This window comes from Acetobacterium malicum subsp. dehalogenans DSM 11527 (assembly GCF_000472665.1).
Lineage (GTDB): Bacteria > Bacillota > Clostridia > Eubacteriales > Eubacteriaceae > Acetobacterium > Acetobacterium malicum.
The window spans coordinates 1-57,671 of record NZ_AXAC01000025.1 but is presented as its reverse complement, the minus strand read 5'-3'; the positions used below and the strand labels follow the sequence as shown (position 1 = coordinate 57,671).

General features: G+C 43.4%; 60 protein-coding genes and 3 riboswitches (1 of these 63 running past the window's edge). Of the genes, 39 read left to right on the top strand and 21 right to left on the bottom strand.

The genetic code is table 11. From position 1 onward, the window contains the following. The 20 genes from A3KS_RS0110725 to rpmH form a co-directional block, all read right to left on the bottom strand. Positions 1–1,149 carry the 5' portion of a DHH family phosphoesterase gene (locus tag A3KS_RS0110725; protein ID WP_026394931.1) on the bottom strand. The gene continues 825 nt to the left of window position 1, outside the view, so only the first 1,149 of its 1,974 coding nucleotides appear in the window; the start codon lies at positions 1,147–1,149; its stop codon lies off the left edge, out of view. Further along, positions 1,146–2,099: a YybS family protein gene (locus A3KS_RS0110720; protein WP_026394930.1), complete on the bottom strand. Its 954-nt coding sequence runs from the start codon at positions 2,097–2,099 to the stop codon at positions 1,146–1,148. The genes A3KS_RS0110725 and A3KS_RS0110720 overlap by 4 nt, the downstream gene beginning before the upstream one ends. A gap of 283 nt (positions 2,100–2,382) precedes the next feature. After that, entirely contained in the window at positions 2,383–2,610 is a 228-nt protein-coding gene (rpsR, locus tag A3KS_RS0110715; protein WP_026394929.1) for a 30S ribosomal protein S18, read from the bottom strand. Between the two features lie 17 nt (positions 2,611–2,627). Continuing rightward, a complete protein-coding gene (locus tag A3KS_RS0110710) occupies positions 2,628–3,071 on the bottom strand; it encodes a single-stranded DNA-binding protein (RefSeq protein ID WP_026394928.1) in 444 nt (147 codons plus the stop codon). A gap of 11 nt (positions 3,072–3,082) precedes the next feature. Then, positions 3,083–3,370: a 30S ribosomal protein S6 gene (rpsF, locus tag A3KS_RS0110705; protein ID WP_026394927.1), complete on the bottom strand. Its 288-nt coding sequence runs from the start codon at positions 3,368–3,370 to the stop codon at positions 3,083–3,085. A gap of 112 nt (positions 3,371–3,482) precedes the next feature. Continuing rightward, on the bottom strand, positions 3,483–4,115 hold the full coding sequence (locus tag A3KS_RS0110700) for a stage II sporulation protein M (protein WP_026394926.1): 633 nt from the start codon (positions 4,113–4,115) through the stop codon (positions 3,483–3,485). Continuing rightward, positions 4,112–4,318: a DUF951 domain-containing protein gene (locus A3KS_RS0110695; RefSeq protein WP_026394925.1), complete on the bottom strand. Its 207-nt coding sequence runs from the start codon at positions 4,316–4,318 to the stop codon at positions 4,112–4,114. The genes A3KS_RS0110700 and A3KS_RS0110695 overlap by 4 nt, the downstream gene beginning before the upstream one ends. Next, on the bottom strand, positions 4,308–5,207 hold the full coding sequence (locus A3KS_RS0110690; protein WP_026394924.1) for a mechanosensitive ion channel family protein: 900 nt from the start codon (positions 5,205–5,207) through the stop codon (positions 4,308–4,310). Before A3KS_RS0110690 ends, A3KS_RS0110695 begins: the two co-directional genes overlap by 11 nt. A 9-nt stretch (positions 5,208–5,216) precedes the next feature. After that, positions 5,217–5,870: a CvpA family protein gene (locus A3KS_RS0110685; protein WP_026394923.1), complete on the bottom strand. Its 654-nt coding sequence runs from the start codon at positions 5,868–5,870 to the stop codon at positions 5,217–5,219. After that, on the bottom strand, positions 5,867–6,949 hold the full coding sequence (locus A3KS_RS0110680; protein ID WP_026394922.1) for an MFS transporter: 1,083 nt from the start codon (positions 6,947–6,949) through the stop codon (positions 5,867–5,869). The genes A3KS_RS0110685 and A3KS_RS0110680 overlap by 4 nt, the downstream gene beginning before the upstream one ends. 43 nt (positions 6,950–6,992) lie before the next feature. Beyond that, a complete protein-coding gene (locus A3KS_RS0110675; protein ID WP_026394921.1) occupies positions 6,993–7,889 on the bottom strand; it encodes a ParB/RepB/Spo0J family partition protein in 897 nt (298 codons plus the stop codon). Positions 7,890–7,891: 2 nt separating this feature from the next. Further along, on the bottom strand, positions 7,892–8,656 hold the full coding sequence (locus A3KS_RS0110670; RefSeq protein WP_026394920.1) for a ParA family protein: 765 nt from the start codon (positions 8,654–8,656) through the stop codon (positions 7,892–7,894). Positions 8,657–8,892: 236 nt separating this feature from the next. Then, a complete protein-coding gene (rsmG, locus tag A3KS_RS0110665) occupies positions 8,893–9,615 on the bottom strand; it encodes a 16S rRNA (guanine(527)-N(7))-methyltransferase RsmG (RefSeq protein WP_035355987.1) in 723 nt (240 codons plus the stop codon). Next, the gene (gene mnmG, locus A3KS_RS0110660) at positions 9,608–11,509 is read right to left on the bottom strand and encodes a tRNA uridine-5-carboxymethylaminomethyl(34) synthesis enzyme MnmG (RefSeq protein ID WP_026394918.1); all 1,902 of its coding nucleotides are present in this window, start codon (positions 11,507–11,509) and stop codon (positions 9,608–9,610) included. The genes rsmG and mnmG overlap by 8 nt, the downstream gene beginning before the upstream one ends. Before the next feature lie 10 nt (positions 11,510–11,519). Continuing rightward, entirely contained in the window at positions 11,520–12,899 is a 1,380-nt protein-coding gene (gene mnmE / locus A3KS_RS0110655; protein ID WP_026394917.1) for a tRNA uridine-5-carboxymethylaminomethyl(34) synthesis GTPase MnmE, read from the bottom strand. A 136-nt stretch (positions 12,900–13,035) separates the two neighbouring features. Continuing rightward, complete coding sequence (jag, locus tag A3KS_RS0110650; RefSeq protein ID WP_026394916.1) at positions 13,036–13,665, bottom strand: RNA-binding cell elongation regulator Jag/EloR; 630 nt, start codon at positions 13,663–13,665, stop codon at positions 13,036–13,038. Positions 13,666–13,695: 30 nt separating this feature from the next. Then, positions 13,696–14,658 (bottom strand): YidC/Oxa1 family membrane protein insertase, encoded by a 963-nt coding sequence (locus A3KS_RS0110645; protein ID WP_026394915.1) that lies wholly within the window; start codon positions 14,656–14,658, stop codon positions 13,696–13,698. A 33-nt stretch (positions 14,659–14,691) separates the two neighbouring features. Next, entirely contained in the window at positions 14,692–14,904 is a 213-nt protein-coding gene (gene yidD, locus A3KS_RS0110640; RefSeq protein WP_026394914.1) for a membrane protein insertion efficiency factor YidD, read from the bottom strand. A 1-nt stretch (position 14,905) separates the two neighbouring features. Further along, complete coding sequence (rnpA, locus tag A3KS_RS0110635; protein ID WP_026394913.1) at positions 14,906–15,244, bottom strand: ribonuclease P protein component; 339 nt, start codon at positions 15,242–15,244, stop codon at positions 14,906–14,908. A 64-nt stretch (positions 15,245–15,308) separates the two neighbouring features. Next, positions 15,309–15,443 carry a 50S ribosomal protein L34 gene (rpmH, locus tag A3KS_RS23165; RefSeq protein WP_084504966.1) on the bottom strand — a complete coding sequence of 45 codons (135 nt, stop codon included), beginning with the start codon at positions 15,441–15,443 and terminating at the stop codon, positions 15,309–15,311. A gap of 463 nt (positions 15,444–15,906) precedes the next feature. Here rpmH and dnaA point away from each other — a divergent pair, with 463 nt between their 5' ends. The 34 genes from dnaA to A3KS_RS0110455 all read left to right on the top strand — a co-directional run bounded on the left by dnaA (position 15,907) and on the right by A3KS_RS0110455 (position 52,825). Continuing rightward, a complete protein-coding gene (gene dnaA / locus A3KS_RS0110630) occupies positions 15,907–17,262 on the top strand; it encodes a chromosomal replication initiator protein DnaA (RefSeq protein WP_026394912.1) in 1,356 nt (451 codons plus the stop codon). A 196-nt stretch (positions 17,263–17,458) separates the two neighbouring features. Beyond that, complete coding sequence (gene dnaN / locus A3KS_RS0110625; RefSeq protein ID WP_026394911.1) at positions 17,459–18,571, top strand: DNA polymerase III subunit beta; 1,113 nt, start codon at positions 17,459–17,461, stop codon at positions 18,569–18,571. A 249-nt stretch (positions 18,572–18,820) separates the two neighbouring features. Beyond that, positions 18,821–19,060, top strand: coding sequence for an RNA-binding S4 domain-containing protein (locus A3KS_RS0110620; RefSeq protein ID WP_026394910.1), 240 nt, complete (start codon positions 18,821–18,823; stop codon positions 19,058–19,060). Continuing rightward, on the top strand, positions 19,042–20,157 hold the full coding sequence (gene recF / locus A3KS_RS0110615) for a DNA replication/repair protein RecF (RefSeq protein ID WP_026394909.1): 1,116 nt from the start codon (positions 19,042–19,044) through the stop codon (positions 20,155–20,157). The genes A3KS_RS0110620 and recF overlap by 19 nt, the downstream gene beginning before the upstream one ends. Positions 20,158–20,190: 33 nt before the next feature. Continuing rightward, positions 20,191–22,107 (top strand): DNA topoisomerase (ATP-hydrolyzing) subunit B, encoded by a 1,917-nt coding sequence (gene gyrB, locus A3KS_RS0110610; protein ID WP_026394908.1) that lies wholly within the window; start codon positions 20,191–20,193, stop codon positions 22,105–22,107. A 20-nt stretch (positions 22,108–22,127) separates the two neighbouring features. Beyond that, positions 22,128–24,632 (top strand): DNA gyrase subunit A, encoded by a 2,505-nt coding sequence (gyrA, locus tag A3KS_RS0110605; RefSeq protein WP_026394907.1) that lies wholly within the window; start codon positions 22,128–22,130, stop codon positions 24,630–24,632. Then, the gene (locus A3KS_RS0110600) at positions 24,632–25,084 is read left to right on the top strand and encodes a PTS sugar transporter subunit IIA (RefSeq protein WP_026394906.1); all 453 of its coding nucleotides are present in this window, start codon (positions 24,632–24,634) and stop codon (positions 25,082–25,084) included. Before gyrA ends, A3KS_RS0110600 begins: the two co-directional genes overlap by 1 nt. A 34-nt stretch (positions 25,085–25,118) precedes the next feature. Then, a complete protein-coding gene (gene rpe / locus A3KS_RS0110595; RefSeq protein WP_026394905.1) occupies positions 25,119–25,769 on the top strand; it encodes a ribulose-phosphate 3-epimerase in 651 nt (216 codons plus the stop codon). A 27-nt stretch (positions 25,770–25,796) separates the two neighbouring features. Then, on the top strand, positions 25,797–26,081 hold the full coding sequence (locus tag A3KS_RS0110590; protein ID WP_026394904.1) for a PTS sugar transporter subunit IIB: 285 nt from the start codon (positions 25,797–25,799) through the stop codon (positions 26,079–26,081). Between the two features lie 204 nt (positions 26,082–26,285). Beyond that, positions 26,286–26,461, top strand: a riboswitch (cobalamin riboswitch). A 117-nt stretch (positions 26,462–26,578) separates the two neighbouring features. After that, a complete protein-coding gene (locus A3KS_RS20875; protein WP_035356000.1) occupies positions 26,579–27,325 on the top strand; it encodes a class I SAM-dependent methyltransferase in 747 nt (248 codons plus the stop codon). Positions 27,326–27,342: 17 nt separating this feature from the next. Next, positions 27,343–28,281: a nickel ABC transporter permease gene (nikB, locus tag A3KS_RS0110580; RefSeq protein WP_035355983.1), complete on the top strand. Its 939-nt coding sequence runs from the start codon at positions 27,343–27,345 to the stop codon at positions 28,279–28,281. After that, a complete protein-coding gene (gene nikC / locus A3KS_RS0110575; protein WP_051355809.1) occupies positions 28,281–29,168 on the top strand; it encodes a nickel transporter permease in 888 nt (295 codons plus the stop codon). Before nikB (A3KS_RS0110580) ends, nikC (A3KS_RS0110575) begins: the two co-directional genes overlap by 1 nt. A 12-nt stretch (positions 29,169–29,180) precedes the next feature. Next, a complete protein-coding gene (locus tag A3KS_RS0110570; protein WP_026394901.1) occupies positions 29,181–30,713 on the top strand; it encodes an ABC transporter substrate-binding protein in 1,533 nt (510 codons plus the stop codon). Continuing rightward, positions 30,706–31,503 (top strand): ABC transporter ATP-binding protein, encoded by a 798-nt coding sequence (locus A3KS_RS0110565; protein WP_035355980.1) that lies wholly within the window; start codon positions 30,706–30,708, stop codon positions 31,501–31,503. The genes A3KS_RS0110570 and A3KS_RS0110565 overlap by 8 nt, the downstream gene beginning before the upstream one ends. Beyond that, a complete protein-coding gene (locus tag A3KS_RS0110560; protein WP_026394899.1) occupies positions 31,496–32,470 on the top strand; it encodes an ABC transporter ATP-binding protein in 975 nt (324 codons plus the stop codon). Before A3KS_RS0110565 ends, A3KS_RS0110560 begins: the two co-directional genes overlap by 8 nt. A gap of 52 nt (positions 32,471–32,522) precedes the next feature. Beyond that, the gene (locus A3KS_RS20870; protein ID WP_242834759.1) at positions 32,523–33,431 is read left to right on the top strand and encodes a DMT family transporter; all 909 of its coding nucleotides are present in this window, start codon (positions 32,523–32,525) and stop codon (positions 33,429–33,431) included. Positions 33,432–33,583: 152 nt separating this feature from the next. Further along, on the top strand, positions 33,584–34,945 hold the full coding sequence (locus A3KS_RS0110550) for an MATE family efflux transporter (RefSeq protein ID WP_026394898.1): 1,362 nt from the start codon (positions 33,584–33,586) through the stop codon (positions 34,943–34,945). Positions 34,946–35,141: 196 nt separating this feature from the next. Then, positions 35,142–35,888 (top strand): class I SAM-dependent methyltransferase, encoded by a 747-nt coding sequence (locus tag A3KS_RS0110545; RefSeq protein ID WP_026394897.1) that lies wholly within the window; start codon positions 35,142–35,144, stop codon positions 35,886–35,888. Between the two features lie 207 nt (positions 35,889–36,095). Continuing rightward, positions 36,096–36,857 (top strand): class I SAM-dependent methyltransferase, encoded by a 762-nt coding sequence (locus A3KS_RS0110540; RefSeq protein ID WP_341349843.1) that lies wholly within the window; start codon positions 36,096–36,098, stop codon positions 36,855–36,857. Between the two features lie 113 nt (positions 36,858–36,970). Further along, a complete protein-coding gene (locus A3KS_RS0110535; protein WP_026394895.1) occupies positions 36,971–38,338 on the top strand; it encodes an nSTAND3 domain-containing NTPase in 1,368 nt (455 codons plus the stop codon). Continuing rightward, positions 38,334–38,528: riboswitch (cobalamin riboswitch) on the top strand. Its footprint overlaps the gene before it by 5 nt. Positions 38,529–38,649: 121 nt before the next feature. Continuing rightward, on the top strand, positions 38,650–39,630 hold the full coding sequence (locus tag A3KS_RS0110525) for a M14 family metallopeptidase (protein ID WP_026394894.1): 981 nt from the start codon (positions 38,650–38,652) through the stop codon (positions 39,628–39,630). Positions 39,631–39,679: 49 nt separating this feature from the next. Further along, positions 39,680–40,645 carry a LysR family transcriptional regulator gene (locus tag A3KS_RS20865; RefSeq protein ID WP_051355807.1) on the top strand — a complete coding sequence of 322 codons (966 nt, stop codon included), beginning with the start codon at positions 39,680–39,682 and terminating at the stop codon, positions 40,643–40,645. 122 nt (positions 40,646–40,767) lie between these two features. Beyond that, on the top strand, positions 40,768–41,706 hold the full coding sequence (gene nikB / locus A3KS_RS0110515; protein WP_026394893.1) for a nickel ABC transporter permease: 939 nt from the start codon (positions 40,768–40,770) through the stop codon (positions 41,704–41,706). Next, complete coding sequence (gene nikC / locus A3KS_RS0110510) at positions 41,706–42,599, top strand: nickel transporter permease (protein WP_035355978.1); 894 nt, start codon at positions 41,706–41,708, stop codon at positions 42,597–42,599. The genes nikB (A3KS_RS0110515) and nikC (A3KS_RS0110510) overlap by 1 nt, the downstream gene beginning before the upstream one ends. After that, positions 42,583–44,142, top strand: coding sequence for an ABC transporter substrate-binding protein (locus A3KS_RS0110505; protein ID WP_026394891.1), 1,560 nt, complete (start codon positions 42,583–42,585; stop codon positions 44,140–44,142). The genes nikC (A3KS_RS0110510) and A3KS_RS0110505 overlap by 17 nt, the downstream gene beginning before the upstream one ends. 26 nt (positions 44,143–44,168) lie before the next feature. Then, the gene (locus A3KS_RS0110500; protein WP_026394890.1) at positions 44,169–44,951 is read left to right on the top strand and encodes an ABC transporter ATP-binding protein; all 783 of its coding nucleotides are present in this window, start codon (positions 44,169–44,171) and stop codon (positions 44,949–44,951) included. Positions 44,952–44,954: 3 nt separating this feature from the next. After that, positions 44,955–45,710, top strand: a complete 756-nt coding sequence (locus tag A3KS_RS0110495) for an ABC transporter ATP-binding protein (RefSeq protein WP_026394889.1) — start codon at positions 44,955–44,957, stop codon at positions 45,708–45,710. 90 nt (positions 45,711–45,800) lie between these two features. Next, positions 45,801–46,139: a metal-sensing transcriptional repressor gene (locus A3KS_RS0110490; RefSeq protein WP_026394888.1), complete on the top strand. Its 339-nt coding sequence runs from the start codon at positions 45,801–45,803 to the stop codon at positions 46,137–46,139. Between the two features lie 207 nt (positions 46,140–46,346). Beyond that, a riboswitch (cobalamin riboswitch) is annotated at positions 46,347–46,541 on the top strand. A gap of 218 nt (positions 46,542–46,759) precedes the next feature. After that, positions 46,760–48,355: a nickel ABC transporter substrate-binding protein gene (nikA, locus tag A3KS_RS0110480; RefSeq protein WP_026394887.1), complete on the top strand. Its 1,596-nt coding sequence runs from the start codon at positions 46,760–46,762 to the stop codon at positions 48,353–48,355. Between the two features lie 40 nt (positions 48,356–48,395). Beyond that, positions 48,396–49,325, top strand: coding sequence for a nickel/cobalt ABC transporter permease (opp1B, locus tag A3KS_RS0110475; protein ID WP_026394886.1), 930 nt, complete (start codon positions 48,396–48,398; stop codon positions 49,323–49,325). A gap of 1 nt (position 49,326) precedes the next feature. Continuing rightward, entirely contained in the window at positions 49,327–50,223 is an 897-nt protein-coding gene (gene opp1C, locus A3KS_RS0110470; protein ID WP_026394885.1) for a nickel/cobalt ABC transporter permease, read from the top strand. After that, a complete protein-coding gene (locus tag A3KS_RS0110465) occupies positions 50,220–51,062 on the top strand; it encodes an ABC transporter ATP-binding protein (RefSeq protein WP_026394884.1) in 843 nt (280 codons plus the stop codon). The genes opp1C and A3KS_RS0110465 overlap by 4 nt, the downstream gene beginning before the upstream one ends. Continuing rightward, positions 51,046–51,810 (top strand): ABC transporter ATP-binding protein, encoded by a 765-nt coding sequence (locus A3KS_RS0110460; protein ID WP_026394883.1) that lies wholly within the window; start codon positions 51,046–51,048, stop codon positions 51,808–51,810. Before A3KS_RS0110465 ends, A3KS_RS0110460 begins: the two co-directional genes overlap by 17 nt. A gap of 259 nt (positions 51,811–52,069) precedes the next feature. Continuing rightward, positions 52,070–52,825 (top strand): TMEM165/GDT1 family protein, encoded by a 756-nt coding sequence (locus A3KS_RS0110455; RefSeq protein ID WP_026394882.1) that lies wholly within the window; start codon positions 52,070–52,072, stop codon positions 52,823–52,825. 100 nt (positions 52,826–52,925) lie between these two features. On the opposite strand, the gene A3KS_RS0110450 is transcribed toward A3KS_RS0110455, so the two are convergent. Next, on the bottom strand, positions 52,926–53,729 hold the full coding sequence (locus A3KS_RS0110450; protein ID WP_026394881.1) for an HAD-IIA family hydrolase: 804 nt from the start codon (positions 53,727–53,729) through the stop codon (positions 52,926–52,928). Positions 53,730–53,950: 221 nt separating this feature from the next. On the opposite strand from A3KS_RS0110450, the gene A3KS_RS0110445 reads away from it, so the two are divergent. The 5 genes from A3KS_RS0110445 to A3KS_RS20860 all read left to right on the top strand — a co-directional run bounded on the left by A3KS_RS0110445 (position 53,951) and on the right by A3KS_RS20860 (position 57,419). Next, a complete protein-coding gene (locus tag A3KS_RS0110445) occupies positions 53,951–54,241 on the top strand; it encodes a hypothetical protein (protein WP_026394880.1) in 291 nt (96 codons plus the stop codon). Between the two features lie 318 nt (positions 54,242–54,559). Continuing rightward, positions 54,560–54,754, top strand: a complete 195-nt coding sequence (thiS, locus tag A3KS_RS0110440) for a sulfur carrier protein ThiS (RefSeq protein WP_026394879.1) — start codon at positions 54,560–54,562, stop codon at positions 54,752–54,754. Between the two features lie 86 nt (positions 54,755–54,840). Beyond that, the gene (locus tag A3KS_RS0110435) at positions 54,841–55,605 is read left to right on the top strand and encodes a thiazole synthase (RefSeq protein ID WP_026394878.1); all 765 of its coding nucleotides are present in this window, start codon (positions 54,841–54,843) and stop codon (positions 55,603–55,605) included. Between the two features lies 1 nt (position 55,606). Further along, positions 55,607–56,761: a 2-iminoacetate synthase ThiH gene (thiH, locus tag A3KS_RS0110430; RefSeq protein ID WP_026394877.1), complete on the top strand. Its 1,155-nt coding sequence runs from the start codon at positions 55,607–55,609 to the stop codon at positions 56,759–56,761. Positions 56,762–56,834: 73 nt separating this feature from the next. After that, positions 56,835–57,419, top strand: coding sequence for a thiamine phosphate synthase (locus A3KS_RS20860; RefSeq protein WP_035355975.1), 585 nt, complete (start codon positions 56,835–56,837; stop codon positions 57,417–57,419). The last annotated feature ends 252 nt before the right edge of the window (positions 57,420–57,671 follow it).

Genomic DNA, 57,671 nt, shown 5'->3' with positions numbered 1-57,671 from the left:
CGAATAGTTTATCTCCCGAATCACAATTTTGCCTTCTTTACCCAGTGATTTACAAGCCCCCAGCAGCCCGACTGCCGAGCCCAGACAATCCATATCCGGGTTCTGATGACCCATCAGCAGTACATGATCCGACTCTTTAATCAACTCTTTCAGACCGTAGGCCTTAACCCGGGCCTTAACCTTGGTTCTTTTTTCGGTAGCTTCGGTTTTGCCGCCATAAAAGGACATCTTTTCATCCTGACGGACCACCGCCTGATCGCCTCCCCGGGCCAGGGCGATGTCCAACGCTGAATGGGATAATTCCTGGGATTCGATAATTCCCAGAATATTCTCCGAGATCCCGATGCCAATACTGAGGGTAATGGGAACTTTTTCATCATTTTCAATTTCCCGAATCTCATCCAGTATTTTGAAATTTTCTTTTTGCAGGGCACAGATTTTCCCCCGCTCAAAAATCATCAGATAGCGGTCACTTTCATACTCGATAATGACACTGCCCAGCTGTTTAGCCCATTCGTTGAGCTTCAGATCAACCTTGCCGAGAATCGCCGAGCGCTTATGACTGGGGATCTGCTCGATAATATCATCGTAGTTATCGATGACAATATAGCAAAACAACGGCGAATTCTTCCGGTAAAGCTGACGCTGCTTGCTTTGTTCAGTGATATCAAAAAAATGGAGCAGTTCAAAACTGTGAACCTTGTCTGAGAAGGCGTTGGTAACCACCCCATAATCCCGCTCTTCGTAATGGAAGGTAAATTCATCGGCCTTAACTGCATCACTCAGGTTAAATTCCAACTCTTCAATGATACTCTTTTTGAATAAACCTTCTTTTTCCTTCTTGAAGGCCTTTCCAAAGGCCTGGTTATACCAGTAAATAATCCCTTCATTATCAACAATAGACATGGCGATGGGCATTTCATACATCCGCTCCTGATTGATTTTATCCAGGTCACTGTATATTTCGTCAATGGCTTTATCGATTTTAATCTCGTCAATACTGGTGTTTTTGGTGTAATAAATAATCAGGACCACAAAGATCACAACTCCGGCCACGCCCAGGAAAATATTATAAAAACCAAGCGCAATCGAAACAATCAATTGAGCCGCAATGGCGAACCGGACAACGTCTTTCTTTGATTCTTTCATTTTATCTGGGACTCCCTTCGAAAAATCTGGCGAATTCCGATGTAAGTATCAGCTACCCCGATGATGGTTACGAAGGCACTGAGTAAAAAACCCAGCACGATAACTAATACTTTTAAGCCTTTGTTGGTCAGCTGTTTATATTCCATATAATTAAGCATCAGTGACAGTCCCATGACGAAGAAAATGATGTTAACAAAATTCATCACTGTCACGATGTATATCTGCGGTATGGTCGACACCTGAAACATACTGATCATAAAATCACCGAGTAACAGTACCATTAAAAAATATTTAAGGGTTACCGGCATTACCCATTGACTGAGAGGTTTAAAGGTTTTAACCGGATAGCCGATTCGTTTAAGAATCATGTCTGACACCACAACATTTACCATCCCAAAAACAACGGGCAGCAACAAAAAGGCACTCGGCAGTGCCAGCTTCATCATGTCGATATTTTTTTCCATGGCTGTTTTGGCGATTGCCAGTTGTTCCGCATCCATGAGATTGGCCGTTTCATAAAACGCCATTACCTCACTGGTGCTCTGCTCCAGAGTCTGGAACAGCAGACTGGTAAAACCGACGCCCATCACCAATTCATAGCTGGCCACCACGGCGATCAACAGAATTGAAAAACCAAGAATCCCGATAACGACTTTTTTAAACGACGATAAATCCCGATTATAGGCAAACCCCAGGCTACATCCCACAAAGAGCATCAGCGCCCCAAAAGAAATAGCATTAAGCGGTCCCAGAAACAGACCGATCAGAATCGTGGCGGCAATACTGGAAAGAACACTTACTTTCAGTCCCTGGCGCTTCCCCAGTACAACCATTGGTACCGGTATAAAAAATACCAGCAAGACAAAGAACGGCAGATAATAACTGACTAAAGTAAGAATTACTCCCAGTGCACAAAACATGGCACCTTCTGTTATTCCACGTGTTTTCATTGATCCTCCAAATTGGCAACTTAACTGTTCCCATACGCAGTTTATTTATGCGTAAAAAGTTACTGAACCATTATATCACAATAAAAGAAAATGCCCATTATTTTTGTTTACCTTTATCCTGATTTTCGCCGGAAAAAGCATCTGTTTATTAACCCGCTACAGGCCGCTACCCTGTACAGTTTTGATGAAGGTGCGGGCGACCTGGAGCATTGCTTAATTATATCCTGACATAGAAAAAGCTGCTCACTTCAGGTCCTTCCTGAAACAAACAGCTTTACAATTTTTAGTTATTTGAGCTATATGGTAAAAGAGCAACGTTTCGCGCACGTTTAATCGCTTCAGTTACCTTTCTCTGATGTTTAGCACAGGTGCCAGTGGCTCTTCTTGGTAGAATTTTTCCACGTTCGGAAACGAATTTCTTCAGCGTGATTACATCTTTATAATCAACATTTTCTACTTTTCGTTCGCAGAACTCACAAACTTTTCTTCTCTTTTTAAATGGTTTTGGCATTGTATTTTCCTCCTATCTTAAAAAGGTATGTCGTCATCATCGGCCATCAGATGAAAGTCTTCATCCAGTCCCATTACTGACATATTGTTATTATTATCTACTCGTGGCGCTGAAGCTTGCTGGAATCCGGCGTTGGAATCTTTCCGGCTGGATGACAGAAAATTAATTTCATCGGCAACAACTTCCGTCACATAACGTCGTTGACCATCCTGTGCGTCGTAACTTCTTACTTGTAGTCGTCCTGATACGCCAATTTGGCTACCCTTTGACAAATATTGTCCGGCAAATTCTGCCTGTTTTCCCCACACGACAATTGGCACAAAGTCTGCTTCTTTTTGACCATCTTTGTTTTTAAAACGGCGATCCACCGCTAAGGTAAATGTCGCTACCGCTTTGCCCGTTGTTGTGTTTTTTACCTCAGGATCTCGGGTTAGTCTTCCTACTAGAATTACTTTATTCACAGAACTGCCCCCTATTTCTCTTTTTTAATAACGATGCTTCGAATAAACTGTTCGTTAATTTTGTATAAATGATCTAATGCATCAAGTACTGAGTTCTCAGCTTTGAAGTCTACTAATACGTAGAAACCTTCTTGATACTTTTTATCGATTTCGTAGGCTAATTTTCTTTTGCCCCATTCGTCGACTTTTTCAATTTCTCCAGCTGCTTCAATTACAGCCTTTACTTTGCCTACTAATTCTTCAATCGCTTCTTTTTCAAGATCCGGTTTTAAAACAAATAATGTTTCGTATACTCTCATTCCATTTCACCTCCTCATGGACTATGGCTCACTTTTCCAGCGAGCAAGGATTACAGCTTTTAATTATATCATATCTTACAATTGATGCAAGGATTTTCTTTTATTTTTTATTTTAGACTGGCGCAACTGCATTGAATAGAATCGGCGTCATAAATGTTTCGATAAAAGCAGCTAAGAAGAAGAGCGGAATCAGCCACAATAGATAAATCCGCAAACATCCGATCGCGGCCTGTTTTAATTCGCCTTTAAAACTTCTTCTTAAAATTGTTTTCGATAATTTTAAACAGAGATGCACCCCCAGAGCTACGCCTAAAACCAGGGCCGGAATCTCAATCATACCGTGGGGCAAAACACCAACCAGAAAAGCAAACCAACCGATACCATTGGTTTGATAAACAGCGCCAATCAGGCCGATAATGATGGCATTGGAGGCCAGCGAAAACAGCGGCAAAAACAAGAACGGAATAACACCCAAAAGACTGCTGATTCCACTGGCAATGATATTATTCAAAAAAATGCCAAACCATAGGTCGATGCCGGTGCCATCGAGAAATTCCTTCTGGTTAAACAGCGACTGCAACTCATTAAAATAGCTTTGACTCAAGGTTGGATCACTCAAAAAAAGCAGGGTATTTAAAACAATCATAATCCCAAAAAAAGCCAGGCAAAAATAGAATGTTGGCTTCAGGTTTTTTTCGAAGTAGCTTTCTGCTCCATACCATTGCGTCATAAAAAAAGTTTTCATACTGCTCCCTTGTTATCACTATCCAGAATTTTCTTGATCTGTTTATTGAATTTAGACCGCTGGAGCATGACAATATGGCCACAACCCAGGCATTTTATTTTTATATCTGCCCCAACCCGGATAATTTCCCACTGAAAGCTCCCGCAGGGGTGCTTTTTTTTCATTTCTACCCGATCCCCTAATGCATAAACCTTAGTTTCCATCTTTTACCTCTGCTTCTTTTGCTTTATCCACATTTTTAAGCGGTTCGCGGTTGTAAATAATTGATTTGTTGTATGGCACTTCGATTCCCTGTTCCTGGAATACCTCTTTAATTCGGTGCCGCAGGACATTTTCGGCCATGAATTTAGATCCGGCATCTTCATCGCAACTGATTCGGATATTGACTGCTGATGGATCCAGGCGGGTCACCCCCTGAACCTCCGGACGTATCTTAAATAATTCTTCATGATTTTGATAAAGATCCTCGCAAATTTCTTCCAGTAAATCGAGTACCTTGTTGACATCTTCTTCATAGGCAATGCTTACATCCACCAGGACTTTTATGTGTCCCTTGGAATAGTTGATCAAACGGTCAATTTTTCCATTATGAATAATAAAAAGTCCGCCATTAAATTCCCGGACACTGGTGGTGCGAATGCCAATGGCCTCGACAATTCCATAATGTGTTTCGTCAATAATTACATAATCTCCGACACTGAATTGATTTTCAAAAACGATGACAAAACCACTCATCACGTCTTCGACAATGCCCTGGGCCCCAAAACCAATGGCCAGAGTTCCGACGCCGGCTACCGCCAGCAGTGAACCGACATTGATAAACTGACCCAGAATAATCAGGCCGGCCAGGGTCCAGATGCCTGCTCTGGCGGCCGCTTTAGTGACGTGGTTTAAGGTCGTGATGCGCCGGGCATCTCTGGGTTCAAGACCAACCTTTTCCCCGTCAAAGATCCGGTCGACAACGCTATAAGTAATTTTTAAGCTGATTACAACCACAATCAGGACAATTCCCGAAACCAGACATTTTTGCAAAAGATGCGAAAAATCAATTTGATTTAAATAGGATGTAAAACTTGTTGTTAAATATTCCATTATTGTCTCCTATTGAATTCCCATATAGTTAAGTATCATTGGTATCGCCAGCTGCATCAGGTTACTGTTTTCGGCAGTTGGCAGATTTGACACGCCGCCGGTGGAAAGATTAATAACTGAAAAAATCCACAACATCACAGCGACAATGGCCCCCCCTAAAATCAGACCGATCAACATTCCCGCCAGGTGATTGATTGTTCCGATGACGGGAACTTTAGAAACTCCAAAAAAAATAATCTGCAGGACCCAGCAAAAAACCGAAACTCCCATGACGATGATCCCAAAACTGATACTTTGAGCAATGCCATGCATGATCAACTCAGTGATCATGGTGAGGCTCTGATCGACGATGGCTTGACCGACGCTAATGGCGGCTTCGCCTAAGAGTGAGGTGGTTAAGCCGCTTTGCTGAGTACCCAGATTCATCAGCGACTGGGAAATAGCTTCCACATTGATAGTTTTGAACAAGCCGTTAAGTACGCCCGATTCGATCAACCAGTCAGCCAGCAGCGGCGAAAAAATCCAGGCTATTACAAAAGATGCAATAAATCCCCCGAAACTGATCAGGGTATTTATTGCACCTCGTTTGTATCCTATAATTCCTGAAAGCGAGCAAATCAGGATGCAAATGAAATCCAGTGATGTCAATGCTGAAAAACTCATTTCTTATTCCTGTAATATTCTTCGATGTCTTCTTCGTTGATGATTCGCACGGCACTGGTTTCCATTAAAAAGGATTTATCGTCGGTTTCTTCATGTTGGTTCAGCCCTTTATTTAAGTTTTCCAGATCGATGGGATGAGACCGGTTCCAGTCGCCGACTGTTTCTGACTGGGTCTTACTGTTTACGGTCTCGAAGGTAATTTCCGGCATCGCGGCTGGCTTTATTTCAGACTCATAGGTGGGCTGAACTTTTTCTGAGGAAAATATCTTTTCGTCCACGACCGGATCAATTGTTTCAAAAAGCCCAGTTTCTGATTTGTTTCGGCGGGGTTTTTTATAATTTGTTCGTTCTGTCTCCGCATAGGCATCATCAAGGATGACCTCAGTCATAGTCATGGTTTCCGGTGCCTTCGGGGTGAATCCTTCGTTGATCTGTTCATCGGAAAGACCTTCCAACCCAATACTTTCGCGTTTTGGCATTCGGGATTTTTTTCGGGGTTTTTTCTTCTCTTTCTTGGTTTCCAGATCATACTCCAGATCCCGCTGATCTTCAGCTTTTGTTTCTTCCCAATACTTGCGACCCAGAATTCGCCCTAAAATTATCCCGAACACTTGAAATACAATCGTTAATACTAATCCGATTCCGAATAATATAAAAATTGATGTTTCACCGCCAATTAATTGATAAATTAAGCCATAGGGCAGATACCAGAAAATGGTGGGTGCGGCAATAAAAGCAAATTGATTCCAGATGCTGTTGGTATCCTGACCTGGAAACATTGTCGAAACAACGGTTAATGTCCCGGTTAAAACGATAATCGGAACAAGACTGTAAAGAACATATCTAAACGCCTTCGGCTTTTCATTTCCGCTGATATTCTTAAAACAGATTGCAAATAAGGTGATCCAGAATGCGCCTACGGTCAATAACTGGATGCCATTGAACAGATAGTTGAAATCGCTTGTTCGGATCAGATCAAATACATTTTTAAATATCAGAACAATCACAATATAGAGGATATTACCTAATACTGCGGCTTCCAGCGCTGACAATCGTCTCTTTCTTTTGATTTGATTCATTATTTTCTCCATTTCATAATTGAATTGTCATAATTTGACTGAGCTAGTTTGTTTTTTCATATCCCAATTGTTCGAGCAGACGATCCAATTCTTCCAGTGACGAATAGACAAACTCAATTTTTCCTTTTTTACCACGGCTACTTAAATGCACTTTGGTTTCAAATTTCTTCTCCAGCGCATCCTCAATTTCGATGATATAACCACTGTTGTCTTCTTTTTTCTTTTGCAACGGTTTCGCCAGGCCTTCAGTTTGCATTTTTTTGATGCGATTTTCTGCTTCCCTGACACTCATCCCTTTTTCAATGATCTCATTGGCAAAGGCTTCCATTTTTTCCGGGTCTTCCAGAATCAGAATGGCCCGGGCATGGCCCGAGGTAATCTGTCCCTGTGCCAATTGTTCCTGAATTGTTTTCGGTAATTTCAGCAGCCTGAGCGTATTGGCAATAGCGGTTCGGCTTTTTCCGATTCGAATACCAATTTCGCCTTGAGTGAGGTTGAAATTCTCCATCAAGGCCTCAAAGGCCATCGCTTCTTCAATGCTGTTCAAGTTTTCCCGCTGCACATTTTCAATTATAGCGATCTCCAGAACTTCCTCCGGAGGCAGATCTTTGACAATAACCGGAACCTCTTTGAGGCCGATCATGTTTGCTGCCCGCCAACGCCTTTCGCCGGCAATAATGGTATAACCCTTTGTTTCCGGTTTGACCACCAGTGGCTGAACGATGCCGTGTTCCTTGATCGATGCGCCCAGTTCTTCCAACTTATTCCGGTCAAATGTTTTTCGGGGTTGCTTCGGGTTTGGTCGAACGTTATTTGTTTTTACATAAAAAACAAGTTTTTCAAGGTCAACCTCCAGCACTTCATCTTCTTGTGAGGTAACCACCGCTTCGTCGGGAAATAACGCTCTCAGACCTTTTCCTAAACCTGTGTTTTTTCCCATAACTACTCCTGTCTCTGTATAAACTCTTTGGCCAGTGCCAGATATGCTTTTGATCCTTTTGATGTGTTGGCATATTCAAAAATTGTCTGCCCATAACTGGGTGCTTCAGCCAACCGAACATTTCTGGGAATCATCGTTTCATAAACCTTATCTTTAAAGTAATCGACCACTTCATCGACAACCTGGTTGGATAAGTTGGTCCGGCTATCAAACATGGTCATCAATACGCCCTCTATTTCCAGTTGCGGATTCAACCCCTGTTTGACCAGACTGATCGTATTCATCAGTTGGCTCACCCCCTCCAAGGCATAAAACTCGCATTGGATCGGGATCAACACCGTATTGGTCATGGCCAGGGCATTAATCGTCAATAAACCTAATGATGGCGGGCAGTCAATAAAGATATAGTCATAGAATGGTTTGACATTTTCGATACTGTTTTTAAGGCGCAACTCTCGCTGTGGCATATTTGTCAGTTCAATCTCTGCTCCGGCCAGATCTGGATGGGATGGCAGAATATGAAGATTATCATAGGAAGTCGTCAGAATGATCTCTTTAAGATCATCGCCGTGGATGATCCCATTGTAGACGCTTTTTTCCAGATTATTCTTCTCAATTCCGAATCCACTGCTGGTATTCCCCTGGGGGTCGATGTCAATGACCAGGATCCGGTATCCTTCCAAACTGAGGGCAGTGGTTAAGTTAATATTTGTGGTTGTTTTTCCAACTCCACCTTTTTGATTAAATACTGCCACGATTTTCGCCATATTCTACTCCTTAAATTTAATCACTCTTTTGCTGCTTGGGACGTTACCATAAACAACCAGTCTTTTTAGTTCTGATCGTGTTGATTTTTATCGACGACATGTTTCACGTGAAACATGTCGTATGATTGACTGTCTGCCGATTTTCATTTTTAAGAGATGTTTCACGTGAAACATCTCTTAAAAACCAGGTCAAATAGTATCATAAAACCCTTTATTTCTGCTTGCTATTTTTAGCTCTAAACTGGAAATGCTTCCTTTTTAATCTTGCCGTTGATGCGCGGAAAAAGATCAGGGGTTGGTTTTATTTTTTCCACATTCATTATAACATGAACATAATCACTTTGCAGTAATAAACCCTTTTCGATTTCAACTATTTTCCCACCTAAAACGGCGATCGGTTTTCTAGCTGCTGCCAGCTCGTCCTGATAGTCTCGACCTTTCATCGATAAAAATTGACCGCCAACCTTTGTTAGTGGCAAACAATATTCTGAAAGAAGGGTTAGGTTTGCCACCGCCCGGGACGTGACAACTTCATATTTTTCCCGATAAGCGCTGTTCTGCCCTAATTCTTCGGCTCTGCCATGGAGGATTTGAACGTTGCTAATCCCTAACTCCGCGGCAATGGACTGGACCACATTCAGTTTCTTTTTAGTCGAATCCATCAGGGTAATCTGCGCATCTTCCAGCATGATTGCTAGTGGAATACCCGGAAAACCACCCCCGGTTCCGACATCTAAAATACTTGCCTGAGAATTTTTAATCAGTTTAAGCAGGGTCAGGGAATCCAGTAAATGGAGCTTAATAAACTCATCTTTCTCAGTAATCCGCGTCAGATTGATATACTGGTTTTTTTCCAGCAGCCGGTCCATATAAGCGATCAACTTTTCGGCCTGCTTTTCATTAATAGTTATTTCTACCTGATTACCGAGGTCAATTAACTTTTCGATCCGATTATTCATGATTTGATCCATCCTTATCTGAACTTCTTCTGCGCTGTTCCAGGGCTATTAACAAAACTGAAATATCCGCCGGCGAGACGCCAGAAATTCGCGACGCCTGCCCCATCGATAATGGCTTTATTTCCTGAAGTTTTTCGGCCGCTTCAATCCGTAGCCCGCCGATTTTAGCATAATCAAGTTCCGGGGGGATCAGTTTGTGTTCAAGCTTTTTAAATTGCTCCACCTGTTGCAACTGCTTTTTAATATAGCCTTCATACTTGATCTGAACTTCAACCTGTTCCACCACACTCCAGTGCAGGAGTGGTCGTTCCGGATCGAAGACTTCGGTTTGCTGATATTTAACTTCCGGCCGTCTGATCAGTTCACCAATTGACAATCCATGCTGGATCTCTGAACTGCCCAAAGATTTTAGCACTTCATTATTCTCCGGGTTCGGTTTGACAATGACCTGATTAAGACGAGTAATCTCCTGTTTAATCTGTTCCTTTTTCGCCATGAACTTCTGATAACGGTTCTCGCTGATCAGCCCCACCCGATATCCAATCTCAGTTAGCCGCAAATCGGCGTTGTCCTGTCGCAACAATAAACGATATTCAGCCCGGGAAGTCATCATCCGATATGGTTCGTCGATCCCCTTAGTGATAATATCATCGATAAGTACCCCTATGTAACCTTCTGACCGATCAATAACCACTGGTTGTTCACCCCGTAAATAGAGGGACGCATTGATGCCGGCAATCAGCCCCTGAGCTCCCGCTTCTTCGTAACCGGAAGTACCGTTGATCTGTCCGGCAAAAAATAGACCCGCCACTTCTTTGGATTCCAGAGAGGCTTTTAGTCGGGTGGGATGGATGCAGTCATACTCAATGGCATAGGCCGAACGCATAAACTCCACCTTTTCCATTCCCGGCACCGTTCGGTATAAGGCAATCTGAACATCCTCCGGCAAACAGGAGGACATCCCCTGGACGTAGATTTCATTGGTATTTAATCCTTCCGGTTCCATAAAAATCTGATGTCGGTCCTTATCATGAAAGCGCATCACCTTGGTCTCAATCGAAGGGCAGTAACGGGGGCCGATCCCCACTACTTCTCCGGTGTATAGCGGTGATCGCTCAATGTTGGCATTGATAATATCATGGGTTTCCGGATTGGTATAGGTCAGGTAGCAGGGCACCTGGTCAATATCAATCTGATCGGTTTCAAAGGAAAAGGGCACGATATGTTCGTCACCTTCCTGGATAATCATTTTGGAATAATCCAGGGTTTTGGCATCCACCCGGGCTGGCGTTCCGGTTTTAAAACGCTGTAGCGCAATGCCATTTTTTTCCAGACTGTCGGATAAATACATGGCTGGAAATAAGCCGTTTGGTCCACCATCGTATTGAACATCGCCGATAATAATGCGTCCCTTTAAATAGGTGCCACTGCAAATGATTGCGGCTTGACAGTTATAAACCGCGCCGGTATTAACCATCACACCGGTGATCTTTCCATCTTCGACAATAATTTCGGTAGCTTCCTGTTGTTTTAAGAGAAGGTTCACCTGGTTCTCAATCACTTCTTTCATCCGAAACTGGTAGGCTTTTTTATCAGCTTGGGCTCGCAATGAATGAACCGCCGGACCTTTGGCGGTATTTAACATCTTACATTGAATCATCGTTGCATCTATGTTCTTTCCCATTTCACCGCCAAGAGCATCAATTTCTCTAACCAGATGTCCTTTTCCGGTGCCACCAATCGATGGGTTGCAGGGCATCATCGCCACCGAATCCAGATTGATGGTTAATAACAGGGTTTTTAGTCCAATTCGGGCACTGGCCAATGCCGCTTCGGAACCGGCATGGCCGGCGCCGATGACGATAATGTCGTAGTCTCCTCCTGGGTATGTCATTCGCTTTCCTCTACTTTCCAATGCAAAAATTTTTAAAAATCTGATCAATAATATCCATTCCAACGGCCTTGCCGGTGATCCCCCTTAGCGCTTCCAGGGCTTCCATGACGTCAATGCTGACAAGTTCCAGAGGCATTTGGCTGGCCATGGTGTTAATCGCATTTTTTAGACTGTTTTGGGTTGTTTCCAGTAATTGAATATGCCGGGTATTGGTGATCAGGTAGTCCGCATCCTGATTGACCGTTCCTGCAAAAACCATTTCCAGCATTTTCTGTCGCAACGTTTCGATCCCCTGATCTTCCAGCAGCGACATCGGAATCCAGGGCTCTGGTATCGCAATATCCATGCCACTGATAGCATCGGTCTTATTGGCTATATAAATGGTTTTGCGGTTTTTTAGCAACTCAATCAGTTCCTTTTCCCCGGCGGACATTTCCTTTGAGATATCGCGCATAAAGATGACCAGATTGGTTTGATTTAAAAGAGCCTTTGATTTTTCAACGCCTATTTTTTCGACCAGATTATCGGTTTCTCTAATCCCGGCGGTATCGATAATTTTAAAAGGAATCCCTTCGATATTAAGATACTCTTCGATGGTATCTCGGGTTGTTCCAGGAATATCGGTAACAATCGCTTTGTTTTCCATTAATAAGGTATTTAATAACGATGATTTCCCCACATTCGGCTCACCCAGAATCGCTGTGGTAATACCCTCCCGGTAAATTTTACCGGTTTCTGCCACCACCAGGATTTCTTTGATTCGACTTAATAGTCCCAGGATCTGGCTATTGACAAAATCATAGGAGATTTCTTCAATATCATATTCGGGATAATCAATATTCACTTCCATATGGGACAAAATCCCCACCAGGATCTCATCCAGTTCTTCCAGTTTCTGGGACAGTCGCCCTTCCAGTTGAGCCACCGAATACTCCAGACTCTTTTCGGTTTTGGCATTAATAATATCGATAACGGCTTCGGCCTGAGTCAGATCCATGCGTCCATTTAAAAAAGCCCGTTTGGTAAATTCTCCGGGTTCGGCCAATCGGGCTCCGGATTGAATGACCAGCTTTAATATCTTTCGCATCGGGACAATTCCCCCATGACAGTTAATCTCGACTACATCTTCGGCTGTATAAGAGTGAGGACCCATCATTTTAGAAATGAGGACCTCATCAATATCTTTATTTTCAGTTGGATCAACAATTCTTCCGTAAATCAATTCATGACTTTTGGCCGCGGCCAGGGTTTTTCCCCGGGGATTGACAAACAGTTTATTGCCCAATGCCACAGCCTCGGATCCACTAATTCTGATAATGCCAATTCCGGCACCACCCATCCCGGTGGCCACCGCGGCAATGGTATCTTCGTTTTGTAATAAGACTTCCAATTTTTTCTCCTGTCTCAATAATCGTTTCCTAATCTCTTATAATATATTAAAACCCTGGGGTTGACAAGTATGGTCCAATAAAAAAGCACTTTACAATTAACTCTTAAGCTAACTTGCAAAGTGCTCTGCTTTTTTACTAGTTTTTATCTTTTAATTGGATAACAACCCGGCGATAAGGCTCTTCCCCTTCACTAAAGGTAAAAACCTTGTCGTGATTCTGAAGTTTTGCATGGATGACACGCCGTTCCGAAGGATTCATGGGTTCTAGCAGCATTTTCTTCTGATAATAAACCGCTTTATTGGCCATTTTTTCGCCCAGATCTTCTAACGTCTTTTCCCGCTTAGCCCGGTAGTTTTCGGTGTCCAGAATAACCCGAACGTATTCTTCATGTTGTCGGTTGATAACTAAACTGACTAAATATTGGAGAGAATCAAGGGTTTGACCACGGCGACCAATTAAGACGCCCATATCCTTACCTTCCAGATCAATGAATAATACTTTATCCTCGAGACGGGTATGGATTTTACAGCTGATTTTCATGGCATCGAGGACATCATTTAAAAAATCAAGGGCCCGCTGTTCAGGATTATTTATCAGTGATACCTCAACAATGGCTTCTTTTTTTCCAAAAATCTTCATTAACCCACTGTCCGGTACTTGCAATACGTTTGTTTCAACTTGTTCTTTCGTCACACCAAGCTGTTGCAAACCATGGTTAATAGCATCTTCTACGGTTTTACCAGTACCCGTTACTGTCTTATTCATTTTCCCTCTCCTTAGCTTTCAGTCATCATTTTACTTGTTATCATAACGTTCCTTGGCTTTTTGATAGGCTTCTTCCTGAGCTGCATCGCGCTCGGGAATTTCAACTGATGGTTTTTTTCGCTGTTGCTCCGCTGGCTGATAGGATTTTGAACTTTGTATTTTTTTATTTGAAGCCGGCCGTGTTAATGGCTTTTTCGGCTCATCACTATGATCCTTCTTACTGCCTTTAGGGGCATTGGGATTGGCTGCAGCCCGTTTGGCTGCCAATTCAGCTTTTCGTTCTTCTTCAGCTTCTTGAACCCGACGTTCAGCTTCTTCGATAGAAATATCCGGTTCCGGAATTCGCAACATGATAAATTGCTGCACAAAGGTAAAGATGTTCTGAACGACCCAGTAAAGCGCGACCCCGGCCGGCATCGAAATGGAAATATATCCAATCATAATCGGCATGGCATAAAGCATGATTTTCTGCGTTTTAGCATTGGGATCATCCGGATTGGTAACCGGTTGTGCTGCCATCGTAAATTTTTGTGTGATAAAGGTAAATAGTGCCGCTAAGATCGGTAATACATAAATCGGATCCGGGACACTTAAACTTTCCATCCATAAAAAGGACATGTCAATTCCGCTGATGGTTCCATTGACAAACACCCAGGTTTCTGGATGCAACAAGGTCTGATAGAGACCAATTAAGATTGGAAACTGTAATAATAGCGGTAAACAGCCGCCTGCTGGGTTAACCTTAAAAGTTTTGTAGAGTTTTAAGGTTTCTTCATTTAATTTTTCTTTATTATTCTTGTACTTTTTGTTAAGCTTCTGTAATTCTGGCTGAAGGCGTTGCATATCCTTCATGGATTTGGTTTGTTTAATATTAAGAGGCAGTAATAACACCTTCATAAATATTGTAAAAATGATGATTGATAATCCATAATTATGAACAATTTCATAAATCTGGAATAGCATCCAACCAAAGATCTGGTATAAAAACTCCATTCATTAACTCCTTAAGTTCTTCTCCCTAACGTTCTAAGGAAGGGGATCATATCCCCCGGGATTAAAAGGATGGCATCTAAGAATGCGTTTTCCACCCAAATAGCTTCCCTTTATGACACCGTATTTTTCAACGGCCAAAATAAAATACTCTGAACAAGTGGGACTGAAACGACAATTATTTCCTAACAGAGGCGAAATAAATTTCTGATATCCTCTGACAATTAAAACTAGGAATTTCTTGAACATCCTATGGCCTCATGAGATTCTTCTTATAAAACAAATGTTTTAACGATTTTTCCAAACTACTATATGGCACTTCTTTAATGGATTCCTTAGCAATTAGAATAATATCATAACCGTTTGAAAAAGAATCTTCATTAAGACGATATGCCTCTTTTATTCGTCTTTTTACCTTATTTCTAATAACAGCTTTTTTAGAAACTTTTTTACTGACTATTATTCCCAAACGATTAGTATTCGCTTCGTTCTTAATATAATAGATCACAAAGACTTTGTTTCCGAACACATCCCCAGCTTTAAAAACACGTTTAAATTCATTTTCCTTACTCAGGGACTTTATTTTCACCAAAGGAATTCTCCTTAATTTTTATTAAACAAAAGACCGCTTTTGAAAAACGGTCTACAAAGGATTATGCTGATAATTTTTCTCTTCCTTTTTGTCTTCTCTTCTTCAAAATAAGTCGACCGCTTTTGGTAAACATTCTTTTTCGGAAACCATGTTCTTTTTTACGTTGTCTAACTTTTGGTTGATAAGTTCTTTTCACTTCGACACCCCCTGACTAATACTTTATATTCATTTGTTTATAAGCAAATAAGACTTTTACCCTAGAATTATATAATCTCGCTTATTTTATGTCAAGTCATATTATCAAATCTGGGGCGTTTTCGCAAGCTTTATGTTTATTTTAATTATATTGAATGCCTCCCCACAATTTGTTATACTAGGTTTATCAACCGAAATGTGGATAAGTTCTCTGAAATTGTCCAATTAATCCACAAATTTCGGGATTCTGTGGATTAATTGGGGATAACTTGTCGATATTTTTCAACTTTCCGTTTATTTTCATCTTTTTTTGTTGGTAAAACTTTTTTAAGTTATCAACAATTATTCTTATAATTTGCTTGATTTATTTGGCTATTCACATTAAAATAGATTCTCTGTGCATAAGTTAAAATTTTATCCACAATGACACGACTTAAATTTATTAGAAATTGGAGGTTCATTTAATGGACACTTCCTTTAAAAAAATATGGGATGCCGCACTTGAAATTATCAAACCGGATATTAGTCCAACCAGTTTTAACACCTGGTTCTTAAAAATAAAGCCCATAAACTACGTCAATAACACCTATTATTTCCTATCAGAAAATGAATTCGAAAAAGGCATCCTGGAAAGTCGACATATTCCTTTAATCACCAATGCCCTGGCTGAGGTTACCGGAAAAACCGGCCAGGTGAAAATCGTTTTAAAAGAAGAAGATGCGATGATCCCCCAAAATGACGCTTCACCGCAGATCTCGATCACCAATGTAGAGGATAAAATATCAAATTATCAGAATAACTCGATGAATCCCAAGTATACCTTTGATAGTTTTGTTATCGGCGAAAACAACCGTTTCGCCCATGCTGCCTGTGTAGCCGTTTCCGAAGCACCATCAGAACGTTATAATCCACTCTTTATCTATGGTGGCGTTGGTTTGGGAAAAACCCATCTGATGCAGGCCATCGGTCATTACATTTTATCCTATGCACCCCATAAGAAGGTGGTTTATGTATCCTGTGAAAAGTTTACCAACGACTTTATCGATGCGATTCAGAACAAAACCAACATTTCGTTTCGTAATAAATACCGTAGCGCCGATATCTTGTTAATTGATGATATCCAGTTTTTAGCAAAAAAAGAAGGAACTCAGGAAGAATTTTTCCATACCTTTAATACCCTGCACCAGGAAAATAAACAGATCGTTATCAGTAGTGACCGTCCGCCCAAAGAAATACCAACCCTAGAAGAACGGCTCCGTTCCCGTTTTGAAAGTGGTCTAATTACTGATATTTATGCCCCTAATTTTGAAACCCGGATCGCTATTATCCGAAAAAAAGCCGAATCCTTCAGCGATGAGATCCCCAACGAGGTCCTGAGTTTTATCGCTGACAGTATCCATTCCAATATCCGGGAGCTCGAAGGCGCTTTAACGACCGTCTTTGCTTATTCAAAATTACATAAGGTGCCGATCAATCTGGACTCAGCCAAAAATGCCCTGAAAGATATCTTTAGAAAAAAAGAAGATATTGTCATCACTGGCGAATATATTAAGGAAGTCACCGCCAAATATTTCAATATTACGGTGGAAGATATGAATTCCAAAAAAAGAACCCGTTCCATTTCTCTGCCCCGTCAGGTGGCGATGTATATTACCCGCGAAATTACCGATCTGTCGCTGCCACGGATTGGCGAAGAATTCGGGGGCCGGGATCATTCCACGGTAATCCATGCCTGTCAGAAAATAGCTGAAGAAATGGATACCAATACTGATTTTAAAAACTTAATTCTACGGATTGAACGGGAAATCAACGGTAATTAACAACCCACAATCTCTGTCGGTGCAATGCAGCAGTTATCCACAATTTATCCCCCGGTTTTTTTCCGGTTTTTTTGTACTGTCAACTCATTTGCAGAGTTATTAACAGTATCAACACCCCCTACTACTATTACTATTATTTTAATCTATATATTTATATATAAAAGGGGTTTTCAAATTCAAAAAGGAGCGATTATTTATGAAATTCAATTGTTCAAAAGAAAGTTTAATGGCGGCGTTATCGATTGCTCAAAAAGCAGTTTCATCAAAAACAACTATGAAAATATTGGAAGGTATTCTTTTTAGTGCCTCTGATAATAAATTATTATTAAGAAGTACCGATCTGGAAATCGGCGTGGAAGTTACAATTCCGGCTGAAGTGGAAAGGGTTGGCGAAATTGTTTTAACGGCTTCGATCATTAGTGAATTGATTCGTAAAATGTCCGGTTCTGATATTTTCTTTGAAAGTGATGAGCATCATCAAATAAAAATAGAATGTCTGTTATCTAATTTCACCTTAAAAGGATTATCCGATGAAGAATTCCCGGATTTCCCGGAAGTCATTGACGATCATATTTTTACTATTGATGCTGCTGTTTTGAAAGAACTGATTAAAGGTACCTTGTTTTCAGTGGCCATCAATGAAAATATTCCGGTTTTGACTGGTGTTAAAATAGAGCTTCATGAAGATAACATCAATTTGATTGCCCTTGACGGGTACCGGTTAGCCCTCAGATCCGGAAAAATAAAAAATCCGGTAGCGGAAGACCTCAGTGTTATTATTCCGTCAAAATCCTTATCTGAAATCAATAAGGTACTGGCCAGTTACAGTGGTGATGTGGTGGTTAAATTTTCCAAAAATCAGATCTTTTTTGAAATGGATAATACCCAGTTCACTTCAAGGCTATTGGAAGGGGACTTTATCAATTACAAACAGATCATTCCCGGTGAAAAGGCCACCCAGGTTAAAGTCAACCGCCGGCTGCTGCTGGAAAGCAGCGAACGGGCCGCACTGCTGGCCCGGGAAGGCAAAAATAACCTGATTAAAATGGATTTTAATCAGGATCAGCTGATTTTAACCTCCAATGCCGAAATTGGCGATGTTTTTGAAGTAATTCCGATTGAAAACCGCGGCGAGTCTTTAAAAATAGCCTTCAATTCCAAATTTCTGATTGAAGCTCTGCGGGTGATTGAAGGAGAAGAATTGATGATTGATATGACTACCTCAGTTGGTCCGGGGGTTTTGCTTCCTATCGAAGGTAATGATTTTATCTATTTAATTCTACCGGTTCGGATTGCTGAAGAAAATTAAATACGCAATCTAAAATAATGATTTAAAATAGTAAAGAAAACAGTGATTTTAAAATAGCATTAAAAGTAGTTTAAAAGATCAGAATTATGCAAATGATTCGTTGAAATTTTAGACTATTTTTTATTTTTATGTTATAATAGTTTGATTCGCAGATAAACATATAAAAATTTAATCAATTTTGGCATAAATAAAGGGGATTCGTGTAATGCTCTTTCATTTTTGCCAAAAATATAATGCGTGGGGAAAAATATGCAAATAATTGAAATTAACACAGAGTTCATAAAAATTGATCAGCTGATTAAATATGCCGGTATTGTCGGTAATGGCAGCGATGTCAAATTGATGATTTTAGACGGCCTGATTCGGGTCAACGGGGAGTTGTGTACCCAGCGAAATAAAAAAATAAGAGATGGTGATCTGGTAGAAATTGAAGATTATGATACCCTGCAAGTAAAAGGGATCGGGAAACCATGTTTATCGAAGAATTAAAACTCATTCATTATCGCAATTATGAAAATGAATGCATCACACCTCATAGAGGAATCAATATTATCATGGGCGAAAATGCCCAGGGAAAAACAAATCTTATTGAAGCTATGTTTTTTTTATCCCGAGGTTACAGTCATCGTGCTTCAAATGTGGCAGAACTTGCCCAATGGGATCATGATGATTTTTTTATGAATGCCCGGGTTGTCAGCGAAGGGGTCAAACATACCCTCTCAGCCAAAAGTCATCAGGGAAAACGCCAATTTTTACTGGATGGCAAGGTGAAAAAAAGAGATAAGATCAATGGGATTTTCAATACCATCCTCTTTGAACCGGATGATTTGAAAATTGTCAAAGAAGGGCCTGATAAAAGACGACGGTTTCTTAATCAGGAAATATCCGGCTTCCGTCCAGAGTACCACTATATTCTAAGAGATTATGAAAAAATATTGAATCAGAGAAATTCGCTGTTAAAGAGTATTCATTATGAACCCAGCCTGATCACGACCCTGGATGTTTGGGATGATCAGCTTATTCAAACCGGGGTTCGGTTAATGAATCACCGGATTCGCTATCTCCATCGACTTAACCGGGAAGCAAATAATCTGCATCAAATACTCAGTCTTGGCAAAGAAACTCTTTCATTATCCTATCTGAATAATATTATCGATTCCTTGGAAGAACTGTCAGAAATAAAAAATTTATATAAAAAACGTTTAGAATCCAGCCGGGAGGAAGAAATTTCACGGGGTTCCACGATTTATGGACCCCATGTGGACGACATGATCATTCAAATTAACGGAAAGGATGCCAGGCGCTATGGATCCCAGGGTCAACAGCGTTCTGCCGCCATTTCCCTTAAATTGTCCCAAATAGAGATCTATTATGACAACACTGGAGAATACCCGGTGGTCCTGTTGGACGATATCTTTTCTGAATTGGATGAACATCGCCGCAAGAGCATTCTCTCGCTTTTAAATAAAACCCAGGCATTTATCACCTGTACCGAAGATATCTTAAACGATGGCAAAGGTGAACAAGAAAACCGACACATCATTGAGATTGTTCAGGGTAAGGCCCAGGTAATCATTAATAAATAATAATTAATAAACCATGAAAATCAGGAGGAAAACATGCCAGAAAACAAATCAGATAATTATACAGCTGATCAGATACAGGTCCTCGAAGGATTAGAGGCTGTTCAAAAAAGACCGGGAATGTATATCGGAAACACCGGCTCCCGGGGCTTACATCATTTAGTTTATGAGGTGGTGGATAATAGTATTGACGAAGCCCTGGCCGGCTATTGTAAAAATATCAGTGTCACCATTCATCAGGACGACTCCATTACGGTTGTCGATGATGGTCGGGGAATTCCCACCGGGATGAACCATGCTCAGGGAAAAACCGGGGTTGAACTGGCCTTAACCGTTCTTCATGCCGGCGGTAAATTCGGCGGCGGCGGATATAAGGTATCTGGTGGACTTCACGGAGTTGGGGTATCGGTCGTTAATGCCTTATCGGAAAAACTGACCATTGAAGTCAAGCAAAAAGGCCAGGTCTTTTTTCAATCCTATGAAAAAGGGAAACCAACCTGTGATCTGACCGTGACCGGAACCACTAACCGCACCGGAACCACCGTTTATTTTAAACCGGATAAGGATATTTTTGAGGAAACCGACTATGACTTTGACATCCTGGAACATCGTTTAAGAGAATTGGCTTTCCTGAATAAGGGCGTTTCGATTAATCTGATTAATGAAAAAGAATCACCTAAACGGAAAGAAACCTACTATTATACCGGCGGGATCCATTCCTATGTGGAATACATGAATCGCAATAAAGATCCGCTTTATGATAAGATTACCTATTTTGAAAAAGAACAGGACGATTATGCGTTGGAAATCGCCTTTCAATATACCACTGGTTATTCGGAAAATATTTTTTCCTATGCCAATAATATTAACACCCCCGAAGGGGGAACCCATCTTAATGGGTTTAAGAGCGCGCTGACCCGGACTGTCAATACCTATGCCCGGAAAAATGGCTTTTTAAAGGGAAATGATAAAAATCTCACCGGGGAAGATGCCCGGGAAGGTTTAACCGCGATCGTCAGCATCAAGCTGCTGGATCCGCAGTTTGAAGGTCAGACTAAATCAAAACTGGGAAATACTGAAGTTAAGGGGATTGTTGAAACCATTGTTGGCGATCAGTTGTCAGCCTTGATGGAAGAAAATCCGGGAATTGCCAAAAGTATTATTGAGAAGACCTTATCAGCTGCCCGAGCCCGGGAAGCAGCAAAAAAAGCAAGGGAGTTTACACGTCGAAAAAGTGCCCTAGATTCTACTGCGTTACCGGGTAAACTGGCGGATTGCCGGGAAAAAGATCCGGCTCTTTCAGAAATATATATCGTCGAAGGGGACTCGGCGGGTGGCTCAGCCAAATCCGGTAGAGACTCCAAAACGCAGGCGATCTTACCCCTGCGTGGTAAGATCCTGAATGTTGAAAAAGCCCGATTAGATCGGATTCTCACTACCGATTCCCTAAAATCGATGATTATTGCCTTTGGAACCGGGGTCGGGGATGAATTCAATGTCGAAAAAGCCCGTTATCATAAAATCATTATCATGACCGATGCCGATGTCGATGGAGCCCACATCCGGACTCTGTTATTAACCTTCTTTTACCGCTATATGCCAGGTCTGATCGAAGCTGGATATGTTTATATCGCGCAGCCGCCACTGTATAAAATCACCCGGGGAAAACAGGTTGATTATGCCTATACGGACCGGGATCTGGAAAAGAAGCTGGAAGGCGTGGAAGATCGTTCCCGGATCAGCCTGCAACGATATAAAGGTCTTGGGGAAATGGATGCTCATCAACTCTGGGAAACGACCATGGATCCCAGCGTGCGAACCTTGCTTCAGGTCAATATTGAGGAAGCCTCTTATGCCGATGAAATCTTCACGATTTTGATGGGTGATAAGGTTCAACCCCGTAAAGAGTTTATCGAACGGAATGCTAAAAAAGTTAAGAATTTGGACATCTAGTCAAGAAGGAGTAACGTTAAATGCAAGAAATAATTGAATTTGATCGGATAAAATCGATCAATATTGAAGAAGAAATGAAAACTTCCTATATTGACTACGCTATGAGTGTCATCATAGGTCGGGCCTTACCGGATGTTCGGGATGGCTTAAAACCGGTTCATCGCCGGATCATTTACGCCATGAGCCAACTGGGCTTAACTCCCGATAAAACATTTCGTAAGTCGGCCCGTATTGTCGGGGATGTTCTCGGTAAGTATCACCCTCATGGTGATTCGTCAGTTTACGATGCGATGGTGCGGATGGCCCAGGAGTGGTCGATTCGTTATCTGATTGTTAATGGTCAGGGTAACTTTGGTTCAGTCGATGGTGACAGTGCCGCGGCGATGCGTTATACCGAAGCAAAAATGGGTAAAATAGCCGCCGAACTGCTACGAGATATTAATAAAGAAACCGTCGATTTTATTCCTAACTTTGATGAATCAGAAACCGAACCATCGGTTTTACCATCAAAATATCCCAACCTTTTAGTTAATGGTTCCTCCGGAATTGCGGTTGGGATGGCCACCAATATTCCACCCCACAATCTGGGCGAAATCATCGATGGCACCGTGGCCTTTATTGAAGACCCGGAAATTACCATTGATGATCTGATGAAGCATGTCAAGGGACCAGATTTCCCCACCGCCGGGATTATTCTCGGTAAATCCGGTATTAAAAGTGCTTATCGCACCGGTCGGGGCCGGATTAAGGTTCGCGGTAAGGTTGATATTGTCACAACCAAAAAAGGCAAAAAACAGATTGTTATTACTGAGATCCCCTATATGGTTAATAAATCCAAGCTGGTTGAGAAAATCGCCGAGCTGGTTAAAGAGAAAAAAATCGAAGGAATCTCCGACTTAAGAGATGAATCCGACCTGAAAAAAGGGATGTCAATTATCATTGATTTAAAACGGGATGCTAACGAAACGATTATTTTAAATCAGCTCTATAAGCATACTCAGCTCCAGGAAACCTTTGGGGTGATTATGCTGGCATTGGTCAATAATGAACCGAAAGTGCTTAATTTAAAAGAGATCCTCTTTCACTATATTGAACATCAAAAAGAAATCATCACCAGACGGACTATTTTTGATCTAAAAAAAGCCGAAGCTCGCGCTCATATTCTGGAAGGGTTAAAAATTGCCCTCGATCATATTGATGAGGTGATTAAGTTAATCCGGGCGGCTGCCGATGGCAAAGTAGCCAAGGAGCAATTAATTGAACGCTTCAGCCTTTCCGAAGTCCAGGCCCAGGCGATTCTGGATATGCGTCTCCAGCGTTTAACTGGTCTGGAACGGGAAAAGATCGAAGAAGAATATAAAGAACTGATGCTTACCATTGCTAAACTAAAAGCTATTCTATCGGACGGTCAGCTGGTTCTCAATATTATCAAAGAAGAATTAATTGAGATCAAAGAAAAATATGGTGATAAACGTCGCACCAACTTTGATATCGATGTTGAAGACTTTGAAATTGAAGATCTCATAGAAGAAGAAGAAGTGGTTATTACGATGACCCATATTGGCTATGTCAAGCGGATTACGGCTGATAATTACCGCTCACAAAAACGGGGCGGCAAGGGTATCACGGCCCTCAGTACGAGAGAGAATGACTTTGTCGAACACCTCTTTACGACCACAACCCATCACTATCTGATGTTCTTTACCAATCTTGGTAAGGTCTATCGCTTAAAAGCCTTTGAGATTCCCGAAGGTGGAAGAACGGCCAGAGGAACGGCCATTGTCAACCTCCTGCCATTGGAAGAAGGCGAGCAGATTGCCACCATGATTCCGGTCAAAGAATTCACCGCTGACAAGTATCTGATTATGGCGACCAAGCAGGGGATTATCAAGAAAACCGATTTAACCGAGTATGACACCTCCCGTAAAAATGGTATTATCGCCATTAACTTGCGAGAAGGGGATGAGCTGATCAATGTGCGGTTAGTTGAACAAGATGAAGAAATCGTTATGGGAACCCAGTGCGGTTATGCGATTCGCTTCAATTCAGAAGAAGTAAGACCGATCAGCCGAACATCCATTGGCGTTCGGGGAATTGATCTGCGCGAAGATGACGTGGTCGTCGGGATGGATATTGTCAAAGAAGAGCTGTTTGTCCTTTGTGTCAGTGAAAACGGCTATGGAAAACTCAGTGCATCTGATTTATACCGTCCGCAAAAACGGGGTGGTAAGGGTGTTCAAACCTATAAGGTCACCAAGAAAACCGGTGAACTGGTGGGCTTCTGTGTGATCAGCCGAGATGGCGAAATCATGATGATCAATAATCAGGGGGTTGTGATCAAGCTGGAAGGCAATGACATTACCGCGGTTGGTCGCAATACCCAGGGTGTCCGTCTGATGAAATTAAAACCGGAAGAATCCATTGCCACCATTTCTAAAGTTTATAAGGAGGATCCAGTGGATGATCTCGACGACGATGAAGGCGAAAATCAAATAACACTCGTTGACACCACTGAAAAAGAATAATGGACTCGTTAATCCATATTGATCGCATTCAAGTCAACTGTACGGTCAATGATCAGTTTGATGCCATTGCTTTAGCAGCCAGACCGCTGCTTAAGCAAGGGTGTATCACTGAAGATTTTGTTGAAGCGGCGGTGGAAAGGGAACGAACCTTTCCCACTGGTTTACCCACCAAAATAGGGGTAGCTTTGCCCCATACTGAAGCGAAATATGTATTAAAAGAAAGTATCTCTATTGTTACCTTAAAAAATACCATTGTTTTTGCCGGCATGGGAAACCCCAAAGAGAGTATTCCGGTCCAGATTGTTTTTTTGCTGGCCATCAATGATCCTGAAAAACAACTAAGGATATTACAGACCATTATTACCATTATTCAAAATGAAAAAATGCTAAAAAAAATAAAAGCAGCAAAAGACCCCTATACCATTTATAATCTCATTAAGACATTTTTGTAAAAAAAAACACAGGAAATAAAAGAAAGTGAAGCGAATGAATATTAAAATAGCACCTTCCATGCTCAGTGCAGATTTTGCCAATCTGGAACGGGATCTCAAAGAAGTAGAAAAAAATGGCGCCGATTATCTCCATGTCGACATTATGGATGGTCATTTTGTCCCCAATATCACTATCGGCCCCGATCAGGTCGCACAGCTGCGAAAGGTGGTGGATATTCCTTTTGATGTCCATTTGATGATTACGGAACCGCTTAAGTATATTGACCAGTTTGCTGATGCTGGAGCAGATATTATCACCGTTCATGTGGAATCGGACGGGGATATCCAGGCGTGTCTGGATGCCATTGTCAAGAAAGGGGTCAGACCCGGGCTGGTGGTTTCACCGGACACATCCCTGACGGTGATCGAACCTTATCTTGATCAACTCAGGATGATCCTGATTATGTGTGTTTATCCCGGTTTTGGCGGACAAAGCTATATCCCGGCCAGTACCGCCAAAATAAGAGCCTGTCGCCAAATGATTGGCAACCGGAACATTGACCTTCAGGTTGATGGGGGGATTAATTTTAATACCTTAACAGAGGTGGTAGCAGCCGGGGCCAATGTGGTTGTTTCCGGATCCTGTTTGTTTAAAGGTGATATGAAAGAGAACATAGGACAATTTAGAAAAATCATCCAGAGATAAATTCTAAAATTGAAAGAGGGAAAAACGATGAAACTTGTTTTAGTTGCGTGTGGAACAGCCCTGGCAACATCAACAGTGGTTGCCAAAAAGATTGAACAGATTGCTCAGGAAAATGGCATTGAGTGTCGGACAGTTCAAGCCAAAGCGGTTGATGCATTTAAAAAATATCAAGAATTACATCCGGATGCGATTGTGTGTACCTGTCAGCTGGAAGGGGATATTGATATCCCGGTGATTAATGGCCGTGCTTTTTTAACGGGAATTAATCTCCAAAGTACCATTGATCAGTTGATTGAGATATTGAAAAAATAAAATTGACAATTGATAATAATTTAACGTATAATAAATCTGGTTGGATCTAAAAACGAAGAGGATAACAAATATTGATGTGAAATCAATAGAAAACGCCATGAAGGTTAAGTGTGATTAGCTTTCATGGCGTTTTCTATTGTTTGTTTTTTAATAAATTAAAGTTGACTTTACTATTAGGGTATGCTAAACTTCAAAAAAATTAAATAAATTAAACTAAATCAAGGTGCCAATTCGAAAATTGGAGAATAGGGAAGCTTAAAAAGCACGGACCCACCACTGTATGTAGGGACAAATTCTTTTAACCACTGAGCCAGAGCTTGGGAAGGGAAGAAGGCGGATGAACTATGAGTCAGGAGACCTGCCTTAATTAACACGCATGAATGCCGGGGAAAAAACAGTCATGCAAAATGATACCTGTAAATGGGAAGGGTTTCTTTTTAAATAAAGAAACTCTTTTTTTTTATAAAAAAATGAGAAATTTAGCAGGAGGAATTGTTATGGTGATTTACCAACCAGAAAAACTTGAACAAATCAGATCGTATTGGAATATGAGGGCCCCCAGCTTTTCAAGGGGGAATGTCGAGGAACTAGAAAGCCGTGAAAAAGAAACGTGGATAAAAAATATTGTTAGCTTTGCACCACTACCTGATTATCAGCGGGTGTTGGATATTGGCTGTGGTCCGGGTTTTTTTTCGATCATGCTGGCCCAGTCCGGTTATCAGGTGACTGCCGTTGATTATACTGACAACATGTTAGTTGAAGCCCAAAAAAATGCCGAGCGTTTTGGTGTTTCAATCGACTTTTTACAGATGGATGCCCAGAATCTGGCCTTTGAGGATGAAAGTTTTGATTTTGTGGTCAGTAGAAATTTAACCTGGAATCTGGAGTACCCGATGAAGGCTTATTCGGAATGGCTGCGGGTATTAAGACCCCAGGGAAAAATGTTAAATCATGATGGTAATCATTATTATCACTATTGTGATCAATTTTATCAACAATCCTATAATAATAAAAAAGCCATAAACCAGCATGGCGTCATTGACGGAGTGGATATGACCATCATCGATAATATCGCCAGAGACTTACCATTGTCAAAAGAAATCAGACCCCAGTGGGATAGCAATGCCTTGATTGAATTAGGGGTCACAGATTTTGCGATTAAAATTACGAATAAAGAGACGATTCGGCGGAGTGATGTGGAAAGGGAAGTCATTAAGGGATTTATGATCTTTGCTGAAAAATAATATCGAAGAGGTGGATAGTGAAGACATATATTTTAAAAAGACTGGGGCAATTAGTGATTGTCTTACTGGGCGTCTCTTTTTTAACTTTTTTTGTAACCACGCTGGCACCCAGTGACGCAGCGGAAATGAAGTATCTGTCGATGGGAACAACACCAACTGAAGAATTATTGGAAGCAACCCGGGACGAAATGGGGCTGAATCAACCTTTTTTGATGCGTTACTTGAGCTGGTTAGGAAATGTGCTTCAAGGTGATTTTGGAAGTTCCTATAAGTTTGGCGATTCGGTTTTTGATCAGATGAGTAAAAAATTGCCGGGAACCTTAAAGCTGGCTGGGACATCGATGGTGGTGATGTTCCTGATTGCCTTTCCATTGGGAATTACAGCGGCCGTGAAAAAGAATAAATTTGTCGATTATCTGATTCGTTTCTTTTCATTTATGGGTATTTCAATGCCTAATTTTTGGCTGGCTCTGATTCTGATTTATGTGATGTCAGTAAAACTGGGCTGGTTTAAGGTAGTCAGCACCGATAATTTAAAGGGGTTGATCCTGCCGGTCATAACCCTGACCATCCCGATGGTGTCAACCTATGTTCGTCATATCCGGGGCGCTGTATTAGGGGAACTAACCCAGGAATATGTGGTCGGTGCCCGGGCCAGAGGGATCAGTGAAAAACAGATTCTTATTTTTCATGTAATTCCCAATGCGATGCTGACCCTGGTGACCCTGATTGGTCTGTCAGTGGGACACTTGCTTGGTGGAGCAGCAATAGTGGAAACAATTTTTTCCTGGCATGGTATCGGCAGCATGGTGGTGGAAGCCATCGCAGTTCGGGATTATCCCTTAATACAGGGATATGTCGTTTGGATGGCGATCATTTTTGTAACAGTTAATCTGATCGTTGATATCTGTTACCATTTACTCGATCCGCAAATTAGAATGAAGGGAAGGATATAATGGAACAGATAATTGAAAAGTACAAGGCCAGCCGGGCGGAAAAACGTCTTACTTCGCCGCTTCAAATAAAAACGGTCACCGGAAAGCGGTTACGCTTTGGGATTTTATTGTCACTGGCGGTTTTACTGGTCATCATTGCTGCGCTGGGGAATATTCTGGCACCAATGGATCCATTACTGACAAACTATGATATGACCTTAAAGCCGCCCAGTCGTGAATACCTCTGTGGAACCGATGTTTTGGGGCGCGATGTTTTTTCGCGAATTCTTTGTGGTGCCAGCAACTCATTTTCGCTTTCATTTCTGATGGTAACGATTGTGGCCGGCATTGGTATTGTGCTGGGAACAACCTCAGGCTATATCGGGGGCCGGTTTGATACGGTGATTATGCGGATTACAGATATTTTTCTGGCCTTCCCCAGTATGGTTTTTGCAATCGCTGTAGCCGGAATATTAGGGCCGGGGCTGGTTAATACGATTATTGCCCTGTCTCTCATTCAGTGGACCAAATACGCACGGATGACCAGGAGTCTGGCTTCCTCGATTCGAGAGAAGAATTATATCGAACAGGCTCGCTTTGGTGGAGCAACAGAAGTTCAGATTATGTTCAAATATGTTTTACCGAATTTAATTACACCACTGGTGATTATGGCAACACTGGACATTGGCATGATGATGATGTCTCTGGCCGGACTTTCGTTTTTGGGATTGGCCTCCCAGCCACCGACCCCGGAATGGGGATACATGATCAATGAAAGCCGGCAATATATGCAAACCGCCCCGTGGATGATGATTTATCCGGGGATGGCTTTACTGCTTGTGGTAATTGTGTTTAATCTACTGGGCGACAGCCTGAGAGATATATTAGATCCAAAAGATAATGATTAAGAGGAGTAACTGATGAAAAAAAGAATGTTGTCGTTGTGTTTGATTGTTTCCCTGGTGGGGATGCTGTTTAGTGGTTGTTCAAGTGCTTCAGGGAGTAGTGATTCCGGTTCTGAAAAGCATTTAAATATGGGAATATACTGGCTTGGTACAGATCTGGATCCGGCTAACGAGTATAATGGCTGGTCATTAACCCGGACAGGGATTGCGGAAACTTTAACAAAACTAAATGAAAATATTGAAGTCGAGGCCTGCCTGGCAGATAAATGGGAACAGGTTGATGATCTGACCTGGAAGTTTCATATTCGCGAAGGGGTTAAATTTCAAAATGGAAATCCGCTTACAGCAGAAGCGGTTAAAAATTGTTTCCAGCGCACCTTCGATAAAAATAAACGGGCGACCACCTACTTTAAACTGGATAAAATGATCGCTGAGGGACAGGAGCTGACAATTGTTACCAGTGAACCATGCGGAGCCATTCTTAATAATCTGGTGGAGCCGATCTTTTCAGTTATCGATGTCTCAGTCGATCAAGCAACCATTGCTAATACCCCGGTGGGAACCGGCCCATATGCGGTAACCGAATATGTTTCCGAACTCAGTGCGGAATGTGTTGTCAATGCTGATTACTGGGATGGAAAACCGGGACTGGAAACGGTCAGCTACCAGTATATCAAGGATCCTGATAGTCGGGTACTGGCTCTCCAATCTGGTGAGATTGATCTTGCGCAAACCATTCCAGCGACCAGCTTAGCCTTGTTTGAAGATGAAAAAGAATATCAGATTTCGGAAGTTACCGGCCTCCGGGGCTCAACCATTTGCATGAATTTGCAGCGACCAGCCTTGTCCAAATTGGAAGTTCGTCAGGCCATTTCTTATGGGATCGACAAAGATAAATATGCTGAGCTGATTCATGCCGTTCCGGCCACAGGATTATTCTCAACGGCGCTACCGTTTGGTAGTGATAAATTAAAAAGCTATGCTTTTGATCAGGCTAAAGCCAATAAGATTCTACAGGATGCCGGTTATGTGGATACCAATGGGGATGGCATTCGGGAAATTAACGGTGAAAAGATTCATCTGCAATTTTACCTGGATACCAGTGGTGGAACAGGTGAAACCCTGTCGCAGGCTATTCAGGCCGATCTGAAAAATATCGGGATTGAAGTCGAGTTGATTCAATCAGAAAACTTATCGGATATCCGTAAAGCTGGAACCTTTGATATGTATTATAATGGCAGTAATGCCGCACCCACCGGAGATCCCCAGGCTTATTTATCACTGACTTATAAAACTGCTGGTTCCAGTAATTACAGCTATTACAGCAGTGAAAAAATGGATAACCTGGTCAGCAAACTTAATAGTACTTTCGTCATTGAAGACCGTCAGAAATTGGCCCAGGAAGCTTCACAGATTTTACTCGATGACGCGGTTAACCTGTTTGTCAGTTACACGCCTTCTAATATTGTTGGTTCAACCAAGGTAAAGAATTTTAAAGCACATCCCGCTGATTATTATTTGATGAACAAGGATATTACCATTGAATGAGAAACTTCTGGAAATAAAGAATCTGACGATCCGTTATCATAACCAGAAAACTGCTGTGGAGGATGTCAGTTTTAATGTTCCACAACAGTCGATTGTCGCCATTGTTGGGGAAAGCGGCAGTGGAAAATCAACTCTTATCCGGTCAATTATCGGATTGATGACATCAGGTGGAACCATTGAATCAGGAGAAATCTGGTTTCAGGAAAAAAACCTGGTAACCTACAGTAATCAAGAAATGCATGAGATCCGCGGCAACAAAATTTCGATGATTTTCCAGGATGGAGGCAGTTATCTCGACAGCAAAAAAAAGATTGGTTATCAGTTTGTTGAAACAATTCGCAGCCATCTGAAAATTTCCAAAATAGCAGCCAGAGAAAAAGCCATCGAAATGCTTAAACAGCTTTGTCTCTGTGATGCCGAACGGGTAATGAATGCTTACCCGTTCATGCTGTCGGGTGGCATGTGTCAGCGGGTGGCCATAGCCATGGGAATGACAATGAATCCCCAGCTGCTGTTGGCGGATGAACCAACCAGTGCCCTGGATGTCACCATCCAGGCACAGGTGGTCAGACAGATGGCCGAGTTGCGAAATGATTATGGTACAACCATCCTGCTGGTAACCCATAATATGGGGGTGGCAGCCTATCTGGCAGATTATGTAGTGGTGATGAAAGCCGGACAGCTGGTGGAATGGGGAGCCTGTGATCAGATTATAGATCATCCTCAGGATCCCTATACCAGACAATTACTGTCAGCAGTACCGGAATTAAAGGTGGGTTGTGTTGGATAAACAAGTGAAGACAATATTAAAACTGGAATCCGTATCAAAGCAGTACCGGTTAGAAAAAAATCAAAATCTGATTGCTGTCAATGAAGTCAGCCTCAACTTGTACCAAGGCGAACGGTTGGCAATTGTTGGTGAAAGTGGCTGTGGGAAAAGCACCCTGGGAAAGCTTGTTACCTGTATTGAAAAGGTCAGCGACGGAAAAATTTATTTTAAGGGGAAAGATATTTCTAAATTACAGCGCGGTCAGCTTAGAGAATTAAGACAGGAGCTTCAGATTATTTTTCAAGATCCTTTTAATGTCTTTAGTCCGCGGATGAAAATAGGGGCTTTTCTCAATGAACCTTTTATTAATTATAAAAAAATGAATAAAAACACAGCCCGGGAAGAATCAAAACGTATGCTGGAAGCGGTGGAATTGGATCAGTCCTATCTTGATAAATTTCCCCATCAGTTAAGCGGAGGAGAACTTCAGCGCGTTGTTATTGCCAGAGCGATGGCGCTAAATCCCAGTTTGATCGTTTGTGATGAAGTGACCAGTGCCCTCGATGTTTCGATTCAGAAACAGATTATTGAGCTGCTTACAAAAATTCATCAAGAAACGGGAATGACCAATCTATTCATCAGTCATGATCTGGCTCTGGTTCAGAGTTTTTGTGATCGGGTGGTGGTGATGTATCTGGGCAATATTGTGGAGGTGATGAAAAGTGATGAACTGGGGCATACCGCCCACCATCCCTACACACAGGAATTATTGAATTCGGTCTTTTCAGTTCATGGTGACCGCAAAAAAGAAATCAATGTTTTATTTGGGGAACCACCGAGTCCGATGAACCGTTCCGGAGGATGTCCTTTTGTTAAAAGATGTGTTATGGCATGCGAAAAGTGTTTGCTGAAAATGCCGGAATTAAAGAAGTGTAAAGATAATCATTTAATTGCCTGTCATCGACTGGAAAAATGCGAGATCAAATAAAGTTGTCTCAACGAGAAGTAAGACAGCCCTATTTATCGGAAAGGATGTTGATTTGGATAAACAAAAAAATATCATTAATGGAATCACCTATGCTTTGTTATCATCACTGACATTTAGTGTTATGAATGTATTGGTTAAGGCGGTCAGTACTGCAATCCCGTCAAATGAAATTGTATTTTTCAGAAGCATCATCGGAACCGTTTTAATTTTGTTTTTTATGAAAAAAGAGCAGGTGGAATTTTCAAAATCAGGAATTCCAATGCTGCTGTTAAGAGGCTGTGCTGGTGCTTTTTATATGATTGCTTATTTTTATGCAATTTCCAATATGCCATTAATCGATGCCATCGTCCTGGTCAATATGTCACCAGTTTTTGTGATTGTTTTCGCACATTTTTTTCTCAAAGAAAAAATTTTACCCAAAATGTATCCAATCTTACCGGTGGTTTTTGTCGGCGCGATGATTACAATTAACCCATTTTCCTATTCAACCTTCTCAATGGTTGCCGTTTGGGGAATTCTGGCCGCCATGTTTTCTGGAATTGCAGCTGTTTGTATTCGTTATCTGGGACAACGATATCATGCCTATGAAATAATTTTTTATTTTATGATCACGGCAACAATAGTATCGATACCACTGATGTGGAGTAATTTTGTGATGCCAAATATTATCGAATGGTGTGGCTTAATTATTATTGGAGTGGTATCGTTATTGGCGCAGGTCTTTCTGACGCGTGCTTTTACCAGTGAAAATGCTGTAACCGTCGAGTTTGTCCGTTATATCGGTATTGTTTTCAATGCTTTTTGGGGATTTGCATTTTGGAAAGAGATTCCCAGTATTTATACGATCATCGGCGGAGTGATGATTGTTTTTGGATGTATTGCCATTGGGCGGATTAAAAACACCCCAAAAGAAGAGAGCGTCAATAAGCATTTGATGATCGAAAAAGAGACCATCAAATAGGTCACTTAGCGGTGATCTTTTTGTCAACCAGCAGTAGTAAGTCAGCAGTCCTTCGCTAGCCATCGACTGAGCCAGGAAGAACACAAGCAGCCGTCATCAAAAAGGTTGAACGCTTAATTATTTTCGTTTAAAATTACGACTGGAGGTGAAAGATGAAAAACAACAGTTTAACAGAAGGCGTCATTTGGAAAAAGTTGCTATCTTTTGCCCTACCGCTATTGGGAACCAGCTTTATTCAGCAACTTTACAATACCGTTGATCTGATCTACGTGGGAAATTTTCTGGGCAAGGAAGCTGCCGCTGCAGTCGGTGCCAGTACGTTATTTGTCACCTGTCTGGTTGGTTTTTTTTCGGGGATGTCGGTCGGTTCCAGTGCGGTGACCGCTTACGTATTTGGCAGTGGCAAGAAAAGTGAATTAAAAAAGGTGATTCACACCACCGTAGGGTTGGCTTTTATCTGTGGTTTGATCATGATGGTGATCGGTCTGATCGGGGCACCCTATTTTCTTAAGATGATTAATACGCCAGATGAGATCATGGGTATGGCGGTTTCTTATGTCCGGGTATACTTTATCAGCATTATTGCGGTGGTTACCTATAATATGGTGGCCGGGATTATCAGAGCCCTGGGGGATTCCCGGGCCACGATGTATATTCAGCTAATTGGCGGTCTGGTCAATGTAGTGATGGATGCGGTTTTTATTCTCCTTTTTAAAAACGGTGTGGTCGGCGTTGCGCTGGCGACCCTGTTTTCGCAGTCGGTGGCCGCCGGGCTGGCATTATTATATCTGATGCGTCTGGAGCCGGAATCCCGGCTGGAGTGGAAAAAGATTCGGGTGGATGTTCAGTTTTTTAAAAGTATTTTAAAAATTGGCATTCCCAGCGGTCTACAAGCCTTAGTAATTACAGTGTCCAACGTCTTTGTACAATTTCATGTTAATAGTTTGGGGGTCGATTCAATTGCGGCCTTTACCGCCTATTTTAAAGTCGAGTTGTTAATCTATCTGCCGATTCTGGCTTTTGGGCAGGCGATTTCGACCTTTACCAGCCAGAATCTGGGAGCCAATGAATACGAGCGGGTTAAAAAAGGCACCCGGGTTTGTCTGGCGATGGGTGTTGGGGTTACTGCTGTTATGAGCGCCCTGGTACTGGCCTTTGGCCGCCAGGCTTTTAGCGCCATCAACAGTGATCCGGGGGTACTGGATCTGGGGGTTCAGATCATTTCGGTGACGGTACCGTTTTATTTTATCTACCTGATTCTGGAAGTGCTGGGTGGCACCATTCGCGGAGCCGGTAAAGCAGTGCCCCCGATGGTGATTATTTTAACCAATATCTGCGTATTGCGGACCGTACTGCTGTTTATGATTATGGCATCCAATCAGAGTATCACCGGGATTGCTATGACCTATCCGATTACCTGGGCTTCCACGGTATTGGGAATGGCGATTTATTATTTCAAAGGCGACTGGATGGGTGAATTCAAACGACTTAATGCCCTGGAGGGGTTAGAATAAATCAATTAATACAGATGATTTGATCGTGTTAATTAGATAATAGAAACTTACATAGAAATTGTTTGGAACTTGACATAACAGGTATAGACATGTATAATAGTTTATATAATTTTAACTTGTTCGGAGAACATTAAATGGGCCATGAAGGTTGCTAAGGCGATCGTCATGGCTTTTTTGTTTAGAAAGAAGGTGTATAATGAGTAATAAGATGAGTCAGTATTGGGATCAGGCAGCTGATAATTATGGTCGGATTATCGATGATGAATTGAACAGTTTCCGCTCGGCCGCCTGGAAATCAATCATTTTTGGTGAGGTTTCGCAGCAGCAAAAGTTAAAAATTCTCGATATCGGTACTGGTCCGGGGTTTTTCTCAATTATTCTAAGTCAGGTCGGTCATGATGTTACCGGGATTGACAGTTCCCAGGGAATGCTGGAAATTGCCAAAAAGAATGCCAAGAAACACGGAGTCTGGCCGGTTTTAAAAATAATGGATAGTCAGGAATTAAACTTTGAGGATGATTCCTTTGATCTGATTTTAAGCAGGAATGTCACCTGGACACTTAAAAACCCCACTGTTGTTTATGAATCATGGCATCGGATTTTAAAACCCGGCGGAAAACTGTTAATCTTTGATGCCAATTGGCATCACCATTATTTTGATGATGCATTGATGGCAGAGGTGAAGGAACGGGAGCAGCGTTGTCTTGAAGTTTTTGGATCAACCTTTTCCGATTCGAATAACCACGATCAAATGATTAACTTTGAACTGTTGCCTCTGAGCAAGGTGAAGCGCCCGGATTGGGATATTAACGTTCTTAAAAGTAATGGTTTTGTGGAGGTTGATTATATCCGGGATATTACTGAAAAGGTTTGGGATGCAAAAGAAAAAATGCTATATGGTACTTCCCCGATGTTTATGATTTCGGCGATTAAAGAATCATAAAGATCGGGTGAAGGATGATTTTGCAAATAAGCTTCATGTACTTCCACAAATTAAGAATAATTCTTGACAGATAAAGAAGATTATGAGAAAATACGGCTAAATTAAATACACGTATATACAAGAAAGTCATGAAGACTTAATTTGATCAGAAGATCAGCTTATTTCTTCATGGCTTTTTTTAGTGATTACAGGAAAAAAAGGGGAAAAATGATGGAAAACATCCTTGAAAAAGTGGAAAATTATTGGGATAAACGTTCGGAAGGTTATTCCGAGGTCAATGTGGCGGAGCTGAACAGCTACAAAATGGATGTCTGGAAAGAACTGATCAATCGTCATAAGCCGGCAGTGATTGGCCGTAAGCTAAAAGTTTTGGATATTGGTACCGGCCCGGGTTTCTTTGCCATTACCATGGCATCCTGCGGTTATGATGTAACAGCGGTTGACTATACTGATGCCATGCTTCATAAGGCCAAACAAAATGCCGGTTATTACCAAAATCAAATCAAGTTTATGCAGATGGATGCCCATCACTTGAGTTTTGCAGATAACAGTTTTGATCTGATTGTCACCCGCAATCTGACCTGGAATCTGGAACGTCCTGACGAAGCCTACAAGGAATGGCATCGGGTACTGGCTCCGGGGGGACGGATTCTGAATTTTGATGCCAACTGGTATCTCCATCTTTATGACGGAGAAAAACGACAGGAATACTTTAATGATCGTATCAATTCCCAAAAAGAAGGGGTAAACGATCACTATATCAAGACCGATACCACAGCGATGGAGGAGATTGCCATGAATCTGCCCCTGAGCCGAACCATGCGGCCCCAATGGGATGCCGCGGTTCTGATTAATACTGGCTTTAATAAGGTTATGGTTGAGCAGGGGATTGGGGCGGTAGTCTGGGATCAGGAAGAACAGATAAATTATGCATCGACGCCAATGTTTATGATTTTTGCAGAAAAATAAATAATGTTAAAAGAAGCCGGTGAGGCAGTTATTCCCAGAAAGGAATTACTGTCTCACTTTTATATTAGCGCTAAAACTTCGCAGAATAAAAATTTTGGAAGGAGTAAAATGTAATGAAGGATAATCGACCAAGCTGGTTTGTCAGTGATTTTTCGGATAATAAAAACGATCAGTTGTCGCAGTTCATCACCGGAGGGTATTGGGAAAACCAGTGTTCAGATCAACTCGGAGATCTCATTGATACCATTAAAGTGGGAGATCGGATCGCATTAAAAACAACCCATAATCGAAAAAGTCGGATTCCCTTTGAAACCAATGGGAAAGTGGTTTCGGTAATGGAGATAACGGCCCTGGGTGTTGTGACTGGAAATTATTTTAATCGAAGAAAGATTGATGTCAACTGGATCGCTTTATCTAAAAAGAAGCAGTGGTATTTTTTCACCTTTATCCGGAGTGTCTGGAAAGTCAAACCGAATCCCCAAAATTGGATGTCCCAGGCGTTGATTGACTTTACCTTTTACGATCAACCGCAGGATTATCAGCGGTTTTTAAATGAACCCTATTGGCAGAAGCGCTTTCATAAAGAAGTAACGTATCGTGATGAGATTGTCGCAATTTTAAAGGATTTTAACGGCGAAGCCCAATTGTCATATATTCAGGAAATGATATTAAAGCGAAATAAAATAAAAAACCTGAAAACAAATCCAGGCTGGCGGGCAGAGGTTCGCTTCACGCTGCAAAAATTCAGCAGCGATTCGAAATCTTTTGCGAAGGGTGAAGATTTGTTTTACCGAAAGTCCTTTTCGAGTGATGTTTGGGGCCTAAGAAATAAGGCAAAGGTGAGAACGGAAAGCTATTCACAGGAAAAATTTCTGGCAGAATCCTTAATGGAAACAGCAAAATATGAAGAAATTTCGAATCTTCTCAAAAAAGACAAGAGCATCATCTTAAGGAGATCACCCGGAGTAGGTAAAAGCTTTATGGCCAAAAAACTGGTGTTTTCGTATCTGAAAAAGAAGGATGAAAACCGGGTCATTTACTGCGTACTGCCACAGCAGGCGATCATCAGTAAGCCCTTAAAAGAAGTACCTGAACATGAATTTCTGCTCGAAACCTGGGGGTTTATAGATTTTTGCAATCGGGCCATAGAGGATCAACAAAATAGTTACTATCTGATCATCGATGGGATTAATCGTGAAAATATTAATACGATTATGCCCGATCTGTTACTTCTTTTTAAACGCAATTCCTTAAAAAATGAGATGGACCCCAAATATAAGGCGCAGCGTTTATTGATACCCGATAACCTTTATTTTATTGGGGTGATGGATGCCGGGGATCGTTGTTTACGCCTGATTGAAGAAAAACTGAAGCAGTATTTTACCTTTGTTGAGCTGGAACCGTTATTTTGCAACAGCACAAGTAAAACCGGAATACCCTTGACAGGAGTCAGAAACTATGGCATAGTTAGCCCTAATTGAATAATGCGTTACGAGTGCTGTTGAATTGAAATTCAACGGAGAATAGGAAAATGGGTTGAAAACCCATGCTGTCCCGCAGCTGTAAGCGAGGAGTCTGATTTCATGATGCCACTGGTGTATAAACACCGGGAAGGCGAAATCAAGATGATGATCCGTAAGCCAGAAGACCTGCTTGTAATGAGATTCGTTGTTGACCTGCGAGAAAGATGGGAAGATGGATATTATTGTGTGAGATTTTTTATACAATCATTTGTGCTCCTTAAGCCCGGTGGGTAAAGGAGCTTTTTTATTTGACAAAAGGAGGAAGACACTTGGAAATAGTAATTGGTAATCTGGTGGTAAAAAAGGGAGCAAAAGTTTCCGGCTATGTGGCGGTTCCCCAAACGGAGCTGAAATTGCCGGTGACCATTATTAATGGCCAAAGTGCCGGAAAAACAGTGCTGATTACCGGCGGAGTCCATAACGCCGAATATACCGGCATTGAAACGGCGATTCGTCTGGCTCAGGAAATCATCCCAGAAGCAGTAGCCGGCTGCCTGATCATCATTCATCCGGTCAATATCAGTGGCTTTGAAAACCGGACGATGAGTGTGGTGGCCGAGGATGGAAAAAACCTCAACCGGATTTTTCCGGGTGATCCGGACGGCACAATCGGCGATAAGCTGGCGGCTTTTTTAACAGAAATGTTTTTTAAAAAAGCTGATCGTTTTATTGACCTTCATGCCGGGGATGGTTATGAGTCTCTGACCCCTTACGTTTATTATGTCGGTGCGGCCAAAGAGGCAGTTGTCAGTGAAGCCAAAGCCATGGCAGCGGCGGTATTGGTGCCCTATCGGGTTAAATCGTATCTGGCTACCAGTGGCGCCTATAATTATGCCGGTTCGATGGGAATTCCCGGGATTCTGATTGAACGTGGCGGCGAAGCCCGCTGGTCTGAAGATGAGATTAAAAAATACCAGGAAGATGTTAAAAATGTCTTGCGCTGTTTAAAGGTTTTGAATGAGCCGATGCGAACATCCGCATGTAAACAGCTGGAGGTGGTGGATGCCGTTTATGAAGAGGCCGAAGTCACGGGATGCTGGTACCCTAATAAAAAAGCGGGGGGGGCGTTTTTAAAAGGCGAGAATCTGGGCGTAATCAAAGATTATTTTGGCAAAGTTTTGCAAACGTCCATCGCCAAATATGATGGGATCGTTCTTTATCAGGTCAGTTCGCTGACAATACTAAAAAAGAGCGCGATGATTGCCTATGGAAAAATAAAAAATGATGGGTATGATGCAAACGAGAAATAAAAAAAGTAAAACGTGATGACAATTGATTTTAGCAGAAGGATGGTTTTAAATGAAGGATAATCGCTTCAAAAAGGTGTGTGATATGATTGAACTTAAGCAACTGAAATATTTTGTGGTCTGTGCCGATGTGGGATCATTCAGTAAAGCTGCCGAAATCCTCTATACGACCCAACCCAATGTCAGCAAGGCGATCAAGGCGCTGGAAGAACATCTCGGATTTAGCCTTTTTCATCGTAAAAGCCGGGGAATTTTGTTGTCATCCCGGGGCAAACACGTCTATGAGTATGCCTGCAAAGCCATTGATAACATCGAAATGCTGGCCTCGTTTTCGCAGACGGATCGGATTGAGCAATTGCAGATCGCCAGTAATCCCAGTGCCTGGATGGCTAAGATATTTGCCGATTTTTATAATCGCTTTCACGTCAAACAATTGCATTTTGAGCTTTATACGGCCTCGGTGGCAGAAATTATCAAGCGGGTGGCCGGTTATCAGGACGAACTGGGCTTTGTCTATGTGATGGACAGTCAGAATACCGCCTTTCAGTATATCTTGACCAGAAACCACCTGGAGTTTGTGGAGCTTAAAAAAACCCAGGTGGTTTTGTATCTGGGGCAGAAACACCCGCTCTATCAGGCCCGTGAGATCAGTGAAGCAGAACTGCAGAAGCTCAAGCTGGTTCAGTGCTATGAAGACGAATTTGATCTCAATAATTACTGGAAAATAACCAATCCACAAGGTAAAGACATGCCCGCCCTGGAGAGTGTGGTGGTGACCAACAGCGACTGTGTTATGATGCAGTTGCTGCAAACCACTGATCTGGCTAATATCGGAAGCGGTTATATCACTGCTGATGTGGACGAGAAGGAAATCAACGGTATTCCCTTATACGAAAAGGAGAATGTGGTGATGTTTGGCTATATTCGCAGACGGCAAGAAGAGCACAGTGAATGGGGCAAGCGGTTTCTGGAATTTATTTTGGTAAATCTGGAATCGGGGGATCCCATTAAAGGCTAAATGGAATAAGAAGGTATGCTAAATTGGAATGGCGAAATAACCCCCCATGGAGGTTGTAACGCCATTTTTTAAGTGATAAAATTTACCGGTAAATGCGCTAATGCGAGAAAGGTTTTGCATCAATGAAAAAATACGTTGGAAAACGTCTATTACAATTAATACCAATCATTCTGGGTATCACCCTGTTATCCTTCACCCTGATGCAGTCAGCCGCCGGGGATGCCGTGGATGCGCTATACGACAATGCCAGTGGCGGCGTATCCGAAGAAGTCAAGGCCGAAAAAAGGCACGAACTGGGGCTCGATCAGCCCTTTATTATCCAGTATACCAGCTGGCTGGGCGGGGTATTAACCGGCGATATGGGTGTTTCCTACATTTCCAATAAACCGGTTTTTGAAACCTTTGTGTCAAAATTGCCAGCGACAATTTATCTGACGCTGACCTCAATAATACTTACCGTCCTGATTTCGATTCCCTTTGGCGTTTTAGCGGCCGTCCGGCATAATCGTTTCACCGATTATCTGATCCGCTTTTTCAGTTTTATTGGCAATGCCTTACCGGGCTTTTTTGTCTCATTGCTGCTGATCTATTTTTTAGCCTTACAGCTAAAGCTGTTTCCGGTTATGGGCAATGGCAGCTTAAAGAGCATCGTTTTGCCGACGCTGACCCTGGCAATAGCCATGTCGGCAAAATACACCCGCCAGGTTCGCACCACGGTACTGGATGAGCTGAATAAGGACTATGTCATCGGGGCCCGGGCCAGGGGGATCAGGGAGCCAGTGGTGCTTTTTGCCAGTGTGCTGAAGACCGCGATGCTGACCATTATCACCCTGCTGGCCTTATCGATCGGTTCGCTGCTGGGTGGAACAGCAATTATTGAATCAATTTTTATGTGGGATGGGGTCGGAAAACTGGCAGTGGATTCGATTTTGAATCGGGATTACCCGATGATCCAGGCCTATGTCATCTGGATGGCCATTATTTATGTGGGCGTTAATCTGGTGACCGATATCATTTATCATTATCTGGATCCCCGGATTCGATTAGAACAGGAGGGCTGATGGAAGTAACAGAGCGTACAGCGGTCCGGATCAGAACCCGGAAAATAAAAAAAGATCAAACGATGACGAAATTCTATATTTTTCTGACTTTGGTGATTCTATTATTACTGGTGGCGGCCCTGGCCCCCCAGATAGTCCCCTATGACCCTTATGCTCAGGATCTAATGAAGGCCTTGCAGCCGCCCAGCCCGGAGCATCTGCTGGGGACGGATCGCTATGGCCGGGATATGTTGTCCCGGGTGATAATGGGGGGACAAACCACTATTTACTCGGCGCTGCTGCTGGTGGCGATGATCACTGGATTTGGGACTCTGGTAGGGTTGTTCTGCGGGTACCAGGGTGGCAAAATTGATTCCCTGATTATGAGGATTTCGGATGTCTTTCTGGCGTTTCCGGGAATGGTTTTTGCCATTGCCGTGGCCGGCATTTTAGGTGGTGGGCTGATCAATGCGGTGGTGGCGCTGGCCTGTATTTCCTGGCCCAAATTTGCCCGGTTGGCCAGAGGGCAGGTGCTGGCGATTAAAAATATGCCCTATATCGCCGCCGCCAGGCTTAGCGGTTCCGGTTCGATCAAGATTGTTTTTAAGCATATTCTGCCCAATATAATCGGCCCGATTCTGGTAACCGCCACCCTTGATATTGGTACCATGATGATGGAACTGGCGGGACTGTCCTTTCTGGGACTGGGGGCGATGCCGCCGATTGCCGAGTGGGGTTCGATGATGAGTGAAGGTCGTAGCATGCTGCAAACCTCGCCATGGGTAATTCTAGCACCCGGTTGTGCTATTTTTATATCAGTAACATTATTTAATTTACTGGGGGATACGGTCAGAGATGTACTGGATCCCAAAACTAAAAGAGAAAAAAGGAGAAAAAATGAAAGTAAAAAGTAAAATTCTGGCATTACTGCTGACCACCACACTGGTTGGCGGGATGTTGACCGGCTGTGCCGGTTCGACTGGCACCAAAAGTGCGGAAGAAAAGGTATTTAATTATGGAACCATGGCTTATGGGGCGGCTATGGGGAATGTCGGACTTAATCCCCATGATGGCTACAGTGGCTGGTCGACCCTGCGTTATGGGGTTGGTGAAACACTGTTTAAATTCAATGAAAAGATGGAGTTGGAGCCCTGGCTGGCCAAAGATTATGAACAGATTGATGATTATACCGTTAAAATCAATTTACGGGATGATGTTACCTTCTCCAATGGCAAGAAAATGACTGGTGAAGCAGTAAAGGCTTGTCTGGATGATCTGATTGCCGTTCATGACCGGGCGCCTAAAGACCTGCAGATTAAGTCGATTAGCGCTGATGGACAAAGTATCACCATTACAACGGAAATTAAGTCGCCAGCCCTGGTCAATTATTTGTGTGATCCTTATGGCGTCATTTTTGATATGGAAGCTGGCGTAACACCCGATGGTAAAAATGTGGTGGGTACGGGTCCTTATGTAGCCAAAACCGTCACCGATACGGAGGTTAATCTGGAAGCCAATGCGGACTACTGGGGCGGCAAACCAAAGGTGGGCAAAGTTAATGTTAAGAGTATCACCGACGGCGATACCTTAACCATGGCCCTGCAAAGCGGCGAAATTGATGCCGCCCAGGGTCTGCCCTATGCCAATCTGGAACTGTTTCAAAACAACGATGACTACACCATCAGCTCCACCAATACTTCCCGGGTTTATCAGGCCGCTCTTAACTATAATTCAGCGGTGATTAAAGACGATGCCGTTCGTAAAGCGATGGCCATGAGCATGGACAAGGACGGCTTTACCACGGTGTTGTTAAAGGGCAATGGAACGCCGGCAGCAGGTCCTTTCCCGGCTAACTTTACATTTGGCGGCGACGCCGTTAAGGACACCGCTTATGACATTGACGGCGCAAAAAAAGTGCTGGAAGCAGCGGGCTGGGTTGATACCGATGGCGATGGCATCCGCGAAAAAGATGGCCAGAAATTATCGATCAAATGGCTGACCTACACCTCCCGTCAGGAGCTGCCGCTGCTGGCCGAATCGGTTCAGGCTACCTATAAACAAGCAGGCATTGATGTTCAGGTCAACGCCACCGATTCCTACAAGGATTTTCTGAAAGCAGGAGACTATGATGTTTTTGCCAACGCCTTTGTAACTGCGCCAACCGGAGATCCCCAATATTATTTCACCACCCATGTGGTTGATAATTCCGATTACAATCGTGGGCACTATCATAATGACAAGGTGGAAACCCTTGTTGCACAGTTACGAAATGAATTTGACACCGAAAAACGGGCAGCGCTGGCGGTTTCAATTGCCCAGCAAGTTCTTGACGACAATGCCTATATCTATGCCTCTCATTTAAAAATGTCCTTTGTGATGAAAAAGAGTGTCACCGGCTTTACGGCCCATCCATCGGATTATTATGAAATCACAGCCGATCTGGATATCAACGAATAAATAGTCCCGATCAGAAAGAAGAGTTTATGCAACAACCATTACTGGAATTTCAAAACGTCGAAATATCCTACGACGGCGAGCCGACGGTTCGAGAGATCAACTTAAACATGCAATCAGGTGAGATCCTCGGGATTGTCGGCGAGTCCGGCAGTGGTAAAAGCACCCTGATCAAGGCGGCCATGGGTCTTCTGGGCCCGGCCGGTCTGGTCAACCGAGGTGAGATTTGCTATAAGGGTCAGCCGGTTCTTGATCTTGATGATGAAGCACTGCGGATGCTGCGGGGTCCGGAAATGGGGATGATTTTTCAAAACTGTGGCAGTGCCCTGTGTCCGATAAGGACGATTGGCGAACAGCTTTATGAAACCATGGCCGAGCACGGCGTTAGTGACCGTCAGCTGGTCCGGGAAAAGGCCACCGCCCTGTTTGAGAAGATTCATTTAAGGGATGCCGAGCGAATTTTAAATAGCTATCCCTTTGAACTATCCGGTGGGATGAATCAACGGGTCGGCATTGTCATGGCAATGCTACTGGAACCGGAGCTACTTTTTGCTGATGAACCGACCTCGGCTCTGGATGTCACTGTTCAGGCCCAGGTGGTTAGGGAAATGATGGCGATGCGGGAAGCATTTGGAACCGGAATTGTGGTGGTGACCCATAATATTGGGGTGGTGTCATTTATGGCCGATACCGTGGCAGTGATGTGCAAGGGTCAGCTGGTTGAATACGGTAAGGCCCGGGAGGTGATTGATCATCCTCAGCAGGATTACACCCGCCAGCTGATTGCGGCCATGCCCCGGATAAAAAGGTGAGACATGAATAGGATTTTAGCAGTCAGCAATTTAAAAAAAACCTATACCAAAGGAAAAAGCACTATTTGTGCGGTTGATGAGATCAGCTTCCATGTCGACAAAGGCGAATGCCTGGCGCTGGTGGGCGAAAGTGGCAGCGGTAAAAGCACAGTTGCCAAGATGATTACCGGACTGGAATCTTTGGATGGCGGTGATATTATTCTGGATGGCAAAACACTTAAAAACCCCGGACGAAAAGAACGCAAACGGGTTTACCAACTGGTTCAGATGGTTTTTCAGATGCCGGTGGATTCCTTTAATCCCCGGATTCGGCTGGGGGAAAGTGTCATGGAAGGGCTGATCAATCAGGGCATGGGTCGTCGGGCGGCTAAAAACAAAGCCATTGAATACCTGGAAATCTGTGGCCTTGGTCTGGAATTTGCCAGTCGCTATCCCAGCGAGGTCAGCGGCGGTGAGTGTCAGCGGGCCTCGATTGCCCGGGCTATTGCCCGGCAACCCCAGCTGCTCATCTGCGATGAAGCCACCAGCGCTCTGGATGTCACCGTCCAGACTCAGATTGTAAAACTACTGATGGAATTGCAGAAAAATCAGGGGATGTCACAACTGATGATCTGTCATGATCTGGCTCTGGTCCAGCAATGCTGCGACCGGGTGCTGGTGATGCATCAGGGTCGGGTGATAGAAACCGGTACCCCGGACGAGGTGATTGCGAATCCCCGGGAAGCCTATACCAAAAAACTGATCGATTCGATTCTGTAAGATATGAAAGGGCATCTCCCATTGGGTGGTGTCCTTTTGTTATATCTGTTATAATGGGTTAAACAGATATAGAAAATGAGGTGAACGGAGATGCATGAACATCAGGGTGAAGGGATCGATGGTGGACGTGATAGTGGCCACGGCGGAGATCACCACCACCATCATCATGAACATACCCAGACCAAATCAGTATTGAATCGTCTTTCTCGGGCTGCGGGTCATCTTGAATCGGTGAAAAAAATGGTCGAGTCGGGAAGAGACTGCACCGAGGTGCTGATCCAGCTTTCAGCGGTGAAATCAGCTATTAATAACGTCGGCAAAATTATTTTACAGGATCACATTGAGCACTGCATCGTTGATGCGGTGGAGAATAACGACGAAAAGGCTTTAGAAGAACTCAGAAAAGCGATTGACCGCTTTATGAAATAAGCGCCGTGGGTTAAAGTCGGACAAATAGCGACTGGCATGGAAAGACATTCCAAAACAGAATACCATTTCTTAAAAAGAGACTTGCACAGGCGGTTTAAGCATGTTAAAATGGCAAACAGAAACAATGAAAAACACGTGATTGTGGCATTGTTTCTGTTTTTTAGTGGCTTGATTGTTTTTTATTAAAACACGGGCTGATAAATTAAATTGAATATTAATAAAACAGGTGCCGGCGGTAATCGAATGTATTACAGGCTGGTGAAAAGGGAAGAGGGGTGAAAATCCCCCGCGGTCCCGCCGCTGTAAGAGAAGAGTTCCTCCAGGAATGCCACCAGAATATGGGAAGGCAGGAGGCAATGTTGACGCTTTAGCCAGAAGACCTGCCTGCTTTAATTACTCAATCTCTACGCGTGATAGAGGAGGTGTTTTTTTTGGCAGGCTTTTTTTGCGACCTCACTATCTTTTCTGAGATGGTGGGGTTTTTTTATGGAAAAAATACCTCAAAAATACCGGTGCAAATTTTTAATTTTGTGATAAAGCTGAGGTTTTTGCTACAATGCGCAGTAGTATGAAACAGGAAGTTGATCAAATAAAACAAGTATTTAAGAGGAGAAAAGAAAATGAAGCTGAAAAAAGGTTTAGCGGTGCTAATCACCGCTGTGTTGTGTACCAGCATCTTGGCCGGTTGCAGTGGTGCATCGGCCAAAACCGATGTTTCCACCAAGGAAGAATTGAATTATGCCTGTACCAAGGATATCCGGGACATTAACCCCCATCTCTATTCGGGCGAGATGTCGGCCCAAAATATGGTTTTTGAAGGGTTGACGAAAAATGAGGGCGGCGAAGTGAAGCCAGCGCTGGCGGAAAGCTGGGAAATCTCGGCGGATGGACTGGAATATACCTTCCATCTACGAAAAGGGGTTACCTTTACGGATGGGGCTGCTTTTAATGCGGCCGCGGTCAAACTAAACATGGATGCCATCGTCGGAAACCTGGAACGCCATGCCTGGTTGGATATGGTCAATGAGATCAAGGAAAATGTGGTGGTTGATGAACATACCTTTAAGCTGGTGTTAAAGCATCCTTATTATCCGACCCTGGTTGAGTTGGGTCTGACCCGTCCGTTCCGCTTTATTTCACCCAATTGTTTTGTCAATGGCACAACCAAAGAAGGGGTCAATGGCTATGTTGGTACCGGTCCCTGGGTGTTATCCGAGCATGTCGATAATCAGTACGCCACCTTTACCCAGAATGAAACGTACTGGGGCGAAAAGACTAAAATCAAAACCATCAACTGGAAGGTCATGCCAGATCCCCAGACAATTTTATTAGCTCTCCAGAACGGTGAAGTGGATCTGCTCTTTGGGGCGGATGGCGATCAGGTTGACCTGGATTCGTATAAAAAGCTGGAAGAAGAAGGCGCCTATAAAACCTATAGCAGTGAACCGGTAGCGTCCCGAGCGATTCTCATTAATAGTAAAGCACCGATCACCAAAGACATTAAAGTCCGGGAAGCGATTGAATATGCGGTCAATAAGACCAACATTATTCAGGGCATTTTAAATGGTTCGGAGGATCAGGCTGATACGCTGTTATCAAAAGATGTGCCTTATTGCAACATTGAGCTTAAAACCATTACCTATAATCAGGAAAAAACCAAACAATTATTGGAAGAAGCCGGCTGGAAGCTGGGAACTGATGGGGTTCGCGAAAAGGATGGCCAGAAATGCGAAATCACTCTTTCCTATAATTCCAAAAACGCTCAGGAAGGCACTATTGCCACCTCGATTCAGGCAGATTTGGCCGCCGTTGGGATTAAGATGAATATTCTCGGAGAAGAAAAACAGGCGTTTTTGGATCGTCAGAAAACCGGAGATTTTGATCTTCAGTATTCACTGTCCTGGGGAACGCCCTATGACCCGCAATCCTATGTTTCATCCTGGCGAATTCCCGCTCATGGCGATTATCAGGCTCAGGCTGGATTGGAAAAGAAACAGTGGCTGGATGAAACCATTACCAAAATTATGACGGAGTCAGATGAAACCAAACGGGCAGCAATGTATAAAGAGGTACTGACTTATATTAATGACCAGTTTGTGTACATACCGATTTCTTATTCAAAAACAAAAGCGGTAGCCATTACTGGTTTAGAAGGGGTAACCTTTAATGATTCGCAATATGAAATACCATTCGAAAAAATGTACTTTTCCAATTAATCAGGTATGACAAATTGGAATAACAAAAGGGAGTAAGACCATGAAGAATTACATTGTCAAAAGGCTCCTGTGGATGATTCCGATTTTAATCGGAATCTCCTTTTTTGCCTTTGTTTTAATCAATTTAAGCCCCAGTGATCCGGCCGAGGTGGCCATTCGGGTCAATGAGATCACCCCCACCGCAGAAAATATTGCCCAGATGCGGGAGCAGTTGGGACTGGACGATCCCTTTATGACCCGCTATCTGACCTGGCTTAGCAATGCCCTTCAGGGGGATTTTGGCAACAGCTATGCGAATAATAAACCAGTTGGGGAAGAAATCGCCAAGGCGCTGCCGCCGACCCTTTATCTAGCCGGTGTTTCGCTGTTAATCATCGTTGTTGTCTCGGTCGGTGCCGGGGTTTTATGTGCCGTAAAAGAGGATAGCATCACCGATAAAACGATGCGGGCGATCGTTTTTGTGGGAACCGCCATTCCCGGCTTCTGGGCGGGTATTCTGCTGATGTGGCTTTTTGCCGTGAAACTAAAATGGCTGCCGACCAGCGGGATGACGACCCCGGTTGCGGTGCTTCTGCCAGCGGTGACCTTGTCGCTGGGATACATTGCAACCTATGTCCGGCTGATCCGGAACAATATGATTCATAACAAGCGGGAGAATTATGTGCTGTATGGACGGGTCCGGGGATTGAAGGAACAGACAATTATGAAACATGTCTTTAAAAATTCCCTGCAAACCTCCTTAACGGCCCTGGGGATGTCGATTCCCAAGCTGATTGCCGGAACGGTCGTGATTGAAAACATTTTTGCCTGGCCGGGAATCGGGAGGCTTTGTGTGACGGCGATATTCAACCGCGATTTTCCGATGATTCAGGCCTATGTGCTGATCATGGCGGTGCTTTTTGTATTTTGTAATTTACTGGTGGATCTGGGATCCGTCTGGATCGATCCCCGTAGAAGAAAGGAGGCCTGAGATGGCAGGATTCTGGAAACGGTTCCGAAATGATAACCTGGCCATGGGGGTCAGCTTATTTCTGTTAATGGTGATTACGCTGGCTATTCTGGCGCCTTTGTTAGCGCCCTACGATCCCACGGCTCAGAACATCATTGATAAGTTTCAGGGACCATCGCTGACTCATTGGTTTGGCACCGATCAATTAGGCCGGGATGTCTTTTCGCGGATTTTATTTGGCGGCCGGGTGACGATCCTCGTTTCAGTGCTGACGATGGTGGTGACCATTGTTATTGGTACGGTGCTGGGGGTGATGGCCGGTTATTTCAGGGGAACCGTCGACGATGTGATCATGCGGATCTGCGATATCATGCTGTCCTTCCCCAGCGAGGTGCTGATCCTGGCGATTGTGGGGATTTTGGGAACCGGAATAACCAACATTGTTCTGGCCACGGTGATCGCCAAATGGGCCTGGTATGTGCGGATGATTCGCTCGATTGTAATCCAGTTTATGGACAGCAACTATATCCGCTTTGCCAAGGTCGCCGGCTGCTCAACCGGGCACATTGTCAGAAAACATCTGCTGGTTGGTGCTATCGGCGAGATTGCGGTGCTGGCGACCCTGGATACGGCAGCGATTATTTTGAATATTTCGGCGCTTTCCTTTCTGGGTCTGGGGGTTCAGCCACCGACGGCCGAATGGGGGATGATGCTCAATGAAGCCAAAAATGTTATGACCACCAATCCCGGCCAGATGCTGGCGCCGGGGATGGCTATCTTTCTGGTAGTGGCAGCCTTTAATTTTCTCGGCGACAGCATTCAGGAGGCGCTTAATCCCAAAATCAATAGGGGCTTTAAGACGAAACGATATTCTTTACTTGATTCTTTATTTGGCCGAAAAAAGGTGGTGACCGAATGAGCGTACTATTAGAAGTCAGAAATCTCAGAGTCACTGATGAACGGGATCAGGATGAAATTATTCATGATGTCAGCTTTGCCGTGGCAGAAAACAGCTGTCTGGGGATTGTCGGTGAAAGCGGCAGCGGAAAATCGATGATTACCAGAGCGCTGTTGGGAATTACCAATCCCTGGTTGAAAAGTCAGGGATTGGCCGTTTTTAAGTCCCGGAACAGCGAGTTGGACCTGCTCCGGGAGGACGAAAATACGATGCGGAAGATTCGCGGCAAACAAATTGCGATGATCCTTCAGGATGCCATGTCAGCCTTTGATCCGATTGCCAAAATCGGTGATCAGATGGCCGAGACCTTTGTCGAGAATAAGCAACTTACCAAAAAACAGAGTCTAACACTGGCTAAAGAAGCCCTGGGCCTGATAAATATTCATGACCCGGAGCAGGTGCTGAAAAAATATCCCCATCAGCTATCCGGCGGGATGCTGCAGCGCTGCATGATTGCCACCGCTCTGGCGATGGAGCCGGATCTGATTGTGGCGGATGAACCCACCACTGCCCTGGATTCGATTAATCAGGGACAGGTGGTGGAAGAATTTAAAATGATCCGCGAAAAAATGGGAACGGCACTGATCTTTATTTCGCATGATCTGGGGGTGGTTAAACATCTGTCGGATCGGCTGCTGGTCATGAAGGATGGAGCCGCGGTGGAGTATGGGGATGCAGCCGACATTTTTGCAAATCCCCAGCATGCTTATACTAAATATCTCATTGACACCCGAATGGAACTGACGGAGTCGTTCCGAAAGGCGATGAGAAAAGGAGACCATAATGGCCAATCTACTTGAGATAAAGGACCTGGAAAAAAGTTATCTGAAGGTGGGCGTCAATTTTGGCGGCTCCCGGGTGAAGATCCTAAACGGGGTGAACCTGACCATTGAAGCCGGATCCTGCGTCGGCTTGATTGGTGAAAGTGGCAGTGGAAAAAGTACCCTGGCGCGACTGATTATGGGTCTGGAGAAGCCAGATAAGGGCAGCATCTTATTTGAAGGGATCCCGGCAAAACAATGGATTAAAAACAATAAGGGAAAAATGTCGGTGGTATTTCAGGATTATACGGCGTCGGTAAATCCCCGCTATACCGTGGTAGAAGCGATTGCTGAACCCATTTACGCCAGCGGTGCGGTAACAGATTTGGATCAGCGCATCGATCGATTGCTGGTGAAGGTGGGGCTGGAGCATGAAATTAAAAACCGTTACCCCCATGAACTCAGTGGCGGTCAGTTGCAGCGGGTGTGTATTGCCAGAGCCATTGCCACCAACCCCCGGTTTATTGTGCTGGACGAAGCGATCAGCTCCCTGGATGTTTCGGTGCAATCCCAGATCCTTAAATTGCTCCATCGGTTGCGCATTGAGATGAATATCACCTACCTCTTTGTCGCTCATGATCTGCAGGCGGTGTCTCATCTGTGTAATAAGATACTTTTTTTGTATCAGGGACAGATCGTCGAAGAACTGCAAAGCGGCGAATTGGCGATGGCAAAAAACAAGTATGCCCGGGATTTGCTGGCGTCGGTGATTCCCTTTGAGGTTTAGGAAAACAGCGAAGTGCCACTTTAGAATAGCACTTCGCCGTTTTTAGGTTGACAATGATGGGGAGATTATTGTAAAATAATAACGTTGAGAGGGAGTAGTTGTTATACAAAGTCAACATACTGGTGATTCATCACCTGGCTTTGTAGCCAATTCTGGTAACGAGACTTTTAGCGTAGTCCATTTGCGGGTGGATTATGCTAAGAGTCTTTTTATTTTGGAAAAGGTGGTACTGCTTAAATATAGTTGGAAGGAAAGAAAAATGTATTTAAATTTTGTCGCGTTTTTAGTTGCTGTCGGGGCGGTGGTTCTGGCTGAAATGGGGGATAAGACCCAACTGTTAGCAATGGCCTTTGCCACCAAGTATAAGGCTTCCAAGGTAATGATCGGGGTTTTTATTGCCACGGTATTTAACCATGCTCTGGCGGTGGCAGTGGGAAATTATATTACCCGGTTTGATGGCGCCCAGATCTGGATTCAGGGAATTGCTTCGTTATCTTTTATTTTCTTTGGATTATGGACCATCAGAGGGGATAAGCTTAATGGTGAGGAAAATAGGGCAACTAAATTCGGCCCGATTATCACCGTTACAATCGCCTTTTTTATCGCTGAAATGGGTGATAAAACCCAGTTGGCGACGATTGCGCTGGCCACCAAATTTCCTGAGAATGCCATTGGTGTTCTGGTGGGAACGACCACCGGGATGCTGATTGCCGATGCCATCGGGATTATCATTGGGGTGGTACTATGTAAAAAAATCCCTGAACGAACAGTTAAGCTGGTATCCGCCGGGGCCTTTATGTTATTTGGATTTATTGGCACCTATCAGGTGGCCTCCCAGCAATTGCAGTTGGGGATCGCAACGATAATTTTGTTAATGATTGCATTGTTGATTGTGACGGCTGGGGCATCCTACTACTTGATTAAAAAAGAACGGGAAGAAGAAAAAAAAGAAAGTGAACCACCATGTTATTGTAAAATTGATGAAGGGGACAGCAAAGAGAATCATAATAATTAGTCAAAAAAGTTGCGATGTTTAAGAAAAAACATCGCAACTTTTTTGTTGTTAAGCTATTAAGATTAAGATTAAGTTAAAATAGATTTTAAATTAATGTGTTTTACTGTAGTCCCAGTCCGGCTACAATCTCATCAATGCCGGTGAGAATATAGTTGGGACGGTAAGGAAAATCTTTAACCGTTGCCCGGGTGGACACACCGCTGAGAACCAGAAAAGTGGTGAGACCGGATTCGATTCCGGCAATAATATCAGTATCCATGCGGTCGCCAATAATCAGGGCATCATCACTGTGAACGCCCAGCCGTTTAATCCCGGTACGCATCATCAGTGGGTTGGGTTTACCGACGTAATAGGCTTCCTTGCCGGTGGCCAATTCGATCGGCGCGACAAAGGCCCGACAGGCCGGCACAATACCGTCTTCGGTGGGACCGGTTAAATCCGGGTTAGTGGCAATCAGTTTAGCACCTTTTTGAATCAGCTTCACAGCGCGGAGAACAGAGTCGTAATTATAAGAGCGGGTCTCGCCAAAAACGACATAGTCCGGATCCACATCATTCATGGTAATTCCGACATCATAAAGGGCATTGACCAGACCCGGTTCACCAATGACATAGGCCGAACAACCGGGGGATTGATCTTTCAAAAATTTTGCGGTCGCCAGGGCGCTGGTATAAAAATGGCTTTCATCAATGTCCAGACCCAGACGCGCCAGCTTTTCCTTTAGTTCAATGGGTGAACGTTCACTGGAATTGGTCAGGAAGAGGAAATTTTTATCGGTAGCGTAAAGCCAATCGACAAATTCTTTTACGCCTGGCAGCAGCCGATTACCGTGATAGATAACGCCATCCATATCGCAAATAAAGCCTTTTTTATTTTTTATCAGTTCTAATAATTCTTCATTCATTTTTGTACCTCCATTTTTTTCATTTATTTACAATATTATACCCTATTTAATCCGGATTCATCTTAAAAATAGGGTTAATTTATGTAAAAAGATGTAAATAAATGTAAAAATTTAACTTAAACTAGGAATGGCAAAAATTTTTCGTCTTCGCATAAGTATTTGCCCGGGCAACTGTGATAAACTCAAAAACAGGAAAAATACTGTTTCAGGAAGGCAAAGGAATGCAAATGGAGACAATCTTAAAAAATTATGATGATATGCGTGTGATGCGGATGATCAAAAAACAGCTGATTAACTGTGAATCAAAGCTAGACCTGCTCCGCAAAGAATATGAGGAAAAAGACGATCAGCTTTTGGCGCTGGGGATTAAAAAGGAAGTGACCAATCGTTCGGTGGATGAAGAGGAAGTTGGCGCCCTGACAGCCCGACTGGAAGCTTTAAAAAAAGAAATCCAAGAAATTGAAGAAGATAAGAGCAAAATGGCAGCCTTCAATGCCTACACTCGTCAATAGCAGAATCCGGATTAAAATCGGGGCTTGACTTTAGCGATGTGATGTAATAATATTAGAACAGCAAGAGATAAATAGTAGCGCAAAATGGGGTACACCACCGAAAGGGTGTAATCGCGTTTTGTGCTTTTTTTGCGTTTAAAATATGGTTAGTTAATAAAGTGCCGTTAGCTTCGCTGCCGGTTTGCGCTAAACAATTTTTACACTGTACGTCGGACAGGCTACCGCCTGTTCGCCTACACGTTAAAAAATTGTTTGCGGAAACCGACATCAAAGCAAATTTTGTTCAAATTTTTACAAACAAAGAAGGATGTAATCAAAATGAGAGTTAATGGAAAAGAAATGACCCTGGGCAACTGTCAAAATCTATTACAGTTTTTGGAAGTCAATCAGTTTGATGTGGCTACCCTGGCGGTGGCCAGAAATGGTGAAATCATCCCGAAACCGACCTATGATACAGTGGTACTATGTGAGGAGGATACTCTCGAAGTAGTTCGCTTTGTGGGTGGTGGTTGATCCTCATTAGGCAACAAAACGCTGGCAATGATTGTTCAAATGAGATGTTTTATAAATACCAATAATAAAGTCACAAAGGAGAAAAAATGACAGATCAATTAGTAATTGGCGGACACCCTTTTAATTCCCGGTTTATTTTGGGGTCGGGAAAGTTTTCACTGGAAATTGTGAAGGCGGTGATAGAGAATGGCGGCGCGGAAATAGTAACCCTGGCGCTACGGCGGGCCAATCTGGGCGGCGAAGAAAATATTCTCGATTATATTCCCTTAAATGTTACGTTGCTGCCCAACACCTCCGGAGCCAGAACCGCTGAAGAAGCGGTTAAAATCGCCCGGCTGGCCCGGGAAATCAATTGCGGGAATTTTGTTAAGGTCGAAGTCATCAGGGATTCCAAATATCTGTTTCCTGATAACTATGAAACCATTAAAGCTACGGAGATCCTGGCCAAAGATGGTTTTGTGGTGCTGCCCTATATGTATCCGGATTTAAATGTCGCCCGGGATTTAGTCAGTGCCGGAGCGGCGGCAGTCATGCCATTGGCGGCCCCGATTGGCAGCAACAAGGGACTGAGCACCCGGGATTTTATTGAGATTCTGGTCAATGAAATTGCGGTTCCGATTATCGTCGATGCTGGCATCGGGCGGCCGTCCCAGGCCTGTGAGGCGATGGAAATGGGGGTCGATGCAGTGATGTGCAATACAGCGGTGGCGACGGCCAAAAATATACCACTGATGGCCAGGGCCTTTGGTCAGGCTATTGAATCGGGCCGAAATGCCTATCTGGCTGGTCTCGGTCGGGTCTTAACCGAGGCGGAAGCATCCAGTCCCTTAACCGGATTTTTGGAGGATTAGGATGGCAGTGAAACGAACGGATCCGATGGCCTATCAACCGGGAATGGCAATGATCGCTTCGGATATCCGGGATAAGGTCTTAATAAATGTGGATAACTATGACTATTCCAAGGTGTCAGCCCGGGATGTGGAAGAAGCCCTGAAAAAAAATCATTTATCGCTGGAAGATTATGGAGCCTTATTATCACCCGCTGCGACACCATATTTAGAAGAAATGGCAAAAAAAGCCATTATTGAAACCAGAAGATACTTTGGCAACAGTATCGGTCTGTTCACCCCCCTTTATATTGCCAATTACTGTGAAAATAACTGTGTATACTGTGGATTTAATTGCAAAAATAAAATCCGCCGGGGCAAGCTTAGTCGGGCGGAAATGGAGAGTGAGCTGGAAGCCATTGCCAAAACTGGATTAACAGAGATATTGATTTTAACCGGAGAATCCCGGCATCATTCCGGAGTGGAGTATATTGGGGCCGCGGTTAAGCTGGCGGCAGAATATTTTGCTACCGTGGGGATTGAAATCTATCCCCTGAATGCTGATGAATACGCCTATCTTAAAAAATGCGGCGCCGATTTTGTCTCGGTCTATCAGGAAACCTATAATCTCGACAAATATCAACAGGTTCATTTAAGTGGGCCCAAGCGGGTCTTTCCCTATCGGTTTGACGCCCAGGAGCGGGCCTTGATGGGGGGCATGCGGGGAGTGTCCTTTGGGGCCTTGCTGGGTTTGGATGACTTCAGAAAAGACGCCTTTGCCACCGGGCTTCATGCTTTTTTTATTCAGCAGAAATACCCTCATGCCGAAATCGGCTTTTCCACCCCCCGACTCAGGCCCTTTATAAACAATGCCAATAACAACCCTAATGATGTCCATGAGCAACAGTTGCTGCAGGTGATGCTGGCCTACCGCTTGCTGATGCCCTTTGCGGGAATCACCATTTCAACCCGGGAACGGGCCGGCTTTCGGGATCATGTCATCGGGATGGTGGCGACAAAAATTTCGGCTGGTGTCAGGGTCGGCGTGGGCGGTCATGAACAGGAAGAAAAGGGCGATGAACAGTTTGAGATTTCTGATCCCCGCAGCGTTACCGAAGTGCATCAGATGATTTTAAACCGTGGCCTTCAGCCAGTTTATCGCGACTATATCCGGGTATAAAGCTTATTAATTGACGGTTTTCTTTTTCTCAAAATATGATAGACTATAAACAAGAAAAATGAAGGAGCCTATTATGCTGATTTGTATAACTAACCAGAAATTGTGCCGGGACGATTTTCTGAGTCGCATCAATGAAATTGCCAGTGGGAAACCCGATGCCATTATGCTGCGAGAAAAAGAACTGGATGAACCAGACTATCTAGAGCTGGCTATTAAAGTGAAAGAAATCTGTGATCGGTATCAGGTGAAACTGATCATCAATCATAATATTGAAACGGCCGAACGATTAAAGGTGGGCGCAGTTCAGGTATCGATTGATGATATCCGGAAAAAGGGCCAAGCAATCAAAGCTTTCGATCAGGTTGGGGTATCGGTTCACTCGGTGGAACAGGCCTGCGAAGCGGAAAGATTGGGAGCCGACTACTTGATTGCTGGTCATGTTTTCCCCACCGATTGCAAAAAAGGCCTACCGGCCCGGGGACTCCGTTTTCTCAAAGAAGTATGCGATTCCGTCAACATCCCGGTTTATGCCATTGGCGGCATCAGCGAAGTCAATTACAAAATTGCGATGATGGCCGGCGCCAAAGGGGTCTGCATCATGAGCGAAGCGATGACCACCGATCACCCGGAAACCCTGGCGCAGCGATTTATCTTTTAATGAATTATTTTTAATAACACCGCTACAATTGAAGCGATCGGGTTTAAACAAAAAAGGGATAAGGCTTAGCCATTATCCCTTTTTGGTTTGCGAGGCATGTTGCCGAGCTAATGGTCTGAAAGAAGACCTGTCACCTGGCTAATTGGGAAGACAAGCTGTAAGCAAGGGCGTTTCCGGCGACGGAAGGGTCTGAAGGAAGCTGATGGCGGTTGTTGGAACGGAACGCAAGTGAACCAGTGATGGTATATATGA

What these genes read in the sequence shown, in the direction of transcription:
- A3KS_RS0110720 (WP_026394930.1), bottom strand. Translation starts at nt 2,099, where the DNA reads ATGAAAACACGTGGAATAACAGAAGGTGCCATGTTTTGTGCACTGGGA.
- rpsR (WP_026394929.1), bottom strand. Translation starts at nt 2,610, where the DNA reads ATGCCAAAACCATTTAAAAAGAGAAGAAAAGTTTGTGAGTTCTGCGAA.
- rpsF (WP_026394927.1), bottom strand. Translation starts at nt 3,370, where the DNA reads ATGAGAGTATACGAAACATTATTTGTTTTAAAACCGGATCTTGAAAAA.
- A3KS_RS0110700 (WP_026394926.1), bottom strand. Translation starts at nt 4,115, where the DNA reads ATGAAAACTTTTTTTATGACGCAATGGTATGGAGCAGAAAGCTACTTC.
- A3KS_RS0110695 (WP_026394925.1), bottom strand. Translation starts at nt 4,318, where the DNA reads ATGGAAACTAAGGTTTATGCATTAGGGGATCGGGTAGAAATGAAAAAA.
- A3KS_RS0110690 (WP_026394924.1), bottom strand. Translation starts at nt 5,207, where the DNA reads ATGGAATATTTAACAACAAGTTTTACATCCTATTTAAATCAAATTGAT.
- A3KS_RS0110685 (WP_026394923.1), bottom strand. Translation starts at nt 5,870, where the DNA reads ATGAGTTTTTCAGCATTGACATCACTGGATTTCATTTGCATCCTGATT.
- A3KS_RS0110680 (WP_026394922.1), bottom strand. Translation starts at nt 6,949, where the DNA reads ATGAATCAAATCAAAAGAAAGAGACGATTGTCAGCGCTGGAAGCCGCA.
- A3KS_RS0110675 (WP_026394921.1), bottom strand. Translation starts at nt 7,889, where the DNA reads ATGGGAAAAAACACAGGTTTAGGAAAAGGTCTGAGAGCGTTATTTCCC.
- A3KS_RS0110670 (WP_026394920.1), bottom strand. Translation starts at nt 8,656, where the DNA reads ATGGCGAAAATCGTGGCAGTATTTAATCAAAAAGGTGGAGTTGGAAAA.
- rsmG (WP_035355987.1), bottom strand. Translation starts at nt 9,615, where the DNA reads ATGAATAATCGGATCGAAAAGTTAATTGACCTCGGTAATCAGGTAGAA.
- mnmG (WP_026394918.1), bottom strand. Translation starts at nt 11,509, where the DNA reads ATGACATACCCAGGAGGAGACTACGACATTATCGTCATCGGCGCCGGC.
- jag (WP_026394916.1), bottom strand. Translation starts at nt 13,665, where the DNA reads ATGAATAAGACAGTAACGGGTACTGGTAAAACCGTAGAAGATGCTATT.
- A3KS_RS0110645 (WP_026394915.1), bottom strand. Translation starts at nt 14,658, where the DNA reads ATGGAGTTTTTATACCAGATCTTTGGTTGGATGCTATTCCAGATTTAT.
- yidD (WP_026394914.1), bottom strand. Translation starts at nt 14,904, where the DNA reads ATGTTCAAGAAATTCCTAGTTTTAATTGTCAGAGGATATCAGAAATTT.
- dnaA (WP_026394912.1), top strand. Translation starts at nt 15,907, where the DNA reads ATGGACACTTCCTTTAAAAAAATATGGGATGCCGCACTTGAAATTATC.
- dnaN (WP_026394911.1), top strand. Translation starts at nt 17,459, where the DNA reads ATGAAATTCAATTGTTCAAAAGAAAGTTTAATGGCGGCGTTATCGATT.
- A3KS_RS0110620 (WP_026394910.1), top strand. Translation starts at nt 18,821, where the DNA reads ATGCAAATAATTGAAATTAACACAGAGTTCATAAAAATTGATCAGCTG.
- recF (WP_026394909.1), top strand. Translation starts at nt 19,042, where the DNA reads ATGTTTATCGAAGAATTAAAACTCATTCATTATCGCAATTATGAAAAT.
- gyrB (WP_026394908.1), top strand. Translation starts at nt 20,191, where the DNA reads ATGCCAGAAAACAAATCAGATAATTATACAGCTGATCAGATACAGGTC.
- gyrA (WP_026394907.1), top strand. Translation starts at nt 22,128, where the DNA reads ATGCAAGAAATAATTGAATTTGATCGGATAAAATCGATCAATATTGAA.
- A3KS_RS0110600 (WP_026394906.1), top strand. Translation starts at nt 24,632, where the DNA reads ATGGACTCGTTAATCCATATTGATCGCATTCAAGTCAACTGTACGGTC.
- rpe (WP_026394905.1), top strand. Translation starts at nt 25,119, where the DNA reads ATGAATATTAAAATAGCACCTTCCATGCTCAGTGCAGATTTTGCCAAT.
- A3KS_RS0110590 (WP_026394904.1), top strand. Translation starts at nt 25,797, where the DNA reads ATGAAACTTGTTTTAGTTGCGTGTGGAACAGCCCTGGCAACATCAACA.
- A3KS_RS20875 (WP_035356000.1), top strand. Translation starts at nt 26,579, where the DNA reads ATGGTGATTTACCAACCAGAAAAACTTGAACAAATCAGATCGTATTGG.
- nikC (WP_051355809.1), top strand. Translation starts at nt 28,281, where the DNA reads ATGGAACAGATAATTGAAAAGTACAAGGCCAGCCGGGCGGAAAAACGT.
- A3KS_RS0110570 (WP_026394901.1), top strand. Translation starts at nt 29,181, where the DNA reads ATGAAAAAAAGAATGTTGTCGTTGTGTTTGATTGTTTCCCTGGTGGGG.
- A3KS_RS0110550 (WP_026394898.1), top strand. Translation starts at nt 33,584, where the DNA reads ATGAAAAACAACAGTTTAACAGAAGGCGTCATTTGGAAAAAGTTGCTA.
- A3KS_RS0110545 (WP_026394897.1), top strand. Translation starts at nt 35,142, where the DNA reads ATGAGTAATAAGATGAGTCAGTATTGGGATCAGGCAGCTGATAATTAT.
- A3KS_RS0110540 (WP_341349843.1), top strand. Translation starts at nt 36,096, where the DNA reads ATGATGGAAAACATCCTTGAAAAAGTGGAAAATTATTGGGATAAACGT.
- A3KS_RS0110535 (WP_026394895.1), top strand. Translation starts at nt 36,971, where the DNA reads ATGAAGGATAATCGACCAAGCTGGTTTGTCAGTGATTTTTCGGATAAT.
- A3KS_RS20865 (WP_051355807.1), top strand. Translation starts at nt 39,680, where the DNA reads ATGAAGGATAATCGCTTCAAAAAGGTGTGTGATATGATTGAACTTAAG.
- nikB (WP_026394893.1), top strand. Translation starts at nt 40,768, where the DNA reads ATGAAAAAATACGTTGGAAAACGTCTATTACAATTAATACCAATCATT.
- nikC (WP_035355978.1), top strand. Translation starts at nt 41,706, where the DNA reads ATGGAAGTAACAGAGCGTACAGCGGTCCGGATCAGAACCCGGAAAATA.
- A3KS_RS0110505 (WP_026394891.1), top strand. Translation starts at nt 42,583, where the DNA reads ATGAAAGTAAAAAGTAAAATTCTGGCATTACTGCTGACCACCACACTG.
- A3KS_RS0110500 (WP_026394890.1), top strand. Translation starts at nt 44,169, where the DNA reads ATGCAACAACCATTACTGGAATTTCAAAACGTCGAAATATCCTACGAC.
- A3KS_RS0110495 (WP_026394889.1), top strand. Translation starts at nt 44,955, where the DNA reads ATGAATAGGATTTTAGCAGTCAGCAATTTAAAAAAAACCTATACCAAA.
- A3KS_RS0110490 (WP_026394888.1), top strand. Translation starts at nt 45,801, where the DNA reads ATGCATGAACATCAGGGTGAAGGGATCGATGGTGGACGTGATAGTGGC.
- nikA (WP_026394887.1), top strand. Translation starts at nt 46,760, where the DNA reads ATGAAGCTGAAAAAAGGTTTAGCGGTGCTAATCACCGCTGTGTTGTGT.
- opp1B (WP_026394886.1), top strand. Translation starts at nt 48,396, where the DNA reads ATGAAGAATTACATTGTCAAAAGGCTCCTGTGGATGATTCCGATTTTA.
- opp1C (WP_026394885.1), top strand. Translation starts at nt 49,327, where the DNA reads ATGGCAGGATTCTGGAAACGGTTCCGAAATGATAACCTGGCCATGGGG.
- A3KS_RS0110465 (WP_026394884.1), top strand. Translation starts at nt 50,220, where the DNA reads ATGAGCGTACTATTAGAAGTCAGAAATCTCAGAGTCACTGATGAACGG.
- A3KS_RS0110460 (WP_026394883.1), top strand. Translation starts at nt 51,046, where the DNA reads ATGGCCAATCTACTTGAGATAAAGGACCTGGAAAAAAGTTATCTGAAG.
- A3KS_RS0110455 (WP_026394882.1), top strand. Translation starts at nt 52,070, where the DNA reads ATGTATTTAAATTTTGTCGCGTTTTTAGTTGCTGTCGGGGCGGTGGTT.
- A3KS_RS0110450 (WP_026394881.1), bottom strand. Translation starts at nt 53,729, where the DNA reads ATGAATGAAGAATTATTAGAACTGATAAAAAATAAAAAAGGCTTTATT.
- A3KS_RS0110445 (WP_026394880.1), top strand. Translation starts at nt 53,951, where the DNA reads ATGCAAATGGAGACAATCTTAAAAAATTATGATGATATGCGTGTGATG.
- thiS (WP_026394879.1), top strand. Translation starts at nt 54,560, where the DNA reads ATGAGAGTTAATGGAAAAGAAATGACCCTGGGCAACTGTCAAAATCTA.
- A3KS_RS0110435 (WP_026394878.1), top strand. Translation starts at nt 54,841, where the DNA reads ATGACAGATCAATTAGTAATTGGCGGACACCCTTTTAATTCCCGGTTT.
- thiH (WP_026394877.1), top strand. Translation starts at nt 55,607, where the DNA reads ATGGCAGTGAAACGAACGGATCCGATGGCCTATCAACCGGGAATGGCA.
- A3KS_RS20860 (WP_035355975.1), top strand. Translation starts at nt 56,835, where the DNA reads ATGCTGATTTGTATAACTAACCAGAAATTGTGCCGGGACGATTTTCTG.